This is a genomic window from Qipengyuania sp. MTN3-11, assembly GCF_042851825.1.
Taxonomy (GTDB): Bacteria; Pseudomonadota; Alphaproteobacteria; order Sphingomonadales; family Sphingomonadaceae; genus Qipengyuania.
The window spans coordinates 1-56,109 of record NZ_BTGM01000003.1 but is presented as its reverse complement, the minus strand read 5'-3'; the positions used below and the strand labels follow the sequence as shown (position 1 = coordinate 56,109).

The following is a 56,109-nucleotide window of genomic DNA, read 5'->3' as shown; positions in this document are numbered from 1 at the left end:
GGGCGACATCCCTGTTGCTGACCGCGCCCGATCGCCCATGGACGGGCCGCACGCTGGCGGAGCAGGCGGCGGCGCAGGAAACGGATCCTATCGAGGCCGCCTTGGCGATCATCACCCAGGTCTTCCGTGAAGGCGGGCGCGGAACCGAGGTGGCTTCGTTCAACATGGCAAGGGACGACGTCGAGCTGCTGATGCGGCAACCGTGGGTTGTCACATCTTCCGACGGGTCGCTTGGCCATCCGCGCATGTTCGCCACCTATCCGGAGAAATACGAAACCTTCGTGCGCGAGCGCGGCACGATCGATCTCGCCCGGTTCATCCGACAATCGACCGGCCAGGTCGCGGATATCTATGGCATCGCGGAGCGGGGCTACCTGAAGCAGGGCTATTTCGCCGACGTGCTTGTATTCGATCCTGCGAACTTCGGGCCACGCGCAACCTATCTCGAGCCGCGCGAGTTGAGCGTCGGAGTCGAGGCGCTGTTCGTGAACGGCCGATCGGCGGTAGAGGACAGCAGCGTCACTGGCGAGGCGGCAGGGCGGGTATTGCTGCGACCCGAACCCGAAGACTGTCCGTGATGCCGCTATGATTTAGGGTAGATACGAAAGGCCCGCCCGCGGCGAGAACCGCGAGCGGGCCTTTTCATTCTCGATCGACTTAGAATTCGAGCCTGACGCCGAACCGGAACGAGCGGCCCAGCAGATCGCTGTAGGTGCTGTTCGCGGCCAGGCCGGTTTCCGGCAGGATGATGGGGTCGGCATCGAACAGATTGGTGATGTGGAAGTACACTTCCGCATCGGCCCCGACCACTTCCTCGATCTTGAAGCTGGCGTTCAGATCCACGTAGAACACGCCGTCGATGGTGTTGTCCGATGTGGTCCGCGCGAGCGCGGTGGTCGGCGGACAGTTGGATTGGCAATCGAACCGGGTGGCCGAATACAGCCCGCTGCTGACGCCCCGGCCAATCGCCGTCAGACCGAAATCCGAGGTCTGGAACGAGATCGAGCCGCGATAGAGCCAGTCGGGCGGACCGCTGCCCGAAAGGGTCCCGAGGACACTAATCGGCGTGCTGATTCCGTCGTCGGTGATGCTTTCCAGATAGTGCGTCGCGACCGCACGCAGGGCGAGCGAGCTGTCCTCCATACCGAACAAGTCCACGATCGGAACCCGGTACGAAACGTCGAAATCGATACCCCTGTTCTTGACCACGTTGAAGTTGAAGAAACCTGCCTGGAAGAACAGGTCGCGTACGCCGGTGGGGTCGGGACCGAAGGAGTTGCAGAACTGCTGGTTGCCTTCCTGACAGCGGTCGAAGATCGCCTGGGCACCATAGGCGCCGATCGCGCCATCGATGTCGATATCGTAATAATCGACCGAGGCGGAGAGACCGGGAATGAAGCGTGGAGTCAGGACCACACCGGCCGCCAGCGAGTTGCTGATTTCGGGTTCGAGGTTGGGATTGCCGAGCAGGACCGCACGATAGCTGGTTCCGTTCAGCAGCGTGCTGGTGTTCGAACTGCCCGCCTGGAAAAGCTCGTTGAGATTGGGCGCCCGAATGTCGCGCGAATAGGTGCCGCGCAGCATGATGTCGTCGATCGGCTGGAAGGTTGCTCCGACCTTGTAGGTCGTGACATATCCCGAGGTCGAATAGTCGGTTGCGCGTACCGCACCGTTGAAAGTGAGCCCGAAGCCCAGCGGAACCACGGCTTCCAGATAGGCTTCCTTGACGTCGTATTCGCCGAAGGTCGGAACGTAATTGCCGACCTGGAACCCGCCCTGAAATTCAGGCGGGACGAAACCCGAGATCTCTTCCTTGCGGTATTCGGCACCCACCGCGAGGCTGACATCGCCGGCCCATGTCGCGAAAGGCGTGAACGAGAGGTTGGCGCCGACCACGGTCTGTTCGATCTTCTGGTCGCGGAAAGGGTCGCCCAGGAAGTAATCGAACGAAGCCGGATTGGCGACGCCGATCCCGAACACGTTGAGCGGAACGCAGCCGTTGGAGGGGTTGGTCAGCGTCGAACGGCAGACGATCGTGCCGGTCGGAACGCCGAGGGCATTGCCTGCCGGAGCGAATACCGCATCGACCGCATTCGCGAACTCGGTGTTCTTGATAATGTCGCGCAGTTGCTCGTGCGAATTCGTCTGCCCATACTGGACATACGCATCCCAGATCGCTGTCTTTCCAGCGATCGAGAACTCGCCTTCCACGCCGCCCGCATAGCGCTGGACGTCGCGCGTGTTGTTCAGCTTGCGGAACGGCACGTCGCGAAGCGTCGTGCCAAGTGCCACAGAGGTGACGTTAGCCGGAAGAAGGGGGCCGAGCGCTAACTGAAGAAACGCATTGTCACGCGGGATTGCGGCCAGCGGGCCGGAGCTGGTGCTGGTGAAGAACTGCGGGCCCGCGTTGAAGAGGGTTTCCTGCCAATTGTAGGAACCTTCGACGAACACCGTCGCCCAAGGCGCCACCTCGAAGCTCAACCGGCCGAACACGTTGCGCCGATCTTCTTCGGCAGCAAGGCCGATCCGACGGTTCGTGTCGTCGACCAGATAATCGCCACCGATGGTGATCGTGCCGGCATCGGGATAGATACCGTAATCGTAGCGATTAATCGCACCACCGGAGCCGAAATAGATGCCCCGCAGGCTGTTCGCCGTTCCCCCGCGCGACGCGTTGATGATGCCGCCGGGCGCGGAGTTGTTACGGTTGCCGGGTGCCACGGTCAGGAACTGCGGCTGACCATTGGTCGCGGTGTAATCGGGGTTGTTTATGATCTGAGGAACCCCGAAGTTCCAGTCGCGATCGACTTCGAAGATGCCGTCCTGATGCGAAATTTGGCCGCTCACCAGGAAATGACCGCGCCCATCTGCGAACGGCAGGCCGGCGGCTCCATTGATTTGATAAGTGAATCCGTCACCCTCGTCGGTAATGCCGCTGTTCGCGCTGAGCTTGAGCCCGGTATAGCGCTTGTCGAGCACGAAATTAACCACGCCCGCGACCGCGTCCGAGCCGTAGGCTGCCGAAGCACCCCCGGTGACCACTTCGACCCGGCTGACGAGCTGTTGCGGAAACGTGTTGACATCGACATAGCCCTGCACGGTCGAGGCGACCGTACGCCGCCCATCGAGCAGGACGAGAGTGCGTTCCAGGCCGAGATTGCGCAGATTGATCGTGTTGATGCCCGACAAGCCGGAACTGATGTTCAGGCGCGAATTCGAAAGCTGAGCGCTGCCCGCGACCGACGGCAGCTGGCTGACGAGATCGAAGAGGTTGTTGGTCGGCGATTCCGCTTCAATCTGCTCCTGCGAGATCACCGTCAGCGGCGCGGGAGACTCGAAACCGAGCCGTGCGACGCGCGATCCGGTGACGACAATTTCATCGGCGGATCGCTCGACTGTCTCGGTGGAGCTCACCGCCGGGTCCTCGTCTTCGTCGGCGACGGTTTGCGCCGCTGCGGGAGCCGCCATGAGGCTGATTGCGGCGACGCCTGTAAGCGCGCTGCACCTCGCGAGACGAGTGCGTGAAAACGCGGATAAGGTTTGGGTGCGCAAAGGAGAGTTCATCGACAAGTCCCTCATAAATTTAGCGGGCGGATCGATGTCGCGGCGTCGATCCGCCGGGGCGGAACCGCTACGAGACATGACCAACCCCCGTCCCTGGAATGCCCGGACCGATCTGGTCCGGCTTGGTCTCACGATCATCCCTGATCGGCGGAGAGCGATCCGACCGCATCATGAATTTGCGCGTTTCTCACACGAAAAGCCGGATTATTTTTTATGCCACTTTCCGTACGATCGAGACTACGCCTCGCGGCGTTCGCGTCAATACGATGACACTAACGACTTGCGGAAGAAGGTATAAACACAGGGCATACGCTGGCTTCGCACGGGTCCCTGCGATGGCCCCGAATAGACCGTGGCTATGGGAAACGGGCACAACGATATGCGCATCATCGTGTCTCCTCTCTAGAACCGAAGCTGGTCCATGGCAGACGGAGCAGCTCCATTGACACCTCGATCTGGTCTTACCCGATGACGCGGCGCGCGATGCTGTTGGCTTCGGTCGGCCTGGGCCTCGTCGCGAACCTGCCGGGTCGGCTGGCCGCGCGATTCACTTCGTTTTCTCCGCGTCCGCAGAAGGGCCTGCGCGAACCTGTCGAAATTCTCGAGGATCGCTTCGGCATACCGCATGTGCGGGCGAATTCGGTTCACGACGCCTACTGGGCGCAAGGCTATCTGGTGGCGCGCGACCGGCTGTTTCAGCTCGATCTCGATCTGCGGCGCGATCTGGGGCGGATGGCGGAGGCATTCGGACCATCGTTCCTTCCCGCCGATCGTGCCGCTCGCCTGTTTCACTATCGCGGCGATCTGAAGGCGGAACTGGCGACGATCCCGTCCGATGTCGTGGATGCGGTGCGAGGCTATTGCGCCGGCATAAACGCGCGGATCGACGAAATCGCGGCAGCGCCCGAACTGGCGCCGCGCGAATATGGGATCCTCGGCATCGCGCCGTTGCGCTGGACGCTGGAGGATTGCGTGCGCCGTCGCGGGGCGGGCAGTGACGATGCCGACGAGGAAATACGCCGCGCCATGCTGGCCGCGCGCGGGTTGATCGATCTTGAACATTGGCGCGAACCGTTGCGCCTGGACTGGGATTTCACCGTTCCCGAGGAGCTCGACTGCGCTGCGGTGAGCCGAGACGATCTGGGCGCCCTGCGCGATCTCGACCGGCCGCCCGCCATTGAACCTGCGCTCGTCGCCCGGATCGATGGCGCTCTCGGCCGCCAGCTGGATCGCGAGGGGCGGCGGATCGATCTCGCCGCGCAAGGCAGCAATGCCTGGACCGTGGCGGGATCGCGCACGGCGAGCGGGCGGCCCATCCTGGCCAACGATCCCCATCTGGCGATCGGCGGCTTCAGCCCGCGCCACATCGTCCATCTGACCGCGCCCGGTCTCGATGTTATCGGAGCAGGCTATCCCGGCCTGCCCGGCATCATGCAGGGCCATACCGACCGGTTCGCCTTCGGGCGCACGAATTTCCATATCGACCAGACCGACCTGTTCGTGCTCGAGACTCATCCCGACGACCCCGACCTCTATCGCCGCAACGGGGAATGGACGCCGTTCGATCTGGTCGAGGATACGATCGCGGTCGCGGGCGGGCCATCCGAGCGCGTGACATTGCGCTTTGCCCAAGGGCGCGCGGTGATCGCGCAGGACAGAGCGCGGCATCGCGCGATCGCTTTCGCGACGGTGACCATGCTGCCGGGCGCGAATATGCGCTTCGCAATCGTCGCGATCAATCTGGCGAAGGATTGGGACGGCTTGCGCAAGGCGTTCCGCCTGCATGTCTCCCCCACCAATCTGCATTACGCCGATATCGACGGGAATACCGGATGGCACGCGATAGGCTTCGCGCCGGTGCGCCCGCGCCATGACGGCCTGTTCCCCGCCCCCGGTGACGGATCGTTCGACTGGACCGGTGTCATGGAAGTCGACGAGATGCCGAGCGTATTCAATCCGGCATCCGGTCGGATCATTTCGGCCAATGCCATGAATCTGCCGAAGGATTATCCGTTCGCCGAACGCATCTTGAGCTTCACTTGGTCCGATCCGTTCCGGCATGACCGGATCGACGACGTGCTGGCCGGGCAGGAATCCCACTCGCTCGATGACAGCGTAGCGCTGCTGCACGACAGCTTCGCGATTCCCGCTGCAAGGCTGATTGCTCTCTTGCCGGAAAATCCTGCGCCGGAAGCGCGGGAAGCGGCGGCGATGCTGGCGGGTTGGAACGGCGATCTCGATGCGGAGAGCGGTCCGGCCCTGCTATACGAAATGGTGATCGCGGCATTGTCGGAGCGGTTTCATGCGGCGATCGTCCCGCCCGAGGCGCGCGATCTGATCTCGCGCGTCAATCTCGATGCGATGCTGAGGGCGCTGGCAAGCCTCGATTCTCGATTGGGCAACGATCCGGCGGGAGCGAGACGATCCTTGATCGAGGGAGCGCTAGTCGATGGGTGGGCGAACGCGGTCGAACACGCCGGGACCGATCCCTCCCAATGGCGCTGGGGCGATCTCCATCGCGTGAATATCGCACACCCCCTGTCGGACATTGCCGCGATCGCTGCGAACTTTCCTCCGATCGATGGCGGCCGCTCCGGCGGAGACGGCACCACGGTGATGGCGCGCGGCATGCGCTCAGGCGGAGGCTACGAGGTGCGGCATGGCGCAAGTTTCCTCTTCGCCGCCGATGTCGGGAATTGGGATCGGACGCGCTTTCTTTTGCTGCCCGGCCAATCGGCCGATCCCGATTCGCCTCATTATCGCGATTTCTATAAACCCTGGCTCGCGGGTGAGATGATGGAATGGTCCTTCAGCCGCGACGCCGTGGACAAGGCGGCGGTGACGCGCTTCACGCTTTCGCCGGATTGAAATCAGCTCTCGGCGGCGATCGCCACCAGCGCCGCATCCAGCGCCGCGATCGCCGCGCTCTCCCCACCGGGCGGGATGTCGTTGGCGAAGGCGGAGAAGGCCAGCAATTCGCCGCTGGCCGCCGTCAGATACCCCGACAGAGCGCGCGATGCATTGAGCGAGCCGGTCTTGGCGAAGATGCGACCGGCAAGCGGGGTTGCGACGAAGCGCCGGGCGAGCGTGCCGTCGATCCCGCCGACGGGGAGCGTCGCGCGCCAGGCTTCACCCCAATCCGCACCCGCCGCCCAGGCGAGCAGCCGTGCGGTGACACGGGGGCTGAGCCGGTTGTAGCTGGACATGCCCGAACCATCGGCCAGAACGAAGCCATCGCGGGGCTGGCCCGCCGCGCTCATCATATCCGCCAGCGCCCGCTGGGCATCGGCCATCGAACCGCTGCCCTCGATCTTTGCGACGCGGCGGAGCATCAGTTCGGCATGGAGATTTTGGCTCTGCTTGTTGATCGTCACCATGTCCGCGGCGAGCGCTTCGGGCGGCAATTGTGCGAGCATTTCCTCGTGCGGCGAAGGGGCAGCGGGCGCATTGCCGCGGCTGTCCGGATCGTCGGCTGGTAATAGCGGCCGATAACGCGCGACGATCTCTCCCGAAACCGCGACCCCGCGATCTTCCAGCAGGCGAGCGAGACGCCAGGCGGCGCGGCGAGCGGGGTCGTCCACGCCAAGCCGATAAAGTCCTGGCTCGGTATTTTGGCCGAACGTGCCGTCCACCACCAGCGTATCGCTTCCGGGCAGACGTCGAATATCGAGTGCGTTTTTCTCCCCCGCGACTGTGCGGGTGCGATTGTCGATGCGATAATAACCGTCGCTCTGGATTCGCGCTGCCGCGCCAACGGGGCCGGGCGTAACACTCAGAGCGAATTCGTTATCGTCCACCAGCAAGGCTGCGATGGCGGTGCCGTAACGAAAGGGGATGTTGTTCCAGCTCATCCCCGCGCTCCAACGCTCGTCGGGATACCAGCTCGCGTCGCCGACGACATTGCGGACCCGCCGCGTGCGCGCCGCCACCGCGTCGGCGAGCGTGGCGAGGCACTGGACACGGCAATCCGGCGCGCTGGACAAGGTCGCCTCGCCGCGCCCTTCGAGAACGATATCGAATGTGTCGCCGCTCACGCGTTCGAGGCGCACGCCGGTTCCTTCCGCTGCCTGTTGCAAGGCGGGAAGCTGGCGATAGGCCGCAAGGGTGGTGTAGAGCTTGGTATTGGATGCGGGCATGAACCGCGCATCCGGCGCCATGGCCAGCAGCTCGCGGCCGTCCAGGCGCTGGACGACCAAGCCGTAGCGCGTCCCTTCGGGCGCGTCGGACAGGATCGCCGCGACACGTTGATCGAGCGTGCCGGTGGTCGCAGCCGAAGAGGATGGGGGCGGGGGCGCCGAAACCTGCTGCGCCAAGGCAGGTATAGGAGCCAGGAGGGCGAGAGCACAGGCGAGGATCGAACGCATCGCTTCACTCTAGCGCCCCTGATCGCGGCAGGCAGCACTTTCTGTCGCTTTGCCGGTTCAAAATCCAAGTGTCTGCCATAACCCGAGGTCATGCCCTTCCCGGCGACCGAGCGCGTATCCTCGCGCGCATGTCGCTAAGGGGTGGTAGAGCCGTAGCGGATGGAAGGGCAGGCGATGGCGCGATATTATCTCGGGTTCGATGTCGGCGGCACCCGCACGCGCGCGCGGCTGATCGACAGTGGGGGAACGGTCCTCGGATCGGGAAATGCCGGGCCGGGCAATACCCGCATGGGGCTCGATGGCGTCCGGGCCGTCCTGGACGAAGCCGGTCGGCAGGCGATCGCGGCAGCCGGGCTGGAGGCGAACGAGATCGGGGAGGTGGCGATGGGGGCGGGGATCGCAGGTCTGTCGCGGACCGGCGCTCGCGCCGCGCTGGAGGCGATCGACTTTCCCTATGCCGCCAGCACCTTCGCCTCGGACGGAATGATCGCCAATCTCGGGGCACATGGCGGGCGCGACGGTGCGATCCTGGTTATCGGCACGGGCAGTTCGGCCCATGTCCTGCATGAAGGCAACAGCTTCACGATCGGGGGCTACGGTTTTCCGATCTCGGACGAAGGCAGCGGCGCCGCGCTCGGGCTCAGCGCGATGCGGCATGCCCTGCGCGCCCTCGACGGGCGTACCAAGCCCACGCCGCTCAGCAGCGCGGTGACGAAGGGCTTCGGGCACGAAACCCCCCGCGCCGTCGCCTGGATGGATGCGGCCCGCCCGGCGGATTACGCCAGCTTCGCACCGCTGGTGATGGATTTCGCGGAAGCCGGTGACGAAATCGCCTGCTCGATCGTCGAAGATGCGGCGCGGCATATCGAACGCTTCATCGAGACGATTTTCGAGCGCGGCGCCCCGCGCTGTGCCCTGGCCGGCGGCCTCGCGCCGCGCATGCAGCCCTGGCTGAAGGCGCGCACCGTGGCGCGGTTGGTCCGGGCCGAAGGCGATCCGGTCGAAGGGGCGCTGTATCTGGCGGGCTACCGCGCTCGGGAATAATCGAACAGTCGCCCGGCAATCCAGACGCGGCGGACACGCAGCGTCTCGTCGAGATGGACCAGATCGGCGGCCATTCCCGGCGCTATCGTTCCGCGCGCATCTTCCATCTCGAGGAAGGCCGCCGGATTGGCACTGGCGAGGCGGCATGCGTCCGCAAGCGACAGGCCGAGCATTTCGATCGCTTTGCGCACCGCCAGATCCATAGTCAGCGCGCTTCCCGCCAGCGTGCCGTCGGTGCCGCGCAACGCGCCGTCCGCAACGCGGATCGTGCGCCCCTGAAGATCGAACTGCGCCATGTCGGTTCCTGCAGGCGGCATCGCGTCGGTCACCAGCATGGCCCCGTCGAGCCCGCGCGCGGCGAGCGCGACGCGCAGGCTGGCCGGGTGGACGTGATGCCCGTCGACGATGATGCCGAACCGGCTGGTCCGGTCGTCCAGCGCCGCTCCGACCATGCCGGGTTCGCGCGATCCGAACTGGGTCATGGCGTTGAACAGGTGCGTGAAGCCGTTCAGACCTTCGCCCAGCGCGCGCCGCGTCGTGGCGTAATCGGCGGTGGAATGCCCTGCCGCGACCACCAGCCCCGCCTCGCGCAGGCGCGCGATGGTGCCAGGGGGCACCGTTTCCGGGGCCAGCGTGATCAGCCGGACGGCCTTCGACTTGCGAGAAAGCAGTTCGAGTTCTTCATCCGTCGGCGCTCGCACGAAGTGTTCGGCGTGGATGCCTCGGCGTTCGGAGTGGATGAAAGGCCCTTCGATATGGATCCCCAGGATCCCGGGCACATCCGCTTCGATCGCCGCATCCACCGCCGCGATCGCGCGCCGCATCGTATCGAGATCGTCGCTGATCAATGTCGGTAGCAGGCCGGTGGTGCCGAACCGGCGATGCGCATCGGCGATGGCGGCGATCGTTTCGACCGTAGGCGCATCGTTGAACAGGACACCGCCCCCACCATTGACCTGCGTGTCGATGAAGCCAGGGACGAGATAGCCGCCTTCCAAATCGATCGCATTGGCGGAACGCGTGCCCGCCGATGCGATCTCGCGGATCGATCCATCTTCGATCGTCAGGACCGCGTCGTCCCGTATGCCGTCCGGCGTCACGACCCGAGCACCCGAAAGAGCGATGGCATTCATCGCGTACGCGTGACCTTCGAAAGATGCGGGGGCCTGTCGGGGTCGAGCCTTCGCTTGCGGGCAAGCGATTCGACGAAGCGGTAGAAGCTCTGGATCGACGCTATCGCGTCCACCGCCGGATCGCTCGAGTTTGCGGATTGGAGGGGAATTGCGCAATCCTCGCACCCGGTGCCGATGATGGTCGCGCCTCGCTCCGCCAGCGCGGTGAGCCGATCGGCGAAGCCTTCGCGCGCCGCGTCGCTCGGTGTGAAGGCGAAGATGGGTTCGCCTTCGCGTACCAGCGCCATCGGCCCGTGCGCGACCTCCGCGCTGCTGAACGCTTCGCCGTGGATCCGCGCGACCTCCTTGAATTTCAGCGCCGCCTCCGCCGCGATCGGCAGCGTCGCGCCGCGCCCCAGAACCAGCAGCCGCTCGATCTGGGTCAGCGGTTCCAGCGCGGCGCTCCAATCCGCGTTCCAGGCTCGCTGCAAAACCGGTGCAAGCTCGTTTAGCGCCCGTTCCAACCGATCGTCGATCTGCACGGCGGCAACGAGATCGGCGATGGCGACCAGCGAGGCGATGTAGCTCTTGGTCGCCGCCACGCTCGTCTCCTCGCCCGCATGCAGCGGCAGGAGGATATCGGCCTGCCGAGCCAGAGGCGAGGTCTCGTCGTTGACGAGCGCGACCACGAGCGCCCCCGCCGCGCTGGCCGCGGCGGCGCTCTCGATCAGATCGGGGCTGCGCCCGGATTGCGAGATCGCGATCGCCAGCGTCCCTTTCAGTTTCGGAGATGTCGCATCGAACAGCGTCGCAAGCGAAGGGGGTTGGCTGAGCACTGGAATACGCAGGCGCGTCTCGAACAAATGCTTCGCGAAACCGGCCGCATGGTCGGAAGACCCCCGTGCGATCGTGATCGCAAAGGGGGGATCGAGCATGCGAATCCGCTTTGCCGCCTTTTGCACCGCATCGCGATTGCGTTCCCGCTGGAGCGCGACCCGCTCCGGCGCCTGTGCCGCTTCGAGAAACATCCGGGACGAGAGCGATGACGTTTCGCTCATAGCTCGATCCTATAGGGCAGCGTCGACGTTACAGCTTGGCAATGTGCGCCGGCCCGCGATACGCCGAGCGGATGAGCACAGAGAGCATCGATCCCGACCTGAAGGAAATCGATCGCTGGCCTCTGGAGCGCGCGATCGCCGCGATCCTTGCCGGGCAGGGGAGGGCCGTCGCGGCCGTTGCGCAGGTCAGTCCCCAGATCGCGGATGCGGCAAATGCTGCGGCGGGGCGATTGGGCTCGAGCGGGCGGATCGCTTATGCAGGAGCAGGCACTTCGGGACGGATCGGCGTGCAGGACGGGGTGGAGCTGACCCCCACCTTCGGATGGCCGGAGGATCGGCTCGCCTTCTTCCTCGCCGGTGGCCCCGATGCGATGATGCGGGCGGTGGAAGGGGCGGAGGATGACGAGCATGCCGGGCGCATGGCGGTGAGCGACGCGGGCTTGGGCCGAGCGGACGTCTTGATCGCCCTGGCGGCGAGCGGGCGCACGCCCTTCACCATCGGGGCGGTGCGCGAGGCGCGCGAGCGCGGCGCTCTTGCCATCGCCTTCGCCAACAATCCCGACAGCCCGTTGATGGCCGCGGCGGGGGAGCATGGGATCCTGCTCGCCACCGGCCCGGAAGCAATCGCGGGCTCGACCCGGCTGGGGGCTGGCACCGCGCAGAAAGCGGCACTCAACGCGCTCTCCACCGCGATCATGCTGAAGCTGGGCCTCGTTTATCGCGGATTGATGGTGAACATGCGCATCAGCAACGCCAAGCTGGAAGGCCGCGCCATCGCCATGATCGAAAGCGTCGCGGGCGCCGATGCGGATCGCGCGAAGGACGCCCTTGCGATGGCCGAAGGAGATATTCGCACCGCGGTTCTGATCGCGCTGGGGCTCGATCGCGCAGCGGCCCGGCAGGCCCTGTCCACGGGTGAACCTTTCGAAGCTCTGGTCGAGCGGTTGCGCGCCTAGGCGCTCAATAGAACCGCACATCGCCCAGTTCCAGCCAGGCTCGCCCGCCGGGTTCGCCGGTCAATTCAAAGCGGAGCGCACGCAGGCGTTGGAGGTCGAGTTGCGCTTCACCGGCCGTGACGAAGGTCGTGAAGGGCAGGCGGATCGTCCGCTCTTCCGGACCCGCGGCGAAATCACTGTGGTACCATTCGCTCCCGTTCAAGCCGTAGCTCTCGAGGCGCAGGCGATAGGAACCGGCGCCGCGCGCAGTGAAGGCCACGCCGGTGAACTGGCTGGCATCCGCCGGCAACACTGCCCCCTTGGTCAGGGGGAGGACGAGTTGCGCGAAGGGCTGCGCTCCGGCGCCGAAGGTCGCCAGGCTGAAGATCGGATGGTCTTCCCCCGGGCCATGCCGATGGACGAAGGCGATATCGCTGTGATCGCTGCCCGCATCGGTGGAATCGACCGGCAGCGTGTCGAGATCGGTTCGCCCGTCCGCGCGCGCGCCGGTCAAGATCGGCCCAGCCATGCGAATTGTCGGAAGCGGCGTCATCGCCGGATCGTCGCGGTGGGCGCGCAGCTCGGCCAGCGGCACTGCGCGCCCCGCCTTCCACACACCCGCGACGTTCCAGAGGTCGCCGATGTCCTCGTCCGGGCGCCCGTCCACCAGCGCCAGGTCGGCGCGTTTGCCGACCTCGATCGTGCCGTGATGCTCCGCTTGGCCCATGATCTGCGCGCTGGTGCGGGTCGCCGCGACCAGCGCTTCTGCCGGGGTGAGGCCGAGCTCGACCAGCCACTGGATTTCTCGGATCGCGGAGCTGCCGTGATAGACGCCGCCGATCCCCGCATCGGTTCCGACACCGATCGGAATACCCGCGTCGTGCATCGCTCGCAGGTTTGCCTGAAGGATACCCCACCGGGCGGAGACAGGGGGTTCGACAACGCGATTGCCGCGCGCCGCGCGTGCCGCTTCGCGCGCGCGTTCGGGTGAAGAGAGGACGCCTTCTTCCTGGTTCGAGACCGCGCGTACATCGCTCGGCTCGTAGACCACCAGCGTGGAAACATAGGCCGTGCCGTTCTCGCGCATCAAGTCGATCAGTTCCTCGTCCGCGAGGGTATCGCCGATTCCGTGGACGACCGCGTCGACGCCCGCAGCGGCGGCTACCTTCGCGCCTTCCAGCGTGACGGTGTGCGTCACCACCGGCGTTCCGCGCGCGTGGGCATCGGAAACGATCGCGGCCAGTGTGCCGGTGTTCATGGAATTGAGATCGGGCCCACGATTGTAGCGCCAGCCATCGGCGAACACTTTGACCACGTCGGGGCGATAGGGCAGGGCACGATCCATGATGAGATGCGCGGCACGCGGGCTCGCAGCCTTCATCGTGAAGAAATCGCCCCAGCCATATTCGGTGCCATGCCCGCCCGGTACACCCGCCCGAACGGCAAGATTGAGATGCGGCGCCCAGATCGCATCGGGTCCGCTTGTGATCGCGCGGATCGGTTCGAGCATCTCGGCGGACAGCGAATAATCGTTCACCGTGGTGATGCCGTTGACGAGATAGCCCGACCAGGCCTTCGCCATGTCCTCGGGCGCGGAATAAGCAGGTGAGCGCAGATGGGTGTGGAGATCGTGGAGGCCGGGTATCAGCGTCCGGCCCTTCGCATCGACCACGCGTGCACCGCGCGGGCGGCGGATCTGCCGCGCAATCTGGGCGATGGTCTCGCCGCGGATCAGGACATCGCCGCGAAAGACAGGTTTGCCGGTCGCGTCGAAGATACGGGCGTTGCGGATCAGCGTAAATTCGTCCTGCTGCGCCGTTGCAGGCGGGCCGAAAAGTCCGATTGCCAGCGCGACGAGCAGGACGAGAAATGTGCGGATCATCGCGCGGGCTTAAGTTTGCGCTGGAGAAATTCGCCGGTCGCTTCGAGCGCGGTAAGCCAACTGGAATAGCGGAAGAAATCGTGGCGCTCGTTCGGCAAAGCCAATTCCTCGAAAGGGACATCGCGCGCCGTCAGTTCGCGGGCGAGCAATAGCGACTGGCGGTAATCGACATTGCGGTCATCGTCGCCATGGATGAGGAGGACCGGCGAGCGCCAGTCCTCGATCGAACCCATGGGGGAGGAATCCCATTGCAACTGCTGGATCTCGCGGATTTCCTCGGGCGAGTAGGTATCGGCGACCGGGCGGACCATGGCGTGCACGCCGTGGAGGTCTACACCCGCCTTGAAGATGTCGCTGTCACGCGCCAGCGCCAGCGCGGCGAGGTATCCACCCCAGCTGCCGCCCCAGATGCCGATGCGGTTATCATCGACGCCTGGCTGTTCGCCCAGCCAGCGCGCGCCTGCCAGGATGTCGCGATATTCCGACGCGCCGGCGCGGGCCTTTTCCGGTGCCTCGCGAAAGGCGCGGCCGTAGTTGGTGCCGCTGCGGTAGTTGACCGACAGCACGTCGTACCCGGCGGCGGCGAACTCCTGATTCCGGATATAGGTGTTATGGTAGTAATAGAGCGGCATGAAACCCGGCAGCATCTGCCGGCGCGGGCCGCCATGGGCGAAGATCAATGCGGGCCGCGGTCCGGCGCCGGCACCGCGGAAATACTGGCCGTACACCGTCTCCCCGTCCGAAGCGGTGAAGGTCACTGATCGCGGTGTGGGGTAGGCGACGCGCGCCACCGCGCCCAGCGGCTGCATGTCCTCGACCAGAACCGGATGGGCCGGCGCGGTCGCTGTGGTTACCGTCGCGGCCAGCCGCTCGCCGCCGAACGTCGGGAAGAAAGCGAACACGTCCTCGCCCGTCAGGCGTTCGGTCGCGCCGCTGGCGATGTCCGTGCGCCACAGCGTGCGGCTGTCCAGATTGCCGGGATTGGCCGAATAGACCATCCCGCGCCCGTCAGGCGTAGGGATGAAGTTCTCGACCTCGTTCGCGTTCGGCGTCAGGTCGCGCGCGGGGCCGCCTCCGGCGGGTACGGCGAGGATATGGAGCCAGCCCGTGCCTTCGTAGGGGAAGAGGAGGTGGCCCGAACCGGTCCAGAACAGGTTGCGCGCGCGGGTGCCGTAATATTGCGCGCCTTCGCCCTCGGGCGCGGTCCATACGGTGCGCACGGCGCCGCTTGCGATATCGCCGACCTGTACGGACCAGAAGGACCTTGTGCTGTCCTCGAACTTCGGGGGCGGCTCGCGGAACTGGATCCATGCGACTTCGCGCCCGTCTGGCGACAGGGCCGGGGCGCTCGAGAAGCCGAGCGCCGCGCCGATATAGCGCAGCGATCCCTCGGCGAGGTCGAGCACGCCCACGATGCTGTGGCCCGATCGCAGTTCGCGAAAGGTGAGGCGGTTGCCGTCGGGCGACCAGCCCAGGTCGCCGATCGACCCGTCGACATCGGCCACTTCGCGCGCGCCGTCGTTCGCGCTCCAGACCATGATCGCGCTGCCGCGCACGAACACGATGCGCGATCCGTCGGGCGAGAAGAGCGGGCTGTGCCCCCGGCCGATCGCCTGCGCTGTGCCGTCTCCGGCGACGTCGGCCAGGAAGAGCGTTTGTTGAGGCGCTTCGGGCAGGGGGGTGGTGTTGGGCAGCGGACCGTCCGAAAAGCCGGAATCGCCGCCGCGCACCCAGGCGATGCGCGTGCCCGCGGGATCGAGGGCGAGGTCGTACAGCTCGATCCCGTCATCCGCTGTGAACCGGGTGCGCATCCGCGCCGCCGCGTCCGGGCGGCCGATCCAGATGTTGCGTATTCCGGCCGCATTCTCGACCCAGGCGAAGATCGGCACATCCTTCGCCCCGACGAGGCCGGACGCGAAGGGCACCGCCAGGTTCGCGGCCAGTTGCTGCTGGCTCTCCTCCAGCGAGAGCGGCGCGGCCTTGGCGTCCTGCGCGAGAACCGGCATGGCGGAGAGCGCGAGCGTCAGCGCGGCGAAGAACGGGACGAGAAATCGCATGACCGCCTGACTAGGGTGGGGCGCGGCGCGATGGCAAGCGCGCGTTCGGCCCGTCATGCCGGCAGGTTATAGCCGGGCGCGGATCGCGCATCAGTGCGCCGCGTCCCACGCCGCGATCACCGCGTCGCTCACCTGCGGGCGCAGTTCGTAGATAGCGCGGTCGCGATGGCGGGTGGGGTGGACGCGATTGGTCAGCAGGGTCCAGGCCATCTTGCGCTCGAAATCGATCCACAGGCCGGTGCCGGTAAAGCCGGTATGGCCGATCGTCGTGCGCGAGCAGGCTTCTCCGCCCGACCAGCCGCCATAGGGCAATTCCCAACCATGCGTGCGGTGGTGGAAATGAGACGTGCGGATGAGGCGCATCGATTCGGGCGACAACACCTCGCCCGACATCAGCGCACGCGCGAATTCCAGGACCCCGTCCACCGTCCCGAACAGGCCGGCATGGCCGGGTGCGCCGCCCAGGGCCGCGGCGTTCTCGTCATGCACCTCGCCCTTCAGGATGCGGTCGCGCCAGGTGCAGAACTCGGTGGACACCGCCGGCCCCGGTGGCGGTCCGTAAGACAGTCCCTCGCCAAGCGACCAGGCTGACATGGGCGCGCCCGTAATCCGCTCGACCGCGATGCCCAGCAGGATGAAATTGATGTCGGAATAGACGGGTGGCCCATGTTCCCAGGCGCGCTGGAGGACGAAGGCGCGCGCCCGCAGGGGATCGTCGCCGTAGGTATAGATCGGGAAGACGGCCGGCAGGAAGGTCTGGTGCGCGAGGCATTGCCGAAAGGTGATCCGCCGCTCGGGCGCATGTTCGATATCGTATTGCCGCAGATCGGGAATGACGCTTGCCAGCGGCGCATCGAGATCGAGGCGGCCCTGCTCGGCAAGGATCAGCACGATGGTTGTGGTGGCGATGACCTTGGAAACCGAAGCGAGATCGAACCAGTGGTCGCGCGTCAGCGGCTCCGGCTCAGGGACGATAGCGGCACTTCCGGTGAAGGCGACCGCGCTATCGCCATCGGCGTCGATCACACCGACGGCGGCGCAGGGCATGCGCCCTTGCTCGACCATGGTGCGGGCGGGTGCGAACGCTTGTTCTATGTCTATCATGCGGCCTCGACCGGTCCGGCGCTTGGCCCGCGCGAGCGAATGCGCGCGAGGAAGGGAAGGAAGACGATGGCGGCGACGCTCGCCGCGCCCGTCAGGACGAAGAACCCGTCATAGCCGATCACCTGTTGCATTTCGCCCGATGCGCCTGCCAGCAATCGTGCGAGCAGGAAGGCGAAGCCGGACAGGAAGGCGTATTGCGCCGCAGGAAAGCGCGGGTTCACCAGCATCGAAAGATACACCACGAAGACCGCGCCTGCGAGCCCGTTGCCGAATTGATCGACGGCGACGCTGGCGTAGAGGACCCAGCCTTCGGGCGGCCGCCACCATAACCAGACATAGACCCAATTGCCCAGGGCCGCGACCAGCGCGCCTGCCGCGAGTGCCCAGGACAGGCGCCATCTCGCCGCCATCCAGCTGCCCAGCGCCACACCCGCCATGCTGGCGGGCAAAGCCACCGCGCCATCGGCGATGCCGATCTGGTCGAGCGAATAGCCGCGTGCGTCCCACATCGGATGCGACAGCGTAAGCGCCAGCACATCTCCGACGCGGTAGAGCGAGACGAAGCCGAGCACGACGAGCGTGGCGAAGCCATAACGCCAGAAGATATCGACGAAGGGGCCCAGGGTCGTCGAGCGGAGCAGGGGCGCATCGCTGGGCAGGCGCTTGATGCGCGGCAGCGCGGCTGCGAGGAGCGCGAAGGGCAAAAACGCTATCACGATCACCGCAGGGGTGAGGTTCGTATCGGAATCGATCCCCGCGCCCGCCAGCATCACGAGAGCGAGCCAACCGACGATGGCGACGATCGCACAGGCTGCGGCGAGAATCACCGCCGCGATCGCCACGCCGGCACCGAGTGCTTTCGAGCGCGCACCATCGGTTCCGGGCTCGCGACGGGTCAGCGCGAGGACCGGAAATGGCGCGAAAGCAGCGAAAGCGATCGCGAGATAGGCGAAAGTCCAGTCCGCGCGGGCGGCGATCAGCACCGCGCCGCTGCCCGCCGCTACCATCGCGCTGCGATAGCCCCACAGATTGGCCGCCACGATCGGCGCCTGGGCTTTCTGGGTCGGGGCGAGCTCGATACGCCAGCCATCCGCCGCCACTTCCAGTGTCGTCGTCCAGAACGCGAGCAGGATCGCGAACAGCGCGACGAGCGGCAGGTCGCTGTCGTCGCTGGTGAAGGCCATTCCCACCATCGCTGAAAAGATGCCGAGCTGGGACAGCATGATCCATCCGCGCCGCTTTCCCCAGAACCGCGAAAAGCCGGGCACCGAATACCGATCGAGCAGCGGCGACCAGAGGAACTTGAAGGTCGGCAGCAACGCGACCCAGGCGAAATAGCCGATGGTGACGATATCGATGTCGTGCCGCGCCATTCTCAGCAGCAGCACCGCATTGAACATGAAGAAAGGCAGACCGGCTGAGAATCCAAGAAGAAGATAGAGCGGCAAGATACGCTGGGTCGTGAATTTTTGCCGACTGTCGCCTTCGATAGTCTGATCCAAGGTGTGCTCTCCCGAAGCTTGCATCCATTGGCGTCGAAGCCTCGGACCTTGTCAATCGCGATGCCGCCGGAGTGGGCAGAACGATAGACCGAGGCTATATGCGCGCAGAGGGTCCAGCTCTGCGTCGATTTCCGGACGCGAAAGACTGCCGCGCGACGAGTCAGACCGCTTCTTGATCTCAGTCCGATGCGATGGTGAGGTTCTTGTGAGCACCGGCGAGCCGACCCTTACCAGCCTCCGCGAACTCCTCTTGGATCCGCAGCCGAGAACTGCCGACTGGCCTCGATGCGAATGTCCATGGAGGACGCTCGTCGTCAAAGGAAAACGGCGGAATTCTGGGGCTTATTGTCGGAAACGACGAAAATTGGTCGGGGAGAGAGGATTCGAACCTCCGGCCCCTGCCTCCCGAAGACAGTGCTCTACCAGGCTGAGCTACTCCCCGACCGATCGGGCGCCCGGCGGACCGGGGCTCGAGGCAGGGCGCGCCTATAGGAGCGCATGGTCGGGGTGGCAAGCGGGCTTTCGGCGCGCTAGGCAATCGTGGTGAGTCCGCATCCCGAACAGCAGTATCTCGACCTCGTGGCCCGCATCTGGAGCGAGGGTAGCGAGCGCACCGACCGCACGGGTATAGGTACGCGTTCGGTGATGGGGGCGATGCTGCGCTTCGATCTCGCGGACGGCGCGATGCCGCTGATCACCACCAAGCGCGTGTACTGGAAGACCGCGACGCGCGAGCTGCTGTGGTTCCTCACCGGAGAGACCAATATCCGCCCGCTGGTGCTGCAGGGCGTGAAGATCTGGAACGAGTGGCCGCATGCGAATTACGTCCGCGAGACGGGCGACGACATCCCGCTCGACACCTTCGTCCAGCGCATCGCCGATGACGAGGCGTTCGCGCGGCGCTGGGGCGATCTCGGCCCGGTCTACGGCAAGCAATGGGTAGACTGGCCGACCTTCCGCTATCGCAAGGACGGGCTCTACGAGAAGGGCGAGGGGATCAACCAGATCGCGCAGCTGGTCGAATCGTTGCGCAAGGATCCCGGAAGCCGGCGGCATATTATCGAAGGCTGGAACGTTGCCGACCTGGACCGGATGGCGCTGCCGCCGTGTCACAAGACCTATCAGTATCACGTGTCGGGTGGGGAAGGGGGCCGGAAAGCCCGGCTCAACTGCGTGCTCTACCAGCGCAGTTGCGACGTCGCGCTGGGCCTGCCCTTCAACCTGTGGTCGGCCGCCCTCCTCCAGCGCATGATTGCTCTGCAGGTCGATCTCGAACCGGGCGAGCTGGTGTGGATGGGGGGCGACACGCATCTCTATCTCAACCACGCCCATCTGATCGAGGAACAGCTCTCGCGGGAACCCCGGGGCCGTCCGCGGCTTGAGATCACGCGGCGTCCGCCCACGATCTTCGACTATCGCATTGAGGATTTCGAAGTCCATGGCTACACGCCGCACGGGGCGATCAAGGCCCCCGTCGCAGTATGACCTCGGCGTTGCAGGGGGCGTGACTTGACCCCTCGGCAACGCTGAAATAAAATATCGCAAACCCGCAACGAATGCACGAGAGTGGTTGCGCATCCAGCGAGGCAAGGGAGAGCGCCTTCATGGCCGACGAGGCCCCGAGTAACCAGCCGAACACCGGCGGCAACCGTCCCAGCCTGTCGCTTCACGTCCCCGAGCCCAAGTTTCGTCCAGGCGACACGGTCGATTTTTCGCATATCGACATCGGCGAAGCAGGCAAGCAGCCGCGCCCGGACGAGAGCTGTGCGCCCGAGGACATGCGCGATCTGGCTTACGGGCTGATCCGGGTGCTGGGCGAAGACGACCGGGCGCACGGGCCGTGGGACCCCAAGCTCGATCCCGAAACCCTGCGCACGATGCTGAAACACTTCGCCACCGTCCGCGCCTTCGACGAACGCATGTTCCGCGGCCAGCGACAGGGCAAGACCAGCTTCTACATGAAATGCACCGGCGAGGAGGCGACCAGCATCTCCACCGCCATGGCGCTGGCCAGCGACGACATGGTCTTTCCCAGCTATCGCCAGCAGGGCGTGCTGATCGTGCGCGGCTACCCGATGATCGAGATGATCAACCAGATCTATTCGAACAAGGGCGACAAGCTGAAGGGCCGCCAGCTGCCGATCATGTATTCGAGCCGCGAGCATTCCTTCTTCACCATCAGCGGCAATCTCGCCACGCAGACCCCGCAGGCGGTCGGCTGGGCGATGGCGAGTGCGATCAAGGGCGACAGCCGGATCGCCGCGACCTGGGTGGGCGAGGGCAGCACCGCGGAAGGCGATTTCCATTCCGCCTGCACCTTCGCCACCGTCTACAACGCACCGGTGATCCTCAACGTGGTCAACAACCAGTGGGCGATCTCCAGCTTCAGCGGCTTTGCCGGCGCGGAACGGACGACCTTCGCCGCCCGCGCGCTGGGCTATGGCCTTGCCGGCCTGCGGGTCGACGGCAACGATCCGCTGGCCTGTTACGCCGCCGAACAATGGGCCGCCAACCGTGCCCGCGCCAACGGCGGGCCGACGCTGATCGAATTCTTCACCTATCGCGCCGAGGGGCATTCGACCTCGGACGATCCCAGCGGCTATCGCAGCGCGACCGAGCGCGAGGACTGGCCGCTCGGCGATCCGGTGATGCGATTGAAGAAGCACCTCATCGCGCTCGGCGAATGGGACGAGGACCGGCAGGCGGCGATGGATCTGGAAGCGGCCGAATTGGTCAAGAAGACGACCAAGGAGGCCGAGGCCAACGGCATCCTCGGCCACGGGCTGCATCATCCCTTCCGCACCATGTTCGAGGACGTCTTCGAGGAGCTGCCCTGGCACCTCAAGGAGCAGGCCGAACAGGCGGTGCACGAACGCAAGACGAAGTTTCCCGACGGGCTTCCCAATGGAGGGAAGGGCGCATGAGCGAGACCAAGACCACGAAGCAGCCCGAATCTGCGCAGGACGGCACCGATAAGCAGGAGCGCCGCCTCAACATGATCGAGGCGATCAACGATGCGCTCGACATCGCCATGAAGCGCGATCCCGACGTGATCGTGATGGGCGAGGATGTCGGCTATTTCGGCGGCGTGTTCCGTTGCACCGCCGGCCTTCAGGAAAAGCACGGCAAGACGCGGGTGTTCGATACGCCGATTTCCGAATGCGGCATCATCGCGGTGGCGGTGGGGATGGGCGCCTATGGCCTGCGCCCGGTGCCCGAGATCCAGTTCGCCGACTACATCTATCCCGGGCTCGACCAGCTGATCAGCGAGGCGGCCCGGCTGCGCTATCGCTCGGCTGCGGAATACATCGCGCCGATCACGGTTCGCAGCCCCTTCGGCGGCGGTATCTTCGGCGGCCAGACCCACAGCCAGAGCCCCGAGGCGATCTTCACCCACGTCTCCGGACTCAAGACCGTGATCCCCTCGACACCCTATGACGCCAAGGGCCTGCTGCTGAGCGCGATCGAGGACAACGATCCGGTGATCTTCTTCGAGCCCAAGCGCATCTACAACGGGCCGTTCTCGGGTTATTACGACAAGCCGGTCGAGCCGTGGAAACGGCACAAGGACAGCGTCGTGCCGGAGGATTACTACAAGATCCCCCTCGGCAAGGCGCGCCATGTCACGGAGGGCGACGAACTGACCATCCTCGCCTACGGCACGATGGTGCATGTCGCCGAGGCGGTCTGCGCCAAGAAGGGCGTCGCGGCCGACATCCTCGACCTGCGCACGCTCGTCCCGCTCGACATCGAGGCCATCGAGGAGAGCGTGAAGAGGACCGGGCGCTGCCTGATCGTCCACGAAGCCACCCGTACCTCCGGTTTCGGTGCCGAGCTTTCGGCGCTGGTGACAGAGCGCTGCTTCTATCATCTCGAGGCTCCGGTCGAACGCGCGACCGGCTTCGACACGCCCTATCCCCACAGCCTCGAATGGGCCTATTTCCCCGGCCCGATCCGCATCGGCGAGGCCATCGACAAGATCCTGAGCGAGTAGACCGACCATGGCGAAATTCACGTTCAACATGCCCGACGTCGGCGAAGGCGTCGCCGAGGCGGAAATCGTCGAGTGGCACGTCAAGGTCGGCGATGTCGTGGCAGAGGACCAGCATCTGGTCGACGTGATGACCGACAAGGCGACGATCGACATCGAGAGCCCGGTCGACGGCAAGGTGGTGGAACTCGCCGGCGAGGTTGGCGACATCACCCCGGTCGGCGCGATGCTGCTGGTCATCGAGGTCGAGGGCGAAGTGCCCGAGGATGCCGATACCGGCGGGGAGGCTGCAGAAGCGGCCCCCGCCCCCAGGGACGAGGATGTCGAGAAGCGGATCGAGGTCGAGAATCCCGACGCGTCCGATGCCGACGATGCTATGGCAGCCGATCCGACGCCGCCGCCTGCGCCGTCTCCCGCCCCGGCGCCCGAACCTGCACCGGCAGCCAAAGTCCTGGCCTCTCCCGCAGTGCGCAAGCGCGCGAAGGAGCTCGGCGTCGATCTCGGCCAGGTGAAACCCGCCGAGGACGGGCGCGTGCGCCACGGCGATCTCGACCAGTTCCTATCCTACAACGCCAGCTACGGCTCCGCCGCCCCCACCCGGGCGGACGAGGAGAAGAAGGTCATCGGCATGCGCCGTCGCATCGCCGAAAACATGGCTGCGTCCAAGCGCAACATTCCGCATTTCTCCTATGTCGAGGAGGTCGATGTGACCGACCTCGAGGCGATGCGCGCGCAGCTGAACGACAATCGCGGCGACAAGCCCAAGCTCACCATCCTGCCGCTGCTGATCACCGCGATCTGCAGGACGCTCCCCGATTTTCCCATGATCAACGCGCGCTACGACGACGAAGCCGGCGTGGTCACGCGGCACGGCGCGGTGCACATGGGCATGGCCGCGCAAACCGATGCGGGCCTGATGGTCCCGGTGATCCGCGATGCCCAGGCGAAGAACGTCTGGCAGCTTGCCAGCGAGATCGGCCGGCTTGCCGAAGCGGCGCGGACGGGCAGCGCCAGGAGCGAGGAATTGTCGGGCGGCACGCTTACCGTCACCTCGCTCGGTCCGCTCGGCGGCATCGCCACGACGCCGGTGATCAACCGGCCCGAAGTCGCGATCATCGGGCCGAACAAGATCGTCGAGCGCCCTATGTTCGTATCCGACGGCAATGGCGGCGAGAGAATCGAGAAGCGCAAGCTCATGAACATCTCGATCAGCTGCGACCACCGAGTGGTCGACGGCTGGGATGCGGCGAGCTTCGTCCAGGCCTTGAAGAAGCTTCTCGAGGCCCCGGTCCTGATCGTCTCGAACTGAGCGGGGCTTCAGCGCACGATCGCGCTGTAGCTGCGCATCGTGGCGCTCTCCGCGGCGGCGATGCGCCAGCGCAGGTTTGTCACTTCCTCGGGCGCGGCAAGGCGATTGCCGCGCCGAAGCGATCCGATCCGGCCCCAGCGCCGGCCGCCGTCGACCGAGACCTCGACCGCACCATCCCCGCTGCGCTGGTAGGCGAGGGTGCGCGGGATCTCGCTCACCAGCGTGAAAGGCTCCCCTGGGCTTTCCTGCCAGGCCATCACCAGCACGACCTTGTCGCCGGGGCGCAGGGTCTCGGCCGGTTCGAGCGCGATTCCGTCCGGATGCGCGCGTGCGATATAGAGCGACCGTGTAATCGACAGTGCGTCCTCGGCCGCGATCGCCGCCGGAGCGAGCAGTAAGAGACCGGCGAAAAGCCAGATAAAGCGCATCGGATTGCCCCCCAATTGCGGCGGCAATCCTCGCCTCGAATGGTCAATTTCGCGTTAACGGCGCGGACGTTTCCAACGCCTTCCATCCGGACCCGGAAACGGCATTGACACCCCCGCGAGCCTGCCCTAGTGGCGCTGCTCCCAAGAGGCGCTGACGTCGCTTAGATGCGCGGGTGTAGCTCAGTTGGTTAGAGTATCGGCCTGTCACGCCGAGGGTCGCGGGTTCAAGTCCCGTCACTCGCGCCACTTGGGACTTTCCTATTTAGCCTGGTGCTTGTCGCAGAAATAGGCGGTTCGTCCGCCGACTTTCGCGTTGACGATGGTGCCCCCGCAGCGCCGGCAGTTCCGGCCCTTGCGGCGGTGGCGGATCAGCCAGTCGTCGGGAAGTTCGGAATAGGTCGCTCCGGTCTTCACCACCGCCTCGAGGATGCGCTGCATCGCTCCGTGAACCTCGCACAGCGTCTTTTCGGACAGCGCGTCGGCGCGGGTTTCGGGGTGGAGGCCGGTCTGGAAGCAGGTCTCGTCCGACCACAGATTGCCGACGCCGGCCATCCTGTCCTGCTTCATCAGCGCCGATTTGATGGCGCTCCGGGTCTTGCCGAACACCTCGACGAACACCTCTTGATCGATGCCGAGCGCGTCCGGACCCAGGCCCTGATCGGCGATGTAGGCATCGGGATCGTCGATGATCCGCACATGGCCGAGCTTGCGCGGGCAGCGGAAGGCGAGCCGGCGGTCGCCCTCGAACCGGATCAGCAGCTTGGTCTTGTCCGGCGGATCATCCGGCGCATCGAAGGGAATCAGCCGCCCGGTCATGCCGAGGTGGACCGTCATCCACGGCCCGGTCTTGCTGCCGGCGAAGATGTTCTTGCCGTGCCGCCGCGTCTCGGTGAACTGCCGCCCGACCAGTCGCGCGCGTTCGTTGTCGCCCGGCAGTTCGATATAGGTGACGTCGTCACCGAGCTCGACCGCCCCGATGGTGCGGTTGAGACATTCGCGCTCCAGCGTCAGGCGCTGCGCTTCGTTCTCGGGAAGCTCGGGCATGGCGGCGAAACGGGCCGGCCCGGCCCCCGGTTCCTAGCCCTGCTTCCTATTCCTCGGGAGGCGACCAGCGCCCGGTCTCCATCCAGATCAGGAAGCGGCGTAGCGGCAGCAGCCAGATCACGCCGAGGACCAGATAGACCACGGTCTGCGCCCAGGTCGGCCAATCGCCGATCACGGGCGGCAGGATCGTCGCGAGCACGATCCCGTAGATTCCCAGCGCGACGAGCAGGGCGAGTATGCCCAGCGGAATGCGAAGGGTCGGTTCCTCCCTCACCGGAACGGACCGTAGAGGCGGGTCGGAGTGACGATGGCATCGAGCGGGATGTCGTGCGGCTCGAGCGGAAGGTGGTCGACCTTCTGGACGTCCCACGCCATCCCGATTTTCAGCGTTTCGGGATGCTCGGCAAACCAACGGTCGTAATGCCCGCCACCCTGGCCGAGACGCGCGCCGGTCTCGGTGAAGCCGAGCAGCGGCACGAACAGCACCGTCGGGGCAGCGTCGTTCGAATCGTTGGCAGGTGGCATCGGTCCGAACGGACCATGTTCGAGGTCGCTCTCGGCGTGCGGATCGCGGAAGGTGCGAAATTGCATGCGAGCCTCTCTCGCCCGGAAGTATGGCAGCGCCAGATCGTGGCCGCGTTCCTGGAAAAATCGAGCATAGGCCGACGTGGGCGCTTCGTCGGGTGCGGCGTGATAAAGTCCGATTTCAGCACCCTGCGGCACCAGTTCGAGCAAGGGTGCGGGAGGCCGATGGAACACCAGCCCGCGCATCGTCTCGGGCACCGCCGCGACATGCTCGCCCCGCGCGGTGCGAAGTTTCTTGCGCAGTTCGTCCTTGGTCATCGACCCGCTATCTAGCCACGGACCGCGGGGCCGCAAGCCCGGCCGGGCGCCCGCAGCGACGCGCCCGAAGCAAAAAAATGAGTGGCGGAACCACCATGGGTCGGTGCCAGGGAAATCCTCTGACGCCAAAACGTCAGGTGGGCGCCGTATGCCCCGATCCCACAGCCGAACTGGTGGACCAGGGCAGGGACAGCTCCCTAGGATTGCTTATAGCCTCAGGGATGTTCAACGGCTCGTGCCGGGCAGTCCCGCCGATGCCTATTTAGGCACTCGCATCGCGCTGCTCAAGCGCTTCCGCGGCGTTTTCGAGCCGCGACGCCAGGGATTCGAGCGCATCGGCCACGGCGGGGGCGGCCCGCGCCATCGGCGCCGCCGAGGGAGAGGATTTCTGCGCCTCCTCCAGCTCGTCGGCCAGGATCAGCCCCGCGATCAGCAGATTGTGGGCTTCCATGGGATTGTTGAGGCTCGCGCCGATCCCGGCCAGCCGGTCGCCGATCATTTGCGCCAGCGTGCGGACCCGGTCCTCGTCCCCCTCGGCGCAGGATACCGTGTATTTCCGCCCGGCGACCGAAAGCGTCACGTCGCTCATCGCTCGAGCCGTCCGATCAACGTGTCGAGCTCGCCGATAGTGGCGATCACGCTTTCGCGCAGCGCCTCGTGCCGGGCGACCAGTTCGGGGTTGCCGCCGGAAGAGGCGGCCGCGTGCGCGTTCGTTTCGCGCGCGCGCTCGATCCGTTCGAGCGCTGCCTCGATCCGTCCCATCGCGCGCGAGATCCGTTCCGCCTCCATCCTGCCCCGTTTTATCGCGAAAATCGCGCGCGCGTAAAGCCTTGGCGCTGGCTGTTGATAAATCGGCTCAGGGGTCGGCGCGGACGGGGCCAACTTGACCCTGCGAGGCGGCTTGGCCATGGCTTCGCGCGCGCCGAATCGCCTGCCACAGGAGCCCTTGCCGGACATGACTTTCGACACCGCCGACCTCGTGCCGATGGCCGACGCCATCCGCGCGCTATCGATGGATGCGGTGCAGGCGGCCAATTCGGGCCATCCCGGCATGCCGATGGGCATGGCCGATGCCGCCACCGTGTTGTGGAGCGAATATCTCAGGCACGATCCCGCGGCGCCCGGCTGGGCCGACCGCGACCGCTTCGTGCTGTCCGCCGGCCACGGCTCGATGCTCATCTACAGCCTGCTGCACCTCTCGGGTTACGAACGCCCGACGATGGAGGACATCCGCAAATTCCGCCAGCTCGGCAGCCCCTGCGCCGGGCATCCGGAGAATTTCCTGCTCGACGGCGTCGAATGCACCACCGGCCCGCTGGGTCAGGGGCTGGCGATGGCGGTCGGTATGGCGATCGCCGAACGGCACCTCAATGCCGAGTTCGGCGACGCCTTTGTCGATCACCGGACCTGGGTCGTGGCGGGCGACGGTTGCCTGATGGAAGGCATCAACCACGAGGCGATCGGGCTCGCCGGGCATCTCAAGCTCGGCCGGCTGAACGTGCTGTGGGACGACAATGCCATCACCATCGACGGCCCGACCGCGCTCTCGACCAGCGAGGACATCAAGGCCCGCTATGCCGCGACCGGTTGGCACGTGGTGGAATGCGACGGGCACGACTTCGCCTCGATCCGCGCTGCGCTCGACGAGGCGGTCGCCGACGAGCGGCCCTCGCTGATCGACTGCCGCACCGTGATCGGAAAGGGCGCGCCCAACAAGCAGGGGACCGCCGCCACCCACGGTGCGCCGCTGGGCGACGACGAGATCGCGGCGGCGCGCGATCAGCTGGGATGGGAGGCGCAGCCTTTCGAGATTCCGCAGGCCACGCTCGACAATTGGCGCAAGGCCGGGGCGCGGGGCCGCAAGGCGCATGACGAATGGCACGGCCGGCTTACCGGGTCGGACCGCCGCGCCGAGTTCGAGCGCCGCATGGCCGGCGACCTTCCCGCCGAATTCGGTCTCGAGAGCTATATCCGCTCGCTGATCGACGAGCCGCAGAAGGTCGCCACCCGCAAGGCAAGCGAGATGGCGCTGGGCGAGATCAACGCGGTGCTGCCGGACACCATCGGCGGGAGCGCCGATCTGACCGGATCGAACAACACCAAGGCCGGCGGGATCGGGGCGCTGACGGCGGACGATTATTCGGGCCGCTACATCTATTACGGCATCCGCGAATTCGGCATGGCCGCGGCGATGAACGGCATGGCGCTGCACGGCGGCGTGATACCCTATGGCGGCACCTTTCTGGTCTTCACCGACTATTGCCGCCCGGCGATCCGCCTCTCCGCGCTGCAGCAGACGCGGGTCGTCTATGTCATGACCCACGACAGCATCGGGCTGGGGGAGGACGGGCCGACGCACCAGCCGATCGAGCATGTCCAGTCGCTGCGGATGATCCCCAACCTGCTGGTCATGCGCCCCGCCGACGCGGTCGAGACCGCCGAATGCTGGGAGATCGCGCTGCGGCAGAAGGACCGGCCGAGCGTGCTCGCGCTAACCCGGCAGAACCTGCCCCAGGTCCGCACTTCGTCCGAAGAGCTCGGACTGAGCGCGCGGGGTGCATACCGCCTCAAGAGTGCCGACGCCGAGCGCCGGGTCATCCTGATCGCCACGGGTTCCGAGGTCCATCTCGCGCTCGAATGCGCGGCGCGGCTGGAGCAGCAGGGCATCGGTGCCGACGTCGTCTCGATGGTCTGCACGCAGCTGTTCGACGAGCAGGACGATGCCTACCGCGCCGACATCCTGCCCGACGTTCCGCCAGGGGAAATCCTGCGCGTCAGCATCGAGGCGGGGACCACCTTCGGTTGGGATCGCTACACGATGACCAACGGCCTCAGGATCGGCATCGACCGCTTCGGCGCCTCGGCCCCGGCCGAGGATCTGTTCGCGAAATTCGGCTTCACCGCGGACGCCATCGTGCCGCAGATCACAGACAAATTGAACGGATAGACAGGAGCGTCCTCCCCCATGGCTACCAAGGTTGCAATCAACGGTTTCGGGCGCATCGGCCGCCTTGTGGCGCGCGCCATCCTCGAGCGCGACGACCACGATCTCGAGCTCGTCAGCATCAACGATCTCGCTGACACCAAGGCCAATGCGCTGCTGTTCCAGTACGACAGCACCCACGGCCGCTTCCCCGGGACGGTCGAGACCGGCGAGAACACGATAAAGGTCAACGGCAAGACCATCCAGGTCACCAGCGAGCGCGATCCCGGCAATCTGCCGCATGAAAAGCAGGGCATCGACATCGTGCTGGAATGCACCGGCTTCTTCCAGAGCCACGAGCAGGCCGAGCCGCATCTCAAGGCGGGCGCCAGGCGCGTGCTGATCTCCGCCCCGGCCAAGAACGTCTCCGCCACCATCGTCTACGGCGTCAATCACGAGACGCTGACCAAGGACGACGTGATCGTCTCCAACGCCAGCTGCACGACCAACTGCCTCGCGCCGATGGCCAAGGTGCTGCACGACACGGTGGGGATCGAGCGCGGGTTCATGACCACGATCCACAGTTACACGAACGACCAGCGGATGCTCGACCAGATGCATTCGGACATGCGCCGCGCGCGCGGCGGGGCGCAGAACATGATCCCGACCACCACCGGCGCGGCGCGTGCGGTCGGGCTGGTCCTGCCCGAACTCAACGGCAAGCTCGACGGCAGCTCGGTCCGCGTGCCGACCGCCAATGTCAGCCTGGTCGATCTGGTCTTCACCCCGCAGCGCGACACCAGCGTCGAGGAGCTGAACGGCGCGCTGAAGGCCGCGGCCGACGGGGCCCTCAAGGGCGTGCTCGACTATACCGATCAGCCGCTGGTCTCGAGCGACTTCAACCACCAGCCGGCCAGCTCGACCATCGACAGCCTGGAGACCAGCGTCATGGAAGGCAAGCTCGCGCGCGTGGTCAGCTGGTACGACAACGAATGGGGCTTCTCCAACCGGATGATCGACACCGCCGGCGTGATGGCGAAACTTCTGTAGACGGACGGATATGCCCGCCTTCAAAACCCTCGACGACCTGCCCGCCGATCTCTCCGGCAAGGTCGCGCTCGTGCGCGTCGATCTCAATCTGCCGATGAAGGATGGGTCCGCGACCGACGTCACGCGCGTCGAGGCGGCGAAGCCGACCATCCTCGAACTGACCGACAAGGGCGCCAAGGTCCTGCTGCTCGCCCATTTCGGGCGGCCCAAGGGCCAAAGGTCCTCCACCCTTTCGACGAGCTTCGTGCAGGACGCGGTCGAGGATGTGCTGGGCAAGGAGGTGATGTTCATCTCCGAGGTCTCCGGCCCGGTGGTGGAACAGTCTCTCGGGATCCTGCGCAACGGCGACATCGGCCTGCTCGACAATGTCCGCTTCTGGCCCGGCGAGGAGGCCAACGATCCGGACTTCGCGCGGGCGATGGCCGAGCACGGTGATCTCTACGTCAACGATGCCTTCAGCGCCGCGCATCGCGCCCATGCCAGCACCGAGGGGCTGGCGCACCTGCTCCCCGCCTATGCCGGCCGCGCGATGGAGGCCGAGCTCAAGGCGCTCGACGCGGCACTGGGCTCGCCCGAACAGCCGGTCGCCGCGGTGGTCGGCGGGGCAAAGGTCTCGACCAAGCTCGACGTGCTGGAAAATCTCGTCGGCAGGGTCCGGCACCTGATCATCGGCGGGGGCATGGCCAACACCTTCCTCGCCGCGCGCGGGGTCGATGTCGGCAAATCGCTCTGCGAACACGACCTGACCGCCACCGCCAACCGCATCATGGACGAGGCCGACCATGCGGGCTGCACCGTCCACCTGCCCTACGACGTGGTGGTGGCGAAGGAATTCGCCGCCAATCCGCCATCCATGCGCACCTGCAACGTCCACGAGGTCGCCGAGGACGAGATGATCCTCGATCTCGGCCCGCAGGCGGTCGAGGCGCTGGGCGACGTGCTCAAGACTTGCCGCACGCTGGTGTGGAACGGCCCGCTCGGCGCCTTCGAGACCGAACCCTTCGACACCGCCACCGTCGCGCTCGCCAAAACCGCCGCCGCGCTCACCGAAAGCGGTTCGCTGATCTCGGTCGCCGGCGGCGGCGACACCGTCGCGGCGCTCGCCCACGCAGGCGTGAAGGACGATTTCACCTTCGTCTCGACTGCGGGCGGCGCCTTCCTCGAATGGATGGAGGGCAAGGACCTTCCCGGCGTGGCGGCGCTTTCGGCCTAGCGATATTCCGGGTTGGGCGCGTCGAAGCGGCGGCCTTCCTTCCACAGATCGGCGGAATTGCCGTGGCAGGGGATGCCGCCCGCATCCTTGAGCATGCGCGCCATGTGCATCAGGTTCCAGGTCATGAAGGTGGCGTTGCGGCGGGTGAAATCATTGTCGAAGCCGACGTATCCGCTGCCGTCCTCCTTCGCATCGCCATAGCTCGGGCCCGGACCCGCCTCGCCGATCCAGCCCGCGTCCGCCTGCGGCGGGATCGTGTAACCGATGTGCTGGAGCGAATAGAGCAGCCCCATGCCGACATGCTTGATCCCGTCCTCGTTGCCGGTGACGATGCAGCCGCCGGTCTTGCCGTAGAAGACATACTGGCCCTTGTCGTTGGTCTGGCTCGAATGGGCATAGAGCCGTTCGATCAGCCGCCGGCACACCGAACTCATCTCGCCGAGCCAGATCGGCGTGCCGACGATCAATATGTCCGCCGCCGCCACCTTCTCCCAGATCGGCGGCCAGTCGTCGCTGTCCGCCCCGTGTTCGGTCATGTCCGGGTAGACGCCCGGCGCGATATCGTGATCGACCAGCCGCACCTGCTCCAGCGACACACCGTTCCTCGCCAGGATCGCCTCCGGCACGCCGAGCAGCTTGGCCGTGTGCGATCCCTCGGGCGATCGCTTTAGCGTGCAGTTGATCGTCAGGGCCTTCAGGTCGCCGAAGTCGGTGGTGTTGTCGTCGCAGAGTTTTTCCTGGGTTTCGTCTAGCATGTCGTCTCCTTCATCCCCTCAACGCTGCCGCGCACAAATCGTTCGAATGATGTCAGGTTGCCCGGCGGCCCGGTGCTGGGTAAGGCCGCGGCGATTGTCATCCCAGCGAGGTAACACATGGATTTCGAACAGATGCGCGAGCGGATCGCGACCGGTCAGGGCTTCATCGCGGCGCTCGACCAGTCGGGCGGCTCGACCCCCAAGGCGCTGCGCGGCTACGGCGTCGAGGACGACGCGTGGAGCGGCGAGGACGAGATGTTCGGCCTGATCCACGAAATGCGCCAGCGGATCATCGAAAGCCCCTGCTTCGGCAACGGCAAGGTCATCGGCGCTATCCTGTTCGAAAAGACGATGGACGGCCAGAGCGGCGGCAAGAGCGTGCCCGCGCGCCTCGCCGAGCGCGGCATCGTTCCCTTCCTCAAGGTCGACAAGGGGCTGGAGGACGAACGCGATGGCGCGCAGCTGATGAAGCCCAATCCGGGCCTCGAGGACCTGTGCAACCGCGCGCGCGAACTCGGCGTGTTCGGCACCAAGATGCGCAGCGTGATCAAGGCGAACAACACCCAGGGCATCAAGGAGGCCGTGCGCCAGCAGTTCGCCGAAGGCGCGCGCATCCTCTCCTGCGGGCTGGTGCCGATCCTCGAGCCCGAATACGACATCACTGCCAGCGACCGCGCGGAGGGCGAGAAAATCCTGCTCGAAGCAATTGAGGAAGGGCTGGATGCGCTGCCGGAAGGTCAGCAGGTGATGCTGAAGCTGTCGATCCCCAAGCAGGCGGGTCTCTATTCGGACCTCACGCGCCACCCGAAGGTGCTGCGGGTCGTCGCGCTGTCGGGCGGCTATTCGACCGAGGAGGCCTGCGCCGAGCTGGCCAGGAATCCCGGCATGATCGCCAGCTTCAGCCGCGGCCTGCTCCAGGACCTGCGTGCGCAGCAGGACGACGATGAATTCGACCGTACGCTTTCGAGCGCGATCGACCGGATCAGCGCCGCTTCGGCGACCTGACCGTTCAGCGCGCCTCGTAGACGAAGCGGTATCGGGCCGCCGGGGTTTCCGCCTCGGCGGTCTTTTCCGGCAGGCCGGAGACCAGCGCCACCACGTGACCGTGGGTGCCGTAAGTCTCGCCCAAGGTGATGTCGGCGGTGTCGCGCCAGCCCGCACCGTCGATGCGGGTTCGGACGATCAGCCGCCCGGCCCAGACGCAGCGGGCGTTTTCGGGACAGCGGCTGTCCTCGACGACCTGCTTGGGCGTGACCACCACCGCGCCGACCCGCACCGGCTGGTCGATGGCGACGGGCGTCCCCTCGGCCACCGGGTTGCCGACCACGATCGGCGCACCCGGGACCACGGCGCAGGCCGCAAGGAAGAGGGAAAGGCCGAAGGCGGCGAGGGCGGGGCGAAAGGCGTTCATGACCGCTCGATATGATCCGCCGGCATTGCCGCAAACTGAATGTCGACGAACAGCGCTGCCGGAGATACGGATGCGGCGATGACCGACTGCCAGCTCTATCTGATCTCTCCCCTCGATGTGTCCGGCGGTTTTCCCGATCGGCTCGAACGCGCGCTCGCCGCCGGGAGCGGGTGCGTGACCGCCTTTCAGTTCCGCCTCAAGGACGTCGACCAGCACGATGCGGCACGGCTCGCCGGGCCGCTGCAGGAAGTCTGCGCCGCGCGCGACGTCGCCTTCATCGTCAACGACAGCATGGCGCTGGCGAAGCGGGTCGGGGCCGACGGCGTCCATCTGGGGCAGGGCGACGGGGACGTGCGCGAGGCGCGCGAGCTGCTGGGGCGCGAGGCGCAGATCGGCGTCACCTGCCATGCCTCTCGCCACCTTGCCATGGAGGCCGGGGAGGCGGGCGCGGACTACGTCGCCTTCGGGGCTTTCTTCGACAGCACCACCAAGGCGAGCGCGCATCGGCCCGAACCGGAGATCCTCGAATGGTGGTCCGGCCTGTTCGAGATCCCTTGCGTCGCCATCGGCGGCATCACGCCCGAGAACTGCGCGCCGCTGGTGAAGGCCGGAGCCGATTTCCTGGCCGTTTCGAGCGCGGTATGGTCGGGCGACGAGGTCCGCGCCGTCAATGCCTTCGCGGAGCAAATCGCCGCGGCGTGAGTTCGTTCTCCCAAAGGGACCGTATGGCCGGTTCCGTTTGCGGAGAACCCGATACATGATCGACCGACCCCACCGTTTCGTTCTCGCCGCGGTGTCCAGCCTCGCACTCGCCGCCTGCAGCATGAGCGGGCAGGACGACGAGACCGAGGCCGAAACCGCCGCCACCGCCGATGTGGAATCCGACTACGGCTACGAGACCTATGGCGACGACAATCTCGCCGATTCCATGGCCTCGAACGATGCGCGCTTCGTGCGCTCGAGCGCCGGTGCCGAGGGGGCGAGCGGCATGGGCGATTCCGATGCGGACATCCCCGATCCGGAAGATCGCCCGATCATGCAGGCGCAGGTCGTGCTCGACCGCGTGGGCTTCGGCCCCGGGGTGATCGACGGCAAAATGGGCATGAGCACCGAGAATGCGCTGGTGGGTTTTCAGGAAGCCAACGATCTCGACACGACCGGCGAACTGGACGAGGCTACGAAGCAGGCACTCGCCGAATGGGACCGGATCCCGGCGACCCGGGTGGTGACGATCCCCACCAGCTGGGGCGAGCAGCGCTATTACGAGATCCCCGACGATCCGGCAGCGCAGGCCGAAATGGAGCGGCTGGGCTACAAATCGCTCGACGAGAAGCTGGCGGAGCGGTTCCATACGACCGTCGACGTCCTGCGGCAGCTCAACCCGAACGGCGTTCCGGCCGGCATGGATGCACCGGGAGGCGCATCGACCGCGGCTGCAACCAACGGCAATTCTCCGCCGACCAAGCGTCCCGGCGAGGGGTATTTCAAGCCCGGCCAGCAGGTGCGCGTGCCCAACATCGGCGGCGATCGCATCGCGCCGGGTTCGATCGACGACCGCGACTGGCAGCGCACGCTGGCGAGCCTCGGCGTCGGCACCGAACAGCCCGAAGTCGACCGGATCGTGGTGAGCAAGGCCGGCAAGACGCTCAAGGCCTACGCCGGCGAGAAATTGGTCGGCCTGTTCACCGTAAGCTCGGGTTCGAGCGAATATCCGCTGCCGCTCGGCGAATGGGACATCGTCGGCGAGGCCTACAATCCGCCCTTCGAATACGATCCCGAAGTGTTGAGCGGCGATGCGGGCGAGGACCATACGCTGCCCCCCGGCCCCAACGGACCGGTCGGCGTGGTCTGGATCGATCTCAGCAAGGAGCATTACGGCATCCACGGCACGCCCGAGCCGGAAACCATCGGCCGCGCGCAGAGTCACGGCTGCGTCCGTCTGACCAATTGGGATGCGGCGCGGCTGGCGCAGATGGTCTCGCCCTCGACGCGCGTGATTTTCGAGGCGTGAGGGGGTAGGGAGAGGCGATGAGCCTGATCGACCGCATCCTGACCATCGTGGTCACCGCGACGCTGACCAGCGCGGTGTGGATCGTCGCGGGTGGGAGCCTGATCGAGAACGCCACCAGCGACAGCCAGCGGCAGACCACGCGGCCCGCCGAAGCGGCACCCAGCCCCACGCCTACCGCGACTCCGACGACCGATGGCAGCGAGGAGACCCCCATCGCGGGCAGCGCGCAGGTCTCGCGCCCGCTCAACACGCAGTTCGCGCAGCCGGTCGCCGATCGCAAGGCGCTCAACCTGCTGGTGCCGGTGCTCAACGTCCGCCCGACGGATCTCTCGGACACCTATTCCGATTCGCGCGGCGGCGGCACCCGGCTGCACGAGGCGATCGACATCATGGCGCCCAAGGGCACCACCGTGGTCGCGGCGGCACCGGGCGAGATCGAGCGGCTGTTCCGCTCGAAAGCCGGGGGCAACACGATCTACGTCCGCTCGGAGGACGGCCGGACGATCCATTATTACGCGCATCTCGACGAATATGCGGAAGGGTTGCGCGAAGGCCAGCGCATCCGCCGCGGTCAGCGGCTCGGCGAGGTCGGCAGCAGCGGCAACGCGTCGGAGGATGCGCCGCACCTCCATTTCGCGATCCTGCAGACCACGCCCGATGCGGAATGGTGGGAGCCGGCGAACCCGGTCAATCCCTACCCCCTGCTGGCCGGCGAATAGGCCTCAGCGGCCGACGCGGCTGCAGCGGATGCGGCCGAGCGAGCCGTCTTCCTTGACCCATTGCAACAGGCCCGAGGGAAGCAGCTTGAGCTTCATGTCCTTGCGCGGGCCGCGAGTGAAGGTGACGGTGTCGCCGACCTTGAGATAGGTGCCGCGCCCCTCGCTCGCCTCGTAGCTGGAGGCGCCGGTGATCGCGAAATTGTGCTCGCTGATCTCCTTTACCGGCAGGCCGGTGGCATCGCCGGGGAGGGCGCAGACGTAGCGCCCATGCGGCAGCGTGCCCAGGCGGTCGTGCGCGGCGAGCGGTGCGGTCGAGGAGACCGCAAGTGCCGCGAGTGCCGCGGCGGCGGTGAATGCGCGTTTCATGATCGGAAGCCCCTTTAACGTAAGGCCCACCATAGCGCCAGCGACCTTGCCCCAAGCTGACCGAAGGTATAAGCGCGGCCGCGCAAACCGGGCAGGTGCCACGCCTGCCCGAGGCTCTTTCACTCAGTCGAAGGCATAGGCCCATGAAGATCAGCGGCGTGGACATCCGTCCCGGCAACATCATCGAATACGAAGGCGGCATCTGGAAAGTCGCCAAGATCCAGCACACCCAGCCGGGCAAGGGCGGGGCCTACATGCAGGTCGAGATGAAGAACCTGCAGGACGGCCGCAAGACCAACGTGCGCTTCCGCAGCGCCGACACGGTCGAGAAGGTCCGCCTCGACACCAAGGACTACCAGTTCCTCTACGAGGACGGCGAGATGCTGGTGTTCATGGATCAGGATACTTTCGAACAGATCAACCTGCCCGCCGACCTGCTGGGCGATGCCCGCCCGTTCCTGCAGGACGGGATGCAGGTGAAGCTGGAGCTGTGGGAGGAAAAGCCGATCTCGGTCGAGCTTCCCGCCCAGATCGAGGCCGAGATCGTCGAGGCGGACGCGGTGGTGAAGGGGCAGACCGCTTCTTCGAGCTACAAGCCCGCAATCCTCGACAACGGGGTGCGCATCATGGTCCCCCCGCATATCGAGAGCGGCACGCGGATCGTGGTCGACGTCTACGAGCAGAGCTACGTCGGCAAGGCCGGCTGACGAACGATGGCAGCGATTTCCGGTCTCATCCGCGTCATGGAAAAGGCGGCGCGCAAGGCGGGCGGCCGCCTGCGCCGCGATTTCGGCGAGGTCGAGCATCTGCAGGTGAGCCGCAAGGGCCCTGCGGACTTCGTCTCCAAAGCCGACATGCGCTCCGAACGCACGCTCTACGACGAACTGCTGGCGGCGCGCCCCGGCTGGGGTTTCCTGCTGGAGGAAGCCGGCACCATCGAGGGCGAGCCGGGCAAGCCGCGCTGGATCATCGACCCGCTCGACGGGACCAGCAACTTCCTCCACGGCATCCCCCATTTCGCGATCAGCATCGCGGTGCAGGAACCCAAGCTCGACGGTTCGGGCTGGGGCGAGGTCACCGCCGGGGTCGTCTATCAGCCGATCACCGACGAGACCTTCTGGGCCGAGAAGACCCGCGGCGCCTGGTTGCAGGATGCCCGGTTGCGCGTGTCCTCGCGCCGGAATCTGTCCGATTCGCTGATCGCCACCGGCATTCCCTTCCAGGGCGTCGGCGATTTCGACGAATGGAGCAGGATCTATCGCGCCGTCGGACCGCAGGTCGCGGGCATCCGACGCTTCGGGGCGGCCGCGCTCGATCTCGCCTGGGTCGCGGCGGGCCGGTTCGACGGGTTCTGGGAAGGCAGCCTGAGCCCCTGGGACACCGCCGCCGGCGGCCTGCTGGTGCGCGAGGCGGGCGGCTTCATGACCGATTATCGCGGCCGTTCGATGCCGGTCCACGACACCCAGATCCTCGCCGCCAACGACGCCCTGCATTCCAAGCTCCACAAGCTGCTCGTCAACGCCCTGAAGAAGTAGGGGGCGGAACCGCTTCCCGGCCTGCGCCTTTATCGGTAAGACGATAACGAAGGGGCGCGCGATGAGGACCGTCGGACTGGTTGCTGTGGCGATGTGCGGCTTGGCCGAACCGGCCTGCGCGGCGGAACGGCGCCCGCCCTTACCCTCCCAGGCGCCCGCTGCCACCGCACCCGTACCCGTCGATTTCGATCTGGCCGCCCATCCCAGGGCGCGATCCGGCGAGCCGGTCGCCAGCGAGGATGCCATGGCTCCGGCGCCCCGGGTCCCACGCGCCATGGTCCTCCGCGGCAATGCGCCCTCGGTCGAAATGCAGCCCTTCGACGATGGTCCGGTCCTGGGCGCGGGAGCACTCGGCCGCAACGGGCGCGATGTTCCCGGGCTCGCCCATGTCCGGCTCGACTGGGAATTCTGAACGCCATCTCGCACGCCGCAGTTGAAAGCCGTACACACCCCCGCTAATCCGCGCCCTTCGCGCAGGCGTGCCCCTGTGGTGGAATTGGTAGACGCGCTCGACTCAAAATCGAGTTCCTTCGGGAGTGCCCGTTCGAGTCGGGCCAGGGGCACCATGCCGGAAGAGAACGGCGGCCTTGTATTTCCCCCCCGGTGATGGGACGGGCGTTGCGCGATGATCGAGAGCCCTTCCTACCACGCACTGGCGGCGATGTTCATCACCATCGCCATGTTCGTCGGCTTCGCCCGCGGCCGGATGAGCGTCGAGATCGTCTCGCTGCTGACGATCGCGGTGATCGCGGTCGGGCTCTATTTCTTCCCGCTCGAGGGCGACACGCCGAGCGAAGGCCTCCAGCTCGCATTCGCCGGTTTCGGCCATTATGCGCTGATCACGATCTGCGCGCTGATGATCATGGGGCGGGGACTGGTGGTCACCGGGGCGCTGGAGCCCGCGGCGCGGTTCCTGGAGCGGGTCTTCAAGTTCAACCTCCAGCTCGGCCTGCTCGTGTCGCTGCTCCTCGCCATGATCCTGTCGATGGGCGTCAACGACACGCCGGTGCTGGTGCTGCTGCTGCCGATATTCGTCAGCCTCGCGGCCCGCGGGGCGATGCCCGCTTCCAAGACGCTCATTCCCCTCAATGCCGCGGTGCTCATCGGGGGCATGGCGACCACCATCGGCACCTCGACCAACATCCTCGTCGTGTCGATCGCGGTCGACCTCGGCATGCCGCAGATGAGCGTGTTCCACTACACGCCGATCGTGCTCTTCGCGGCGCTCGTCGCGCTGCCATACCTGTGGCTGGTGATGCCGCGGCTGCTGAAGGACAATCGCGTGGAGCAAACCCACGCGCGGCGACGATTCCACACGCGCCTGAGGGTGGGCGAGGACAGCATTTTGCACGGCCGCGAACTGGCGGAGATCATGCCCCGCCTGCCTTCGGACATCGAGTTCCACGACGTCCCGCACGGTCTTCTCCAGCCGCAGCAGCGCCTGACGATGTCTGGGCCGCACGAAGCGCTGGAGGAGGCGATACGGACGCTGAAGGGCGAGGCGGCGCCCGGCTGGGTGCTCGACCGGATCCGCCGCCGCTCCCAGGAAAGGCGCGAGGACATCGCAGTGGTGGAGATGACCGTCACCGGCGACAGCCGCCTGATCTCCCGCACCCTGCCGAGTTCCGGGATCGCCGATCTTCACGGAGTCGCCGTGATCGGCGTCCACCGGCCCGAACGGCTGATGGGCGAGCGCGACCGCTACAGCGAGGGCGGCGATTTGCGGATCGCCGAGGGCGACGTGCTTCTGGTCATGGGTCTGCCTTCCGATCTCGAGGAATTCGCGCGCAGCGACAGTCTTTTGCAGCTCGAAGGGATGCGCGAATTACCGCGACGCTCCAAGGCGTGGCTGTCGGCGGGGATCATGGTCGGATCGGTCGGGCTCGCCTCGATCGGGCTGCTGCCGATCGCGATTTCGGCGCTTGCCGGGGCGATCCTCATGTTCGTGACCGGGTGCGTCAAATTCGACCGGGTGGGCAGGGCGCTTTCGGGCAAGGTGATCGTGCTCGTCGCCGCGAGCATCGCCATCGGGCGGATCATCGACGAGAGCGGGGCCGCCGCCTGGCTCGGCGAAGTGCTGGCTTCGGGTCTGGCCTACCTCAGCCCGGCCGCGGTGCTGGCGGCGATCATGCTGTTCGTGACGCTGCTGACAAACTTCGCTTCCAACGCCACCGCCGCGACGGTGGGCACGCCGATCGCCTTCGCCATCGCCCAGCAGCTCGGCCTGCCGGCGGAACCGCTGATCCTCGCCGTGCTGTTCGGCTGCAACCTCTGCTACGCCACCCCCATCGCCTATCAGACCAACATGCTGATCATGGCCGAAGGGAGCTACGACTTCGGCGATTACATCCGCACCGGCCTGCCGCTGGTGCTGATCATGGTCACGACGCTCAGCATCGGGCTGGTGGTGACCTACGGCCTGTGACGGGGCTTTCCTAAACCCCCGAAAGCATGCCACATGGCCGGTGACGGCCGGATCGCATCGGGACCGGGAGATTCCTTGTCCTGGACAGTGTAACACCCGGTCCATGTCCAACAGGGGGAACGCCGCCATGAATGCCATCGATCGTCTTCTCGCCCTCGGCCTCGCGCTGACACTTGCCACACCTGCCGCGGCGCAGGATCTCGAGGCGTCGCTGGCCGAGGACATGCCGGAGCTCATGGAACTCTACCGCGATCTCCACGCTCACCCCGAATTGAGCTTCGAAGAGCACGAGACCGCCGCGAAGCTCGCCAAGCGGATGCGCGATCTCGGCTTCGAGGTGACCGAGGGCGTCGGGCGGACCGGCGTCGTCTCGGTGATGACGAACGGCGAGGGACCGGTGGTCCTGCTCCGTGCCGACATGGACGGACTGCCCGTGGTCGAACAGACCGGACTGCCGTTCGCATCGCAAGTGACCGCGACGCCCGCCAGCGGCGTCACCACCGGAGTGATGCACGCCTGCGGTCACGATACGCACATGGCCGGGTTCATTGGCGCGGCGCAGCTCCTCGCCGAGCGCAAGGACGAATGGCAGGGCACGCTGGTGATGGTGCTCCAGCCCGCCGAGGAACTGGGGCTGGGCGCGCTGGCGATGCTGGAGGACGGGCTCTACACCCGCTTCCCCAAGCCCGACTATGCGCTTGCCTTCCACGATGCCGCCGCGCCCGCGCCCGCCGGGACGATCGGCTATACCCCGGGCTATGCGCTGGCGAATGTCGACAGCGTCGACATCACGGTCAAGGGTGTGGGCGGACACGGCGCCTATCCGCACACCACGATCGATCCCGTGGTGTTGGCGAGCAGCATCGTGATGAAGCTGCAGACCGTGGTCAGCCGCAATTCCTCCCCGCTCGATCCGGCCGTGATCACCGTCGGCAGCTTCCATGCGGGCGCGAAGCACAACATCATCTCCGACGAAGCGAAGCTGCAGCTGACCGTGCGCAGCTATTCCGACGAGAGCCGCAAGCTGCTGCTCGACGGGATCGCCCGAGTGGCGCGGGGCGAGGCGATCACCGCCGGGCTGCCGGAGGAGCTGATGCCCGAGGTGACCGTGGAGGATCCGTTCACCCCCTCGACCTTCAACGATCCCGATTTCACGCAGGAAACCATGGCGGGTTTCCGCCAGCGCTTCGGGGAAGACCGGGTGATGGAATGGCCTGCGGTCATGGGCGGCGAGGATTTCAGCCAGTTCCGCCGCGCTGCCCCGGAGGATGTGAAATCGCTGATCTTCTGGATCAGCGGCACGCCCGCCGAGATGCTCACCGCGCTTGAGGAAGAGGGCAAGCCGCTGCCCTCGTTGCATTCGCCCTTCTGGGCTCCGGACGCCGAGGCGGTGGTGCGCACCGGAGCCGAGGCGCTGGCCAGCGCCGCGCTCGACCTGATGCCGCGCAATGGCGGGTGACCGCCTAGGGGTTCGCCCCCTTGGATAACCTGACCCACGGCCTCGTCGGCGCGCTGATCGGCCAGGCGGGACTGAAGCGCAAGACGGGTCTCGCCATGCCGGCGCTGATTGTCGGCGCCAATCTTCCCGATGTCGACGCGGCGTGCTTCTTCTGGCTCGACGGCGTGGAGCATCTGGGCTTCCGGCGCGGGATCACCCACGGCCCGATCGCCTGGGTGCTGCTGCCGCTGGTGCTGGCGGGGCTGTTGTGGGGCTACGATCGATGGCAGGCGGGGCGGGGCAAGCGCCCCGAAAAGCGCCTGCCGGTCAGTTTCAAATGGCTCTACCTGCTGAGCTTCATCGCCTGCCTCACCCACCCGGCGCTCGACTGGCTCAACGTCTACGGGATCCGTCTGTTGGAGCCGTTCAGCAGCCGCTGGTTCTACGGCGACGTGCTGTTCATCATCGATGTCTGGCTATGGCTCCTGCTGGGGGGAGCGACCTGGCTCTCGCTCAGGCGCGAGAAGCGAGGCGGGGAGTGGCAGAGGCCCGCAAGGATCGCGATCGCGGTGGGGCTGGCCTACATCGGCATGAATGCCGGTATCACGGCGGCCCGCGAAGGTGCCGCGATTGCCAGCCCCACCGGATCCGAAACCGTCATCGCCAGCCCGGTACCGTTCGATCCCTTCGGTCGCGAGATGATCCGGGGTGGGAACGGCCTCTACACGCTCGACGATGGCCGTACCTTGCCGGGCGTGCCGCTCGACCGCTGCGACCTGGAGCAGGCACGAGCGGGCAACGCCGGCATCGACGCCTTCCTGTTCTGGGCCCGCACCCCCCTGATCGAGCCGCGCGCGGACGGCTCGCTCTGGCTGCGCGATGCCCGTTTCTACGATCCGAGGGCAGGCGACCGTTTCTCCGTGCGCCTACCGCCGGGCACCTGTCCCGGCGTGAGAACGGAACCCGGCAGCGGCGCGAGCGGTTAGGGCGGCATGACTTCCCCACAGATCGTCTGGCTGCGGCGCGACCTGCGCCTGGCCGATCAGCCCGCACTCCATCACGCCGCGCAGGCCGGGCCGGTCATACCGGTCTTCGTGCTCGACGACGCGCGGGCGGGCGACCACGCCTATGGCGGGGCGAGCCGCGTGTGGCTGCACCATTCGTTGGAGAGCCTCGGCAAGAGCTTCGGTGCGCACCGCTCGCGGATCGTGCTGCGCCGGGGCGATGCGCCGCAGGTCCTCGCCGCGCTGGCGCACGAGACGGGCGCGGCCTGCATCCATGCCAACCGGCATTACGAACCGTGGTGGCGGGATGCTGAGGACGAGCTTCGCGACGCGCTGGACGAGGATTGCACCCTCGAACTCCACGACGGCAACTACCTCATGCCGCCCGGCACCGCGACCACCGGATCGGGCGATCCCTACAAGATCTACACGCCGTTCTCGCGCGCCATGCTGGAGCTGTTGCCGCCGCGCGACGAATTGCCCCAACCGGAGACGCTACACTCACCCGAAAGCTGGCCGGACAGCGACGATCTCGCCGATTGGGAGCTGCTTCCGACCAGCCCCGACTGGGCCAGCGGCATCCGCGAATTCTGGAAGTTCGGCGAGGATGCCGCACACGAACGCTTAGACTGGTGGGCGGACGAGGTCGGCGATTACGACGAGGGTCGCAACCTGCCCTCGCAGGACACCACCAGCCGGCTCTCGCCGCATCTGCATTGGGGCGAGATCACCCCGGTGCAGGTCTATCACCGGCTCAAGGACAAGCGCAGCCAGGGCTGGCAGACCTTCCTCAAGGAAATCATCTGGCGCGACTACGCGCAGAACGTGATCTGCCAGTTTCCGGACTACGGCCGCGAGAGCTATCGCGATTATGACGAACGCACGCTGTGGCGCAATCCGAACGCCGGGCACCTGATCGCGGACGATCTGAAGGCCTGGCAGAAGGGGATGACCGGCTATCCGATCGTCGATGCCGGGATGCGCCAGCTGTGGCGGACCGGCTGGATCCACAACCGCGTCCGCATGGTCTGCGCCAGCTTTCTGGTGAAGCATCTGCTGATCGACTGGCGGCACGGCGAGCAATGGTACTGGGACTGCCTGGTCGATGCCGACTACGGCAACAATTCGGTCAACTGGCAGTGGATTTCCGGCACCGGCGTCGACAGCAACATGTTCAGCCGGATCATGGCCCCGCTGACCCAGTCGGAGAAGTTCGACGCCGCCGGCTACATCCGCGAATACGTGCCCGAGCTCGCCGATTGCAGCGACGATTGCATCCACGATCCGCCCGACGACGAGCGCGGCGACTATCCGGCGAAGATCATCGGCCACAAGGAAGCGCGCGAGCGGGCGCTGTCCGCCTATCGCGAGAGCAAGGACGGCTGACTTGCCACCACCCCGCGCTCGGGCATAGGGCGCATGGGATGGATGCGGTGACGACACGGCGCGGCGAGCGGCTGATCGAGGGCGGGCGGCGGTTCGCGCGCAAGCCCGGCCTGATCGCCCGCACCATCGCGCCCGGCTTCGGCAAGATCATCGACCGGATCGATGCGGCGCTGGTGACGGGTGCGATACACGCGGTTCTGCCCGACGGAAGCCGGCGGACGCTGGGTGGGCGAGCGCCGGGCTTCGAATGCGAGGTGGAACTGCGGAGCTGGAACGCGCTCGTCCGGCTCGCCAGCAACGGCTCGGTGGGTTGGTATCAGGCTTGGGCGAGCGGCGAATGGTGGAGCCCAGATCCCGTTCCGCTGTTCGCGCTGTTCATGCAGCATGCCGAGCGCCTCGGCGACACGGCCCGCGCCAAGGGCCCGTTCCGGCACGCGCTCAAGCTCGCGCACCTCGTCAACCGCAACTCCCACTCCGGCGCTCGCAGGAACATCGCGGCACATTACGATCTCGGCAACGACTTCTACGAGGCCTGGCTCGATCCGACGATGAGCTATTCCTCCGCGATCGAGGTGAGGGGCGACGATCTCGAAGCGGCCCAGCGCCGGAAATGGCAGGCGCTGGAGAGACGCATCGGCGATGCTCAGACCGTGCTGGAGATCGGCTGCGGCTGGGGCGGGCTCGCAGCGGACATTGCCGGGGGCGGGGGCGCGGTGACGGCCATAAGCCTGTCCGAAGAACAGCTTGCCTTCGCGCGCCAGCGCAATCCCGGCCCCGACTATCGCCGGCAGGACTACCGCGAGGTCGCGGGCGCGTTCGACGCCGTGGTCAGCGTCGAGATGGTCGAGGCCCTGGGCCGCGAATACTGGCCCGACTTCATGGACTGCCTCGCCCGCAACCTGAAGCCGGCTGGGCGGGCGGCGATCCAGTACATTTCGATGCGCGAGGACCTGTTCGGGGATTATGCCAGCAGCGCCGATTTCATCCAGGCCTACATCTTCCCCGGCGGGTTGTTGATCCGCACAAGCGAATTCCGCACGCTCGCCGAGCAACGCGGCCTCGCATGGCGCGACCAGACCGACTTCGGGACGGACTATGCGGAGACTCTGAGGCTATGGCGCGTCAGATTCGATGCGGCAGTGCGCGAAGGACGTTTGCCTGCCGGATTCGACGACACATTCGTCGACCTGTGGCGCTATTACCTGATGTATTGCGAAGGTGGCTTCCGCGGCGGCGGGATCGACGTCCACCAGGTCACGCTGGTCAAGAAGGGATGAGAATGGGGAAATGGACTCTGGCGCTGGCGGCGACGCTGCTGGCGGGATGTGCGACCGCGCCGATCGCCGAACAGGCACAGATGCGCACCACGCAGCCGACCGAGCAATTGGCGGTGCAGGATCAGCAGGTGCTGTTCTGGGACGACGCCACCCGCACCGATCGTTTCCGCCGGATGCAGGACATCTTCGCCGGGATCGAGGTGCCCCATGCGCAGGACGTGCGGGCCCTGCCCAAGGGCGAGCCGCTCGATACCCCGACCCGGGAGCGGATCGACACCCTGCTCGAAACTATGAACGCCGCGGGACTTATGGTCCTGCAGGACGGACGGGTTCGGCACGAACAATACCGCTTGGACTTCGGACCCGAACAGCGCTGGACCAGCTTCTCGGTGGCGAAGAGCTTTACCTCCACCTTGCTCGGCGCAGCGCTGCGCGACGGCAGCATCGCCAGCCTGTCCGACCCGGTGACACGCTATCTGCCCGCGCTGGCCGGCACCGCCTACGACGGCGTCACGGTCGAACAGGTGGCGACGATGACCTCGGGCGTCAGATGGAACGAGGATTATGCCGATCCCGCCAGCGACGTCGCACGAATGTTGCTCGTCGCGCCGGTGGCGGGAGAATCGCAGGCGATCACCTATGCCCGCACGCTCGAGCGCGAAGCGCCTGCGGGGGAGAAATGGGTTTACAAGACGCTCGAGACGAACCTCTTGGGCGACATCGTCGCCGCGGCGACCGGCCAGACGCTCGCCGCCTATGCCAAGGACAAGATCGTCGATCCGGCGGGTTTTGCCGGCGACCTGTTCTGGATGACCGATCTGACCGGCGGCAACATCGGCGGGTGCTGCCTCTCGATCCGACTGTCGGACTATGCCCGGATGGGCCAGTGGGTGCTGGAGGGCGGGGAACCCTCCGTAACCGACGGATGGTTCGCAGCGGCGGGCGCGCCCCAGGTCGATCTCGGCGAGGGCGCCGGATACGGCTATCAATGGTGGACCTATCCCGGCGGAATGTTCGGTGCGCAGGGTATCTTCGGACAGTATATCTGGATCGTGCCGGACGAACGGCTCGTGATCGCGGTGGTGTCGAACTATGCCACGGCGACCGGCTCCGGTCTCACCCAGGCGCGCGCTGCCCTGCGCGACGCGATCGTCGCGGCCGCCTCCGATTAGGCCTAGCTGATCTTGCGGTAGACGCCCTCGCCCGAATAGCGGGCGAGGATATTGTCGTGGACGATCGGGCTGAGCAGCTCGGTAAAGGCGCAGCCCACCTGGCAGTTCTCCCACCAGATGACCTGGCCCTGGAGCGATTCGAGGCCGGGCAGGGTCAGCCAGCAGATCTGGCCTTCGTGCATGCGATTGATCGCCGCTGCGGAAAATCCTGAGATCGACAGGTCGTGGACGACGGTCTGGAAACCCCGACCGCCCGAGGCGCGCAACTGGCCTGGAATGGTCAGGCGCGTGCGCGGCGAGCAGCGATCTTCCTGCGCGGCGATGCTGTAGCGATCCCGGGTGCTGTACGACATTGCGATGTGTTCCGATCCGATCCCTTGCAGTCGGACAGCCCGACCCAATGACCATCCGCGCCCGATCTGCGCCGGGCAGCGTTAGGGAAGCGCTACCGAATAGGGTTAACCGGACCGCTCGATCCGTTCGCGATGGCCGGTCTCGTAACCGTCGGTCGCGAGCGCAAGGATGCGCTCGGCAACCGCTTCGGGCGGCTTCACCGTCGCCGGATCCTCGCCGGGATAGGCCTTGGCGCGCATCGCGGTTCGGGTGGCGCCGGGATCGACGATGGCGACGCGCACCTTGGATATCTTGCCGACTTCCTGCGCATAGCTTTCGAGCAGATTGTCGAACGCCGCCTTGGTCGAGGCGTAGGCCGACCAATACGCCCGCGGCGTCTCGCCGACGCTGCTGGTCAGCCCGATGACCCGGCCCGCCTCTGCCCGCTTGAGCAACGGATCGAAGGCCGCGATCAGTGCCTGTGTCGCCAGCACGTTTATCGTGATCGCCTGGCCGAACTGCTTGCTGTCGATCTGCGTCACCGGGGTCAGCGTCGGCAGATAGGCGGCGCCGATGACCAGGATGTCGAGCTGGTCCCAGCGGGCCGCCACCGCGCTGGCGAGCCGGGCAATGCCGTCCTGCTCGGTCAGATCGACCGGCGCGATGGTCGACTGACCGCCGCTTTCATGGATGGCGTCCTCGACCCTCTCCAGCGCGGAAACGTCGCGCCCGGTCAGGATTACATGCGCCCCCGCGGCGGCCAGCGCCTTGGCCGTCGCCGCGCCGATGCCCTTGCTCGACCCGGTGACGAGCGCCGTTCGGCCGGCGAGAGGCTGTTCGGCATTCGCCATCAGACGCGCTCGGTTTCGGGGAAGGTCAGCTGCGCCTCGCGGGCCTCGCGGCGGGAGAGATCGGTCAGCGGCGTCGGATATTCCCCGGTGAAGCAGGCATCGCAGAATTGCGGCCGCGCGCGCTTGCGCTGTTCGTGCCCGACAGCGCGATAGAGCCCGTCGATCGAGACGAAGGCGAGGCTGTCGGCCTTGATGAATTCGCGCATCGGTTCGAGCTCCATCCGCGCGGCGAGTAGCTTGGAGCGTTCGGGCGTGTCGACACCGTAGAAGCAGCTGTGCGCGGTCGGCGGGCTGGCGACGCGGAAATGGACCTCGGTCGCCCCGGCATCGCGCATCATCTCGACGATCGAGAGGCTGGTGGTGCCGCGCACGATCGAATCGTCGATCAACACGATGCGCTTGCCCTCCACCAGACCGCGATTGGCATTGTGCTTGCGCTTGACGCCGGCGTGGCGGGCCCCGTCGGAAGGCTGGATGAAGGTGCGTCCGACATAGTGCGAGCGGATGATCCCCAGCTCGAAAGGTATGCCCGATGCCTGGGCATAGCCGATCGCCGCCGGCACGCCGCTGTCGGGTACCGGCACGACCAGATCGGCATCGACCGGGCATTCGCGCGCCAGTTCGGCCCCGATCGCCTTGCGCGCCTCGTAGACGCTGCGCCCGGCGAAGATGCTGTCGGGTCGGCTGAAATAGACGTGTTCGAAGATGCAGGGACGCGGAGCATGGCTGCCGAAGGGATGAAGCGAATCCATGTTGCCGTCGAAATCGACGCGGATCAGTTCGCCGGGCTCCACTTCGCGGACGAACTCCGCGCCGACGACGTCGAAGGCCACGCTTTCGCTGGCGAACAGGGTAGCATCCCCGATCCGCCCCATCACCAGTGGGCGTATGCCGAGCGGGTCGCGGCAGGCGATCATACCCTGCGGGGTCATGACGACCAGCGCATAGGCCCCTTCGAGCAGGCGCAGCGCGTCGACCAGCCGGTCGACCGTGGTCGGGTAGCGGCTGGTGGCGACGAGGTGGATGATCACTTCGGTGTCGCTTGTCGACTGGAAGATCGCCCCGCGCCGGACCAGATCTTCGCGCAGTGCGCCCGCATTCGAGATATTGCCGTTGTGCGCGACGGCGAAACCGCCGCTGGCGAGATCGGCATAGAGCGGCTGCACGTTGCGCAATCCCGCGCCGCCGGTGGTCGAATAGCGAACATGGCCGGCGGCCATGAAGCCCGGCAGTTCGGCGATGGCGTCCTGGCCGGAGAAATTCTCCGCGACATGGCCGAGGCCGCGCCTTGCATAGAATTCCTGCCCGTCGAAACTGATGATGCCGACCGCCTCCTGCCCGCGATGCTGCAGGGCGTGGAGGCCGAGCGCGGTGGCGGCCGAGGCGTCGGTGGCATTGATCGCGCCGAACACCCCGCATTCCTCGCGCAGTTTGTCGCCGTCGAAATCGAGGAAAGGGTGAGTGAGGTTCATCGCCTGGCTGTAAGCCTGCCTTGCGTCGCGTTCGAGGGGGCCGTCCGCTCGTGCGGCTGCCAATGGCGATGTTGCGATAGGATTACAAGGCCGGGATGACCGCGAGTGGCAGCGTAGAACACGATTTCATTGCACCGCAAGGTCGCCCTTCCTAAAGGCACCTCACACCGACGCCAGACAGGCCCGCCTTCCTTGCTTCTCTCCCCTTTCGAACGCACCATTGCCAAGCGCTACCTGCTGCCGGGCCGGGGCGAGGCCTTCATCGCGCTGGTCGCGAGCATCTCGATCGGGGTGGTGATGCTCTCGGTCGCCATGCTGGTCATCGTCATGAGCGTGATGAACGGCTTCCGGGCCGAACTGCTCGACAAGATCGTCGGGCTCAACGGTCATGCGATCGTCCAGGCCTATGGCGGCCGGCTCGACGATTGGGAGAACGTGCTGCAGGAGGTCCGCACCACGCCCGGCGTCACCGAAGCCTCGCCGCTGATCGAACAGCCGCTGCTGACGACCTTCAACGGTCGGGTCGAGGCGATCCTGGTGCGCGGCAACACCATGCAGGACATCCGCGGCCTGGCCGACAATGTCGTGGCCGGCAATATTTCGGAGCTGCAACCGGGCGAGGCCAATGTCGCCATCGGGGTGAGGCTGGCGCAGAACATCGGCGCGCAGGTCGGCGATACGATCACCATCATCAATCCCCAGGGCCGCTCGACTCCCTTCGGCACCGTACCCAGACAGATCGGCTATCGCGTTGCGGCAATCTTCGAGGTCGGCATCTACGATTACGACCAGGCCTTCGTGGTCATGCCGATGCAGGATGCGCAGACCCTGCTTCTGATCGGCGACACCATCGGCATGATCGAGGTGACGGTGACCGATCCCGACCGGGTATCCGAGATCCTCGCACCCGTGACGCGCTCGCTTTCCGGAAGAGCCGTGGTGAGTGACTGGAAGACCATCAATTCGACCCTGTTCGAGGCGCTTCAGGTCGAACGGGTCGCCATGGCATTCGCCTTGAGTTTCATGGTCCTGGTCGCGGCTTTCAACATTCTTTCGAGCCTGGTCATGCTGGTGCGCGCCAAGACTCGGGACATCGCGATCATGCGGACCATGGGGGCGACGCGGAAGAGCCTGATGAAGATTTTCGTCACCACGGGCTTCACCGTCGGAGCCATCGGCACGGTCGCGGGACTGGTGCTCGGCTTCGTGGTGCTGTTCTTCCGCGAGCCGATCGTCGGCTTCATCGGGATCGTGACCGGGCAGGACCTTTGGGACCCGGAGGTCCGCTTCCTCTCTTCGCTGCCATCGCGCACCGATCCGGTCGAGATCGCGCTCATCATTGCTCTGGCTCTGGTCCTCAGTTTCCTCGCCACGCTCTATCCCGCATGGAAGGCGGCGAGCACCGATCCGGTCGAGGTCCTGCGCTATGAGTAGGCCCGTCGTCGAACTCAGGCGCCTTACCCGCAGCTTCGAACAGGGCGGAGTGCGGATCGACGTGCTGCGCGGCGTCGATCTGACCATCGGCGAGGGCGAAATCGTCGCGCTGCTCGGCCCGTCCGGCTCGGGCAAGTCGACCATGCTTCAGGCGGTGGGACTGCTCGAGGGCGGCTTCGGGGGAGAGATCGTGATCGCCGGCCACGCAGCGGAAAAGTCGGATGCCGGGGCGCGGACCGAACTGCGCCGCGATCATCTCGGTTTCGTCTATCAGTTCCACCATCTCCTGCCCGATTTCGACGCGCGCGAGAACGTGGTCCTGCCGCAGCTCGTGGCCGGAAAGCCGCGCGAGGAGGCCGAGAAGCGCGCCGAGGAACTGCTCTCCAGCCTTGGTCTGGAACACCGCATGACGCATCGGCCGAGCAAGCTTTCGGGCGGCGAACAGCAACGCGTCGCAGTCGCCCGCGGCCTCGCCAACCGCCCCAAGCTTCTGCTCGCCGACGAACCGACCGGCAATCTCGACGAGGCCACCGCCGACCGGGTTCTGGACCAATTGCTGGCGCTCGTCCGCGAGGAGGGCAGCGCCGCGCTGATTGCGACTCACAACGAGCGGCTCGCTGCGCGGATGGACAGGATCGTCCGGCTGCACGACGGCCGCCTCGAGTGATCCGGGCAACGCCTGGACGCGTTGCGATCGCGGCCTTACGGGCATCGGGTGGCGCCGGATCGAACGAGGAGTGAGCGCATGACCAGCCTGGCCGATTTCACCGTGACCGACAATCGCGGCGCGAAGGTCGACCTGAGCGAAAAGCTCGGCACGGTGCTGCTGGTGGTCAACACGGCCAGCAAATGCGGCTTCACTCCCCAATACGACGGGCTCGAAGCGCTATACCAGCGTTTCAAGGATCGCGGGTTCGAGATCCTCGGCTTCCCCTGCAACCAGTTCGGCGGGCAGGAGCCCGGCTCCGACGCCGAGATCGCCGAATTCTGCAAGGTCAATTTCGGCGTGAGCTTTCCGCTGATGCACAAGGTCGATGTCAACGGACCCGATGCCTCCCCGCTGTTCGACTGGATGAAGAGCGAAGCCAAGGGGCTGATGGGGTCGCAATCGATCAAGTGGAACTTCACCAAGTTCCTGATCGACCGGGAGGGGAGGGTGATCCGGCGCTACGCGCCCACCGACAAACCGGAAAGCATCGCGCGCGACATCGAGAAACTCCTGTAGCGCCGCCGGAATGCTCGCCGACATCAACGCCTGGTTCCTCTCGCTGGGGGCCGAATACGGGGTCAATCCCTATATCTTCGGCGGCATCTATGTCGGCGCGATCCCTTTCTTCCTCCTGTCGATCGCGTGGCTGGTGAAGCGGGCGCGGGCGGGCCGATCGACGGTGGTGCCGACGCTGCTTGCCGGGTTTTTCTTCGTCTCCGCCTATCTCTATCTGGCCATCGCCGGACGGAACATTCCGGTCTGGGTCTGGCTCTTCCTCGCCGCGCTCGTCGCCTACGGGGCCTGGTCCACGATCCGCGACACACGGCGCAAGATCGCCGTGACCGAAGAGGCGGGGGACTTGTAGAACGCCGCGCTTGGCGAATCCGCTTCGCCTTCGCATAGTATCGTCATGGCCTTCGCACCCTTCGTTCCGCTTCGCATCCTCTCGGCCTATTCCATGCTGGAAGGGGCGATCGAGCCCAAGGCGATGGCGAAGGTCGCGAAGGAGCGCGGCTTTCCGGCCATAGCGCTGGCCGACCGCAACGGGCTCTACGGCGCGGTGATGTTCGCCAAGGCGTGCATGGACGAAGGCGTGCAGCCGATCATCGGCACGCTCCTCGGCATCGCCCGCGACGAGGACGGGCGCTTTATCGACTGGCTGCCGCTCTATGCGCAGGACGAGACCGGCTACGAGAATTTGTGCCACCTGGTCAGCCGGGCGCACCTCGATCGCCCGCTGGAGTGCGAGCCGCACATCCGGATGGAGGATTTGGACGGCCGGACCGGGGGCCTGATTGCCCTGACCGGCGCGAGCGAGGGCGCGGTCACCCGCCTGCTCGCAGAAGGCCAAGCGAGCCATGCCGCCGCGATGCTCGATCGGCTCGAGGACCTTTTTCCGGGCCGGCTCTACGTCGAGCTCGCCCGCCGCGGCGATGCGACCGAAGAGGCCGCCGAGCCCGCGCTGATCGATCTGGCCTTTGCGCGCGACCTGCCGCTGGTCGCGACCAATCCCGCCAATTTCGCCGAACCGCATATGCACAAGGCGCACGATGCCATGCTGTGCATCGCCGGTTCGACCCATGTCGATGCCGAAGACCGGGTGCGGTCCAATCCGGAGAGCTTCGTCAAATCGGCGCGCATGATGGAAGAGGCTTTCGCCGACCTCCCCGAAGCCACCGCCAATACGCTGGTGATCGCGCAGCGCTGCGCCTTTGCCCCGCCGCTGCGCGACCCGATCTTGCCGAGCCTCGCTGGCGATCTCGAAGGCGAGGCGCGGATGCTGGCAGAAGATGCACGGCGCGGCCTCGCCGCCCGGCTCGAACCCTACGGCGAGCTGTCGGACGAGGAGCTCAAAACCTATGTCGAGCGGCTCGATTTCGAAGTCGGGGTCATCAACCAGATGGGCTTCCCCGGCTACTTCCTGATCGTCGCCGACTTTATCAAATGGGCCAAGGAGCAGGGCATTCCCGTGGGCCCGGGGCGCGGTTCGGGCGCGGGCAGCCTGGTTGCCTGGGCGCTGACGATCACCGATCTCGACCCGATCCGGCTCGGCCTGTTGTTCGAACGCTTCCTCAATCCCGAACGCGTCTCGATGCCGGACTTCGACATCGACTTCTGCGAAACCCGGCGGGGCGAGGTGATCCGCTACGTGCAGGGGAAGTACGGCCACGACCACGTCGCCCAGATCATCACCTTCGGCAAGCTCAAGGCGCGCGCCGTCCTGCGCGACACGGGCCGCATCCTGCAGATGAGCTACGGCCAGGTCGATCGCCTGTGCAAGATGGTGCCCAACCATCCGACCGATCCCTGGACCCTGCCGCGCGCGCTCAACGGGGCGGCGGATTTCCGGCGCGAATACGACAACGATAACCAGGTGAAGCGCCTCGTCGATCTGGCGATGCAACTCGAAGGCTTCCCGCGCAATTCCTCCACCCATGCGGCGGGCGTGGTGATCGGCGATCGGCCGCTGGCGCAGCTCGTCCCGCTCTATCGCGATCCGCGTTCGGACATGCCGGTGACCCAGTTCGACATGAAGCATGTCGAGACCTCGGGCCTGGTCAAGTTCGACTTCCTCGGCCTCAAGACCCTGTCGGTGCTGCGCAAGGCGACCGACCTGCTGGAAAAGCGCGGAGTGGTTATCGACCTCGCGCAGCTCGCCCTCGACGATCCGGCGGTCTACGAGCTGATGAAGGCGGGCAGCACCGTCGGCGTGTTCCAGCTCGAATCGGAAGGCATGCGGCGCACGCTGACCGCGGTGAAGCCGACCAAGTTCGAGGATATCATCGCGCTCGTCTCGCTCTACCGGCCGGGCCCGATGGACAACATCCCCCTGTTCGGCAAGCGCAAGGCGGGCGAGGTCGCGATCGAATATCCGCACCCCAAGCTCGAGGGGATACTCGCCGAGACCTACGGCATCTTCGTCTACCAGGAACAGGTGATGCAGGCCGCGCAGATCCTTGCCGGATACTCGCTCGGCGATGCCGACCTCCTGCGCCGGGCGATGGGCAAGAAGGTCCAGGCCGAAATGGACGCGCAGCGCCAGCGCTTCATCGATGGCTGCGGCACGGTTTCGAACATTCCGCCAAGGGAAGCGAACGCGCTGTTCGACCTGATCGACAAGTTCGCCGGCTACGGCTTCAACAAGTCCCACGCCGCCGCCTATGCGTTGCTCGCCTACCAGACGGCGTGGCTGAAAGCGCATTATCCGGAGGAATTTTACGCCGCCTCGATGTGTTTCGACATGCATCAGTCGGAAAAGCTGGCGCTCTTCGTCGACGATGCGCGGCGGCACGAGATCGCGGTGCTACCGCCCTGCATCAACCGATCGGTCGCTGAATTCACGGTCGAGACTACCGACGAGGGATACGGGGTCCGCTACGCACTCGCCGGGATCCGCAATGTCGGCGAGAAGGCGATGGATGCGATCGTCGCGGAACGCGAGGCGAGTGGTCCCTACGAGAGCCTCAAGGATCTGTTCGAGCGCCTGCCGCGCGGCGCGATGAATTCGCGCGGGCTCGAGGCGCTCGCTGCCGCCGGGGCGCTCGACGAGCTCGAGCCCGATCGCGCTAAGCTCTTCGCCAATGCCGACCTGCTGCTGGCGGTGGCCGATGCCGCGGACCGCGAGCGGTCGAGCGGGCAGGGCGGCCTGTTTGGCGGCGAGGAGCGCGGTGCGGACGACCTGCGCCTGAAGCATGCCGAACCCTGGTCGCGGGCCGAGCGAATGGCGAAGGAGAAGGAGAATTTCGGCTTCTACTTCTCCGCCCATCCGGTCGAGGGCTGGCGGCAGGTGGCGAGCGCCAACGGTGCCCGCTCCTATGCCTCGCTCATGGCTGGAGGCGCGCCTTCTGGCGGCCGGGCACCGGCGGTCATGGCGGCGATGGTCGAGAAGGTGAACAAGGGCACGACCCGGCGCGGCAAGCCCTTCGTGCGCGCCGACTTCTCCGACAGCTCGGGCCAGTTCAGCGCCGCCTGCTTCGAGGAGAGCCTGGTCGCGAGCTTCGAGGAATGGGCGGCGGACGGCACCTGCGTCCTGCTCCAGGTCGAGCTCGACAGTCCGAGCCCCGACGAACCGCCGCGCATCACCGTGAGGGGGGCGACGCCGCTGGCCCGGGTCAGCGCGAATGCGCGGATGCTGCTGACGCTCGATGTCACCAGCGAGGAAGGGCTGGCAGCGCTCGCGCTGGAACTCGGAGAGCGCGGGGGGACCGGCGAAGTGATCGCCCGCCTGAGGACGGGAACGGCGATCGAGCCGACCGTGCGTCTCGGGCGCGATTTCGGCCTCGACGGCGAACTCGCCGAACGTCTCGCCGAGGTACCCGGCCTTGCCAAGATACACCTGACCACCCGGCGCGGCGGCGACCATCTGCGCCTCGTCGCCTGACTTTAAG

At 66.2% G+C, this 56,109-nt stretch carries 49 protein-coding genes, 3 tRNA genes and 1 other RNA gene (1 of these 53 only partly in view); 31 read left to right on the top strand and 22 right to left on the bottom strand.

Features of this window, described 5'->3' with window-relative positions:
• Nucleotides 1-578, top strand: partial view of an amidohydrolase family protein gene (locus tag ACGHN1_RS11155; RefSeq protein WP_390550978.1) — the 3' end only. The gene continues 1,030 nt to the left of window position 1, outside the view; only the last 578 of its 1,608 coding nucleotides appear in the window; its start codon lies beyond the left edge, outside the window; the stop codon is at nt 576-578.
• Between the two features lie 79 nt (nt 579-657).
• Here ACGHN1_RS11155 and ACGHN1_RS11150 read toward each other — a convergent pair whose 3' ends face one another.
• Entirely contained in the window at nt 658-3,468 is a 2,811-nt protein-coding gene (locus ACGHN1_RS11150) for a TonB-dependent receptor plug domain-containing protein (protein ID WP_390550977.1), read from the bottom strand.
• 564 nt (nt 3,469-4,032) lie between these two features.
• Here ACGHN1_RS11150 and ACGHN1_RS11145 point away from each other — a divergent pair.
• Nucleotides 4,033-6,432 carry a penicillin acylase family protein gene (locus ACGHN1_RS11145; RefSeq protein WP_390550976.1) on the top strand — a complete coding sequence of 800 codons (2,400 nt, stop codon included), beginning with the start codon at nt 4,033-4,035 and terminating at the stop codon, nt 6,430-6,432.
• Between the two features lie 2 nt (nt 6,433-6,434).
• On the opposite strand, the gene dacB is transcribed toward ACGHN1_RS11145, so the two are convergent.
• Nucleotides 6,435-7,928: a D-alanyl-D-alanine carboxypeptidase/D-alanyl-D-alanine-endopeptidase gene (dacB, locus tag ACGHN1_RS11140; RefSeq protein WP_390550975.1), complete on the bottom strand. Its 1,494-nt coding sequence runs from the start codon at nt 7,926-7,928 to the stop codon at nt 6,435-6,437.
• 174 nt (nt 7,929-8,102) lie between these two features.
• Between dacB and ACGHN1_RS11135 the strand changes: the two genes are divergently transcribed.
• Entirely contained in the window at nt 8,103-8,972 is an 870-nt protein-coding gene (locus ACGHN1_RS11135; protein ID WP_390550973.1) for a BadF/BadG/BcrA/BcrD ATPase family protein, read from the top strand.
• Here ACGHN1_RS11135 and nagA read toward each other — a convergent pair.
• Together nagA and ACGHN1_RS11125 are read right to left on the bottom strand one after the other, a co-directional pair.
• The gene (gene nagA, locus ACGHN1_RS11130) at nt 8,954-10,105 is read right to left on the bottom strand and encodes an N-acetylglucosamine-6-phosphate deacetylase (RefSeq protein ID WP_390550972.1); all 1,152 of its coding nucleotides are present in this window, start codon (nt 10,103-10,105) and stop codon (nt 8,954-8,956) included. The two genes, ACGHN1_RS11135 and nagA, sit on opposite strands and share 19 nt — an antisense overlap.
• Entirely contained in the window at nt 10,102-11,142 is a 1,041-nt protein-coding gene (locus tag ACGHN1_RS11125; RefSeq protein ID WP_390550971.1) for an SIS domain-containing protein, read from the bottom strand. Before ACGHN1_RS11125 ends, nagA begins: the two co-directional genes overlap by 4 nt.
• A 71-nt stretch (nt 11,143-11,213) precedes the next feature.
• Between ACGHN1_RS11125 and ACGHN1_RS11120 the strand changes: the two genes are divergently transcribed.
• Nucleotides 11,214-12,098 carry an N-acetylmuramic acid 6-phosphate etherase gene (locus tag ACGHN1_RS11120; protein ID WP_390550970.1) on the top strand — a complete coding sequence of 295 codons (885 nt, stop codon included), beginning with the start codon at nt 11,214-11,216 and terminating at the stop codon, nt 12,096-12,098.
• Between the two features lie 4 nt (nt 12,099-12,102).
• On the opposite strand, the gene ACGHN1_RS11115 is transcribed toward ACGHN1_RS11120, so the two are convergent.
• The 5 genes from ACGHN1_RS11115 to ACGHN1_RS11095 all read right to left on the bottom strand — a co-directional run bounded on the left by ACGHN1_RS11115 (nt 12,103) and on the right by ACGHN1_RS11095 (nt 19,064).
• The gene (locus tag ACGHN1_RS11115) at nt 12,103-13,959 is read right to left on the bottom strand and encodes an amidohydrolase family protein (RefSeq protein ID WP_390550969.1); all 1,857 of its coding nucleotides are present in this window, start codon (nt 13,957-13,959) and stop codon (nt 12,103-12,105) included.
• Nucleotides 13,956-16,016 carry a S9 family peptidase gene (locus tag ACGHN1_RS11110; protein ID WP_390550968.1) on the bottom strand — a complete coding sequence of 687 codons (2,061 nt, stop codon included), beginning with the start codon at nt 16,014-16,016 and terminating at the stop codon, nt 13,956-13,958. The genes ACGHN1_RS11115 and ACGHN1_RS11110 overlap by 4 nt, the downstream gene beginning before the upstream one ends.
• Nucleotides 16,017-16,106: 90 nt before the next feature.
• A complete protein-coding gene (locus ACGHN1_RS11105) occupies nt 16,107-17,120 on the bottom strand; it encodes a serine hydrolase domain-containing protein (protein ID WP_390550967.1) in 1,014 nt (337 codons plus the stop codon).
• On the bottom strand, nt 17,117-18,622 hold the full coding sequence (locus ACGHN1_RS11100; protein ID WP_390550966.1) for a permease: 1,506 nt from the start codon (nt 18,620-18,622) through the stop codon (nt 17,117-17,119). Before ACGHN1_RS11100 ends, ACGHN1_RS11105 begins: the two co-directional genes overlap by 4 nt.
• Nucleotides 18,623-18,987: 365 nt before the next feature.
• Nucleotides 18,988-19,064, bottom strand: a tRNA-Pro gene (locus tag ACGHN1_RS11095).
• A gap of 101 nt (nt 19,065-19,165) precedes the next feature.
• Here ACGHN1_RS11095 and thyA point away from each other — a divergent pair.
• From thyA to ACGHN1_RS11075, 4 genes are all read left to right on the top strand, one after another.
• Nucleotides 19,166-20,107 (top strand): thymidylate synthase, encoded by a 942-nt coding sequence (gene thyA / locus ACGHN1_RS11090; RefSeq protein WP_390550965.1) that lies wholly within the window; start codon nt 19,166-19,168, stop codon nt 20,105-20,107.
• 119 nt (nt 20,108-20,226) lie between these two features.
• Nucleotides 20,227-21,546, top strand: a complete 1,320-nt coding sequence (locus ACGHN1_RS11085; RefSeq protein ID WP_390550964.1) for a 3-methyl-2-oxobutanoate dehydrogenase (2-methylpropanoyl-transferring) subunit alpha — start codon at nt 20,227-20,229, stop codon at nt 21,544-21,546.
• Nucleotides 21,543-22,616, top strand: a complete 1,074-nt coding sequence (locus ACGHN1_RS11080; RefSeq protein ID WP_390550963.1) for an alpha-ketoacid dehydrogenase subunit beta — start codon at nt 21,543-21,545, stop codon at nt 22,614-22,616. The genes ACGHN1_RS11085 and ACGHN1_RS11080 overlap by 4 nt, the downstream gene beginning before the upstream one ends.
• A 7-nt stretch (nt 22,617-22,623) precedes the next feature.
• Nucleotides 22,624-23,922: a dihydrolipoamide acetyltransferase family protein gene (locus ACGHN1_RS11075; RefSeq protein WP_390550962.1), complete on the top strand. Its 1,299-nt coding sequence runs from the start codon at nt 22,624-22,626 to the stop codon at nt 23,920-23,922.
• Between the two features lie 8 nt (nt 23,923-23,930).
• Here the strand turns inward: ACGHN1_RS11075 and ACGHN1_RS11070 are convergent, their stop codons facing one another.
• Nucleotides 23,931-24,350, bottom strand: a complete 420-nt coding sequence (locus ACGHN1_RS11070; RefSeq protein WP_390550961.1) for a hypothetical protein — start codon at nt 24,348-24,350, stop codon at nt 23,931-23,933.
• Between the two features lie 169 nt (nt 24,351-24,519).
• On the opposite strand from ACGHN1_RS11070, the gene ACGHN1_RS11065 reads away from it, so the two are divergent.
• A tRNA-Asp gene (locus ACGHN1_RS11065) sits at nt 24,520-24,596 on the top strand.
• Nucleotides 24,597-24,608: 12 nt separating this feature from the next.
• Here ACGHN1_RS11065 and ACGHN1_RS11060 read toward each other — a convergent pair.
• The 6 genes from ACGHN1_RS11060 to ACGHN1_RS11035 all read right to left on the bottom strand — a co-directional run bounded on the left by ACGHN1_RS11060 (nt 24,609) and on the right by ACGHN1_RS11035 (nt 27,236).
• A complete protein-coding gene (locus ACGHN1_RS11060; protein ID WP_390550959.1) occupies nt 24,609-25,394 on the bottom strand; it encodes a DNA-formamidopyrimidine glycosylase family protein in 786 nt (261 codons plus the stop codon).
• Nucleotides 25,395-25,440: 46 nt separating this feature from the next.
• Entirely contained in the window at nt 25,441-25,668 is a 228-nt protein-coding gene (locus ACGHN1_RS11055) for a DUF2842 domain-containing protein (protein WP_390550958.1), read from the bottom strand.
• Nucleotides 25,665-26,237, bottom strand: a complete 573-nt coding sequence (locus ACGHN1_RS11050) for a 5-formyltetrahydrofolate cyclo-ligase (protein WP_390550957.1) — start codon at nt 26,235-26,237, stop codon at nt 25,665-25,667. The genes ACGHN1_RS11055 and ACGHN1_RS11050 overlap by 4 nt, the downstream gene beginning before the upstream one ends.
• Before the next feature lie 83 nt (nt 26,238-26,320).
• Nucleotides 26,321-26,489, bottom strand: a non-coding RNA gene (gene ssrS, locus ACGHN1_RS11045) — 6S RNA.
• Between the two features lie 10 nt (nt 26,490-26,499).
• Nucleotides 26,500-26,826 (bottom strand): cell division protein ZapA, encoded by a 327-nt coding sequence (locus ACGHN1_RS11040; protein WP_390550956.1) that lies wholly within the window; start codon nt 26,824-26,826, stop codon nt 26,500-26,502.
• Nucleotides 26,823-27,236 carry a hypothetical protein gene (locus ACGHN1_RS11035; RefSeq protein WP_390550955.1) on the bottom strand — a complete coding sequence of 138 codons (414 nt, stop codon included), beginning with the start codon at nt 27,234-27,236 and terminating at the stop codon, nt 26,823-26,825. Before ACGHN1_RS11035 ends, ACGHN1_RS11040 begins: the two co-directional genes overlap by 4 nt.
• Between ACGHN1_RS11035 and tkt the strand changes: the two genes are divergently transcribed.
• From tkt to ACGHN1_RS11020, 3 genes are read left to right on the top strand one after another with little or no spacing between them, the layout of a single operon-like run.
• The gene (gene tkt, locus ACGHN1_RS11030; RefSeq protein ID WP_390550954.1) at nt 27,193-29,184 is read left to right on the top strand and encodes a transketolase; all 1,992 of its coding nucleotides are present in this window, start codon (nt 27,193-27,195) and stop codon (nt 29,182-29,184) included. The two genes, ACGHN1_RS11035 and tkt, sit on opposite strands and share 44 nt — an antisense overlap.
• An 18-nt stretch (nt 29,185-29,202) precedes the next feature.
• Nucleotides 29,203-30,210: a type I glyceraldehyde-3-phosphate dehydrogenase gene (gene gap, locus ACGHN1_RS11025; RefSeq protein ID WP_390550953.1), complete on the top strand. Its 1,008-nt coding sequence runs from the start codon at nt 29,203-29,205 to the stop codon at nt 30,208-30,210.
• A gap of 10 nt (nt 30,211-30,220) precedes the next feature.
• Nucleotides 30,221-31,423: a phosphoglycerate kinase gene (locus ACGHN1_RS11020; protein WP_390550952.1), complete on the top strand. Its 1,203-nt coding sequence runs from the start codon at nt 30,221-30,223 to the stop codon at nt 31,421-31,423.
• Here the strand turns inward: ACGHN1_RS11020 and ACGHN1_RS11015 are convergent.
• Complete coding sequence (locus ACGHN1_RS11015) at nt 31,420-32,178, bottom strand: flavodoxin family protein (RefSeq protein WP_390550951.1); 759 nt, start codon at nt 32,176-32,178, stop codon at nt 31,420-31,422. The genes ACGHN1_RS11020 and ACGHN1_RS11015 overlap by 4 nt on opposite strands.
• Nucleotides 32,179-32,295: 117 nt before the next feature.
• On the opposite strand from ACGHN1_RS11015, the gene ACGHN1_RS11010 reads away from it, so the two are divergent.
• On the top strand, nt 32,296-33,183 hold the full coding sequence (locus ACGHN1_RS11010) for a fructose bisphosphate aldolase (RefSeq protein WP_390550950.1): 888 nt from the start codon (nt 32,296-32,298) through the stop codon (nt 33,181-33,183).
• A 4-nt stretch (nt 33,184-33,187) separates the two neighbouring features.
• Here ACGHN1_RS11010 and ACGHN1_RS11005 read toward each other — a convergent pair whose 3' ends face one another.
• On the bottom strand, nt 33,188-33,589 hold the full coding sequence (locus ACGHN1_RS11005; RefSeq protein WP_390550949.1) for a hypothetical protein: 402 nt from the start codon (nt 33,587-33,589) through the stop codon (nt 33,188-33,190).
• A 39-nt stretch (nt 33,590-33,628) separates the two neighbouring features.
• On the opposite strand from ACGHN1_RS11005, the gene thiE reads away from it, so the two are divergent.
• The 3 genes from thiE to ACGHN1_RS10990 are packed head-to-tail and all read left to right on the top strand — an operon-like array spanning nt 33,629 to nt 36,319.
• Entirely contained in the window at nt 33,629-34,291 is a 663-nt protein-coding gene (gene thiE / locus ACGHN1_RS11000; protein ID WP_390550948.1) for a thiamine phosphate synthase, read from the top strand.
• 55 nt (nt 34,292-34,346) lie between these two features.
• Nucleotides 34,347-35,600, top strand: a complete 1,254-nt coding sequence (locus ACGHN1_RS10995; protein ID WP_390550947.1) for a L,D-transpeptidase family protein — start codon at nt 34,347-34,349, stop codon at nt 35,598-35,600.
• A 17-nt stretch (nt 35,601-35,617) separates the two neighbouring features.
• On the top strand, nt 35,618-36,319 hold the full coding sequence (locus tag ACGHN1_RS10990; protein WP_390550946.1) for a M23 family metallopeptidase: 702 nt from the start codon (nt 35,618-35,620) through the stop codon (nt 36,317-36,319).
• A 3-nt stretch (nt 36,320-36,322) separates the two neighbouring features.
• Here ACGHN1_RS10990 and ACGHN1_RS10985 read toward each other — a convergent pair whose 3' ends face one another.
• The gene (locus tag ACGHN1_RS10985; RefSeq protein WP_390550945.1) at nt 36,323-36,685 is read right to left on the bottom strand and encodes an elongation factor P; all 363 of its coding nucleotides are present in this window, start codon (nt 36,683-36,685) and stop codon (nt 36,323-36,325) included.
• Between the two features lie 143 nt (nt 36,686-36,828).
• On the opposite strand from ACGHN1_RS10985, the gene efp reads away from it, so the two are divergent.
• The 10 genes from efp (at nt 36,829) to ACGHN1_RS10935 (ending at nt 46,922) form a co-directional block, all read left to right on the top strand.
• Nucleotides 36,829-37,392 (top strand): elongation factor P, encoded by a 564-nt coding sequence (efp, locus tag ACGHN1_RS10980; RefSeq protein ID WP_390550944.1) that lies wholly within the window; start codon nt 36,829-36,831, stop codon nt 37,390-37,392.
• Nucleotides 37,393-37,398: 6 nt separating this feature from the next.
• Nucleotides 37,399-38,220 carry an inositol monophosphatase family protein gene (locus tag ACGHN1_RS10975; RefSeq protein WP_390550943.1) on the top strand — a complete coding sequence of 274 codons (822 nt, stop codon included), beginning with the start codon at nt 37,399-37,401 and terminating at the stop codon, nt 38,218-38,220.
• A gap of 61 nt (nt 38,221-38,281) precedes the next feature.
• On the top strand, nt 38,282-38,632 hold the full coding sequence (locus tag ACGHN1_RS10970; RefSeq protein ID WP_390550942.1) for a hypothetical protein: 351 nt from the start codon (nt 38,282-38,284) through the stop codon (nt 38,630-38,632).
• Between the two features lie 69 nt (nt 38,633-38,701).
• Nucleotides 38,702-38,786: transfer RNA gene (locus ACGHN1_RS10965), tRNA-Leu, on the top strand.
• Between the two features lie 59 nt (nt 38,787-38,845).
• Complete coding sequence (locus ACGHN1_RS10960; protein WP_390550941.1) at nt 38,846-40,645, top strand: SLC13 family permease; 1,800 nt, start codon at nt 38,846-38,848, stop codon at nt 40,643-40,645.
• A 127-nt stretch (nt 40,646-40,772) separates the two neighbouring features.
• The gene (locus tag ACGHN1_RS10955) at nt 40,773-42,104 is read left to right on the top strand and encodes an amidohydrolase (RefSeq protein ID WP_390550940.1); all 1,332 of its coding nucleotides are present in this window, start codon (nt 40,773-40,775) and stop codon (nt 42,102-42,104) included.
• 20 nt (nt 42,105-42,124) lie between these two features.
• Nucleotides 42,125-43,069 carry a metal-dependent hydrolase gene (locus ACGHN1_RS10950; RefSeq protein WP_390550939.1) on the top strand — a complete coding sequence of 315 codons (945 nt, stop codon included), beginning with the start codon at nt 42,125-42,127 and terminating at the stop codon, nt 43,067-43,069.
• Between the two features lie 6 nt (nt 43,070-43,075).
• Entirely contained in the window at nt 43,076-44,473 is a 1,398-nt protein-coding gene (locus ACGHN1_RS10945; RefSeq protein WP_390550938.1) for a cryptochrome/photolyase family protein, read from the top strand.
• A 38-nt stretch (nt 44,474-44,511) separates the two neighbouring features.
• Nucleotides 44,512-45,750 carry a class I SAM-dependent methyltransferase gene (locus ACGHN1_RS10940; protein ID WP_390550937.1) on the top strand — a complete coding sequence of 413 codons (1,239 nt, stop codon included), beginning with the start codon at nt 44,512-44,514 and terminating at the stop codon, nt 45,748-45,750.
• Nucleotides 45,751-45,752: 2 nt separating this feature from the next.
• Nucleotides 45,753-46,922 (top strand): serine hydrolase domain-containing protein, encoded by a 1,170-nt coding sequence (locus ACGHN1_RS10935; RefSeq protein WP_390550935.1) that lies wholly within the window; start codon nt 45,753-45,755, stop codon nt 46,920-46,922.
• A gap of 2 nt (nt 46,923-46,924) precedes the next feature.
• Here ACGHN1_RS10935 and ACGHN1_RS10930 read toward each other — a convergent pair whose 3' ends face one another.
• The 3 genes from ACGHN1_RS10930 to purF all read right to left on the bottom strand — a co-directional run bounded on the left by ACGHN1_RS10930 (nt 46,925) and on the right by purF (nt 49,578).
• Nucleotides 46,925-47,275, bottom strand: a complete 351-nt coding sequence (locus ACGHN1_RS10930) for a PilZ domain-containing protein (protein ID WP_390550934.1) — start codon at nt 47,273-47,275, stop codon at nt 46,925-46,927.
• Nucleotides 47,276-47,380: 105 nt separating this feature from the next.
• Nucleotides 47,381-48,106 carry an SDR family NAD(P)-dependent oxidoreductase gene (locus ACGHN1_RS10925; protein WP_390550933.1) on the bottom strand — a complete coding sequence of 242 codons (726 nt, stop codon included), beginning with the start codon at nt 48,104-48,106 and terminating at the stop codon, nt 47,381-47,383.
• Nucleotides 48,106-49,578 (bottom strand): amidophosphoribosyltransferase, encoded by a 1,473-nt coding sequence (gene purF, locus ACGHN1_RS10920; protein WP_390550932.1) that lies wholly within the window; start codon nt 49,576-49,578, stop codon nt 48,106-48,108. The genes ACGHN1_RS10925 and purF overlap by 1 nt, the downstream gene beginning before the upstream one ends.
• Before the next feature lie 192 nt (nt 49,579-49,770).
• Here purF and ACGHN1_RS10915 point away from each other — a divergent pair, with 192 nt between their 5' ends.
• The 5 genes from ACGHN1_RS10915 to dnaE all read left to right on the top strand — a co-directional run bounded on the left by ACGHN1_RS10915 (nt 49,771) and on the right by dnaE (nt 56,102).
• Nucleotides 49,771-51,012, top strand: a complete 1,242-nt coding sequence (locus ACGHN1_RS10915) for a lipoprotein-releasing ABC transporter permease subunit (protein ID WP_390550931.1) — start codon at nt 49,771-49,773, stop codon at nt 51,010-51,012.
• A complete protein-coding gene (locus ACGHN1_RS10910) occupies nt 51,005-51,679 on the top strand; it encodes an ABC transporter ATP-binding protein (protein WP_390550930.1) in 675 nt (224 codons plus the stop codon). Before ACGHN1_RS10915 ends, ACGHN1_RS10910 begins: the two co-directional genes overlap by 8 nt.
• A 78-nt stretch (nt 51,680-51,757) precedes the next feature.
• The gene (locus ACGHN1_RS10905) at nt 51,758-52,237 is read left to right on the top strand and encodes a glutathione peroxidase (RefSeq protein WP_390550929.1); all 480 of its coding nucleotides are present in this window, start codon (nt 51,758-51,760) and stop codon (nt 52,235-52,237) included.
• A gap of 10 nt (nt 52,238-52,247) precedes the next feature.
• Nucleotides 52,248-52,586 carry a hypothetical protein gene (locus ACGHN1_RS10900; protein WP_390550928.1) on the top strand — a complete coding sequence of 113 codons (339 nt, stop codon included), beginning with the start codon at nt 52,248-52,250 and terminating at the stop codon, nt 52,584-52,586.
• A 45-nt stretch (nt 52,587-52,631) separates the two neighbouring features.
• Nucleotides 52,632-56,102 carry a DNA polymerase III subunit alpha gene (gene dnaE / locus ACGHN1_RS10895; protein WP_390550927.1) on the top strand — a complete coding sequence of 1,157 codons (3,471 nt, stop codon included), beginning with the start codon at nt 52,632-52,634 and terminating at the stop codon, nt 56,100-56,102.
• Nucleotides 56,103-56,109 lie beyond the last annotated feature (7 nt).

What these genes read in the sequence shown, in the direction of transcription:
- ACGHN1_RS11150 (WP_390550977.1), bottom strand. Translation starts at nt 3,468, where the DNA reads ATGGCGGCTCCCGCAGCGGCGCAAACCGTCGCCGACGAAGACGAGGAC.
- ACGHN1_RS11145 (WP_390550976.1), top strand. Translation starts at nt 4,033, where the DNA reads ATGACGCGGCGCGCGATGCTGTTGGCTTCGGTCGGCCTGGGCCTCGTC.
- dacB (WP_390550975.1), bottom strand. Translation starts at nt 7,928, where the DNA reads ATGCGTTCGATCCTCGCCTGTGCTCTCGCCCTCCTGGCTCCTATACCT.
- ACGHN1_RS11135 (WP_390550973.1), top strand. Translation starts at nt 8,103, where the DNA reads ATGGCGCGATATTATCTCGGGTTCGATGTCGGCGGCACCCGCACGCGC.
- nagA (WP_390550972.1), bottom strand. Translation starts at nt 10,105, where the DNA reads ATGAATGCCATCGCTCTTTCGGGTGCTCGGGTCGTGACGCCGGACGGC.
- ACGHN1_RS11125 (WP_390550971.1), bottom strand. Translation starts at nt 11,142, where the DNA reads ATGAGCGAAACGTCATCGCTCTCGTCCCGGATGTTTCTCGAAGCGGCA.
- ACGHN1_RS11120 (WP_390550970.1), top strand. Translation starts at nt 11,214, where the DNA reads ATGAGCACAGAGAGCATCGATCCCGACCTGAAGGAAATCGATCGCTGG.
- ACGHN1_RS11115 (WP_390550969.1), bottom strand. Translation starts at nt 13,959, where the DNA reads ATGATCCGCACATTTCTCGTCCTGCTCGTCGCGCTGGCAATCGGACTT.
- ACGHN1_RS11110 (WP_390550968.1), bottom strand. Translation starts at nt 16,016, where the DNA reads ATGCGATTTCTCGTCCCGTTCTTCGCCGCGCTGACGCTCGCGCTCTCC.
- ACGHN1_RS11105 (WP_390550967.1), bottom strand. Translation starts at nt 17,120, where the DNA reads ATGATAGACATAGAACAAGCGTTCGCACCCGCCCGCACCATGGTCGAG.
- ACGHN1_RS11085 (WP_390550964.1), top strand. Translation starts at nt 20,227, where the DNA reads ATGGCCGACGAGGCCCCGAGTAACCAGCCGAACACCGGCGGCAACCGT.
- ACGHN1_RS11080 (WP_390550963.1), top strand. Translation starts at nt 21,543, where the DNA reads ATGAGCGAGACCAAGACCACGAAGCAGCCCGAATCTGCGCAGGACGGC.
- ACGHN1_RS11075 (WP_390550962.1), top strand. Translation starts at nt 22,624, where the DNA reads ATGGCGAAATTCACGTTCAACATGCCCGACGTCGGCGAAGGCGTCGCC.
- ACGHN1_RS11070 (WP_390550961.1), bottom strand. Translation starts at nt 24,350, where the DNA reads ATGCGCTTTATCTGGCTTTTCGCCGGTCTCTTACTGCTCGCTCCGGCG.
- ACGHN1_RS11060 (WP_390550959.1), bottom strand. Translation starts at nt 25,394, where the DNA reads ATGCCCGAGCTTCCCGAGAACGAAGCGCAGCGCCTGACGCTGGAGCGC.
- ACGHN1_RS11050 (WP_390550957.1), bottom strand. Translation starts at nt 26,237, where the DNA reads ATGACCAAGGACGAACTGCGCAAGAAACTTCGCACCGCGCGGGGCGAG.
- ACGHN1_RS11040 (WP_390550956.1), bottom strand. Translation starts at nt 26,826, where the DNA reads ATGAGCGACGTGACGCTTTCGGTCGCCGGGCGGAAATACACGGTATCC.
- tkt (WP_390550954.1), top strand. Translation starts at nt 27,193, where the DNA reads ATGACTTTCGACACCGCCGACCTCGTGCCGATGGCCGACGCCATCCGC.
- ACGHN1_RS11035 (WP_390550955.1), bottom strand. Translation starts at nt 27,236, where the DNA reads ATGGCGTCGGCCATCGGCACGAGGTCGGCGGTGTCGAAAGTCATGTCC.
- gap (WP_390550953.1), top strand. Translation starts at nt 29,203, where the DNA reads ATGGCTACCAAGGTTGCAATCAACGGTTTCGGGCGCATCGGCCGCCTT.
- ACGHN1_RS11020 (WP_390550952.1), top strand. Translation starts at nt 30,221, where the DNA reads ATGCCCGCCTTCAAAACCCTCGACGACCTGCCCGCCGATCTCTCCGGC.
- ACGHN1_RS11015 (WP_390550951.1), bottom strand. Translation starts at nt 32,178, where the DNA reads ATGCTAGACGAAACCCAGGAAAAACTCTGCGACGACAACACCACCGAC.
- ACGHN1_RS11010 (WP_390550950.1), top strand. Translation starts at nt 32,296, where the DNA reads ATGGATTTCGAACAGATGCGCGAGCGGATCGCGACCGGTCAGGGCTTC.
- ACGHN1_RS11005 (WP_390550949.1), bottom strand. Translation starts at nt 33,589, where the DNA reads ATGAACGCCTTTCGCCCCGCCCTCGCCGCCTTCGGCCTTTCCCTCTTC.
- thiE (WP_390550948.1), top strand. Translation starts at nt 33,629, where the DNA reads ATGTCGACGAACAGCGCTGCCGGAGATACGGATGCGGCGATGACCGAC.
- ACGHN1_RS10995 (WP_390550947.1), top strand. Translation starts at nt 34,347, where the DNA reads ATGATCGACCGACCCCACCGTTTCGTTCTCGCCGCGGTGTCCAGCCTC.
- ACGHN1_RS10990 (WP_390550946.1), top strand. Translation starts at nt 35,618, where the DNA reads ATGAGCCTGATCGACCGCATCCTGACCATCGTGGTCACCGCGACGCTG.
- ACGHN1_RS10985 (WP_390550945.1), bottom strand. Translation starts at nt 36,685, where the DNA reads ATGAAACGCGCATTCACCGCCGCCGCGGCACTCGCGGCACTTGCGGTC.
- efp (WP_390550944.1), top strand. Translation starts at nt 36,829, where the DNA reads ATGAAGATCAGCGGCGTGGACATCCGTCCCGGCAACATCATCGAATAC.
- ACGHN1_RS10975 (WP_390550943.1), top strand. Translation starts at nt 37,399, where the DNA reads ATGGCAGCGATTTCCGGTCTCATCCGCGTCATGGAAAAGGCGGCGCGC.
- ACGHN1_RS10970 (WP_390550942.1), top strand. Translation starts at nt 38,282, where the DNA reads ATGAGGACCGTCGGACTGGTTGCTGTGGCGATGTGCGGCTTGGCCGAA.
- ACGHN1_RS10960 (WP_390550941.1), top strand. Translation starts at nt 38,846, where the DNA reads ATGATCGAGAGCCCTTCCTACCACGCACTGGCGGCGATGTTCATCACC.
- ACGHN1_RS10955 (WP_390550940.1), top strand. Translation starts at nt 40,773, where the DNA reads ATGAATGCCATCGATCGTCTTCTCGCCCTCGGCCTCGCGCTGACACTT.
- ACGHN1_RS10945 (WP_390550938.1), top strand. Translation starts at nt 43,076, where the DNA reads ATGACTTCCCCACAGATCGTCTGGCTGCGGCGCGACCTGCGCCTGGCC.
- ACGHN1_RS10940 (WP_390550937.1), top strand. Translation starts at nt 44,512, where the DNA reads ATGGATGCGGTGACGACACGGCGCGGCGAGCGGCTGATCGAGGGCGGG.
- ACGHN1_RS10935 (WP_390550935.1), top strand. Translation starts at nt 45,753, where the DNA reads ATGGGGAAATGGACTCTGGCGCTGGCGGCGACGCTGCTGGCGGGATGT.
- ACGHN1_RS10930 (WP_390550934.1), bottom strand. Translation starts at nt 47,275, where the DNA reads ATGTCGTACAGCACCCGGGATCGCTACAGCATCGCCGCGCAGGAAGAT.
- ACGHN1_RS10925 (WP_390550933.1), bottom strand. Translation starts at nt 48,106, where the DNA reads ATGGCGAATGCCGAACAGCCTCTCGCCGGCCGAACGGCGCTCGTCACC.
- purF (WP_390550932.1), bottom strand. Translation starts at nt 49,578, where the DNA reads ATGAACCTCACTCACCCTTTCCTCGATTTCGACGGCGACAAACTGCGC.
- ACGHN1_RS10910 (WP_390550930.1), top strand. Translation starts at nt 51,005, where the DNA reads ATGAGTAGGCCCGTCGTCGAACTCAGGCGCCTTACCCGCAGCTTCGAA.
- ACGHN1_RS10905 (WP_390550929.1), top strand. Translation starts at nt 51,758, where the DNA reads ATGACCAGCCTGGCCGATTTCACCGTGACCGACAATCGCGGCGCGAAG.
- ACGHN1_RS10900 (WP_390550928.1), top strand. Translation starts at nt 52,248, where the DNA reads ATGCTCGCCGACATCAACGCCTGGTTCCTCTCGCTGGGGGCCGAATAC.
- dnaE (WP_390550927.1), top strand. Translation starts at nt 52,632, where the DNA reads ATGGCCTTCGCACCCTTCGTTCCGCTTCGCATCCTCTCGGCCTATTCC.